This is a genomic window from Acinetobacter sp. YH12049 (assembly GCF_013419875.1).
GTDB classification, from domain to species: Bacteria; Pseudomonadota; Gammaproteobacteria; order Pseudomonadales; family Moraxellaceae; genus Acinetobacter; species Acinetobacter amyesii.
In genome coordinates, this window is record NZ_VOZH01000028.1 from 1 (window position 1) to 49,932 (window position 49,932).

Below are 49,932 nucleotides of genomic sequence, written 5' to 3' on the forward strand. Positions count from 1 at the left end.
TGTTCAAATGGCTATTCTACGTTTGATTGGTTTTGGAAAAAAAGAAGAATTTAAGAAAGTGCTAGCAATTTTAAGAAAGAAAAAGCCTGATAGGACAAGGATCCTATGAAATTTGTCGTGTACAGAGTAATAAAAGTAACTTTGGCATATGGCTTTATATTTGGAATTTCGGTTTTTAATATTCCTGCTTATGGTGTGAAAGGTGCTTTTCTAGCGCATCTTCTTGCGCAATGGCTATTACTGGTTCTCTATTATTTCTTTTTCTTAGAAAAGAAATTGAGTATTCACTGGTCGGGTGAGTTCTTTAATTTAAAAATTGGGGCTTAGGAAGTTAAAGAGGGTTGTTACGGAGTATTTTAAGCATTGGTTTACCAACTGCTGTGGTTGTTTTTATTGATGTATTTACCATAAGCGCAATTGCGTTACTGGCATTACCACTGGGTAATGTCATTGTAAATGCGCATCAAATCGCTATGGGGTTTTGCGGCTTATTGTTTATGTTGCCGCTCTCACTTGGTGCAACCTTTAGTATTTTGGTATCGACTAAAATCAGAGAGGGGCGTGTTCAGGAGGCGTGGCATTTAACCGGTATAGCGATGAAGGTGGCATTCGTGGTCGCTTTAACCGCCTCAATCGTTGTGGCAGTATTTTATCCCTATATGTTGCCCTTGTTCAGTAATGACAAAGATGTACTCAACGTGGTTTTCGCATTGGTGTTTTTATTGTGTTGGATGCATATCTTTGATGCGATATTAGTAGTTTCGGTCAATATGTTGAGGTGTTGGAAAGTCATTGTATTTCCGATGCTGGTTTATAGCAGCATGATTTTGGTTTTCGGACTTGGCGGCGGCTGGTATTTGGCATTCCATCCAGTGACATGGTTAGGGCGCAAGTACGAGGCATTCAATATTCAAGGTTTTTGGATCATGCTGTGTGTTGCTTATACGCTGGCAGCAGTTATTTGCTTTATCTGCCTTAAATGGAAACATAGCAAATACTTTAAAATGGCTCAGGGATAAAAAAACCCGCGAAATTCGCGGGCTTTTTTTTGATTTGATCTCTAGATCAAATTATTTTTCAGCAGCAATTGAAGCAATCGCAGCGTCTACGCCTTCGATTGAGTCAGCAGCTTTCTTAATACGTGCAAGCGCATCTACAAGAACTTCGTCTGCAGTTGCATAAGAAATACGCATATAACCACCTAGACCGAACGCATCACCAGGAACTACTGCAACACCAGTTTCTTCCAATAACCATGCAGAGAATTCTGTGCAAGATTTTAAACCTTTTGCACGAATCAATGGACGGATGTTTGCGTATGCATAGAATGCACCATCAGCAGGAAGGCAAGTAATACCGTTGATGTCGTTCAAGCCTTTCACAACTAGGTCGTGACGGCGTTTGAATGCTTCAATCATTGGCTCAAGAACGTCTTGAGGGCCATTCAATGCAGCTTCAGCAGCAACTTGTGAAATAGAAGTTGGGTTTGAAGTTGATTGAGATTGGATTTTTTTCATCGCACCAATAAGTTTAGCAGGGCCCGCTGCGTAGCCAATACGCCAGCCAGTCATTGCATAAGCTTTAGATACACCGTTAAGAACGATTACGCGATCGTAAAGGTCTGGTGCAACTGTTGCGATGTTGTAGAATTCGTCGTCCCAACGGATTGGTTCGTACATATCATCAGAAGCAACTAAAACTTCTGGGTATTTACGTAGAACGTCAGCTAAAGCAAGTAATTCTTCTTTAGTGTAGATCATACCTGTTGGGTTAGAAGGGCTGTTTAGAACCACTAAACGAGTTTTGTCAGTGATTGCAGCTTCTAATTGAGCAGGCGTAATTTTGAAACGTTGGTCTTCACCACATTTCACGATTACAGGAGTACCTTCAGCAATGATCACCATGTCTGGGTAGCTTACCCAGTAAGGAGCAGGGATAATTACTTCGTCACCTTTATTTAACAAAGCAAGTGCCAAGTTAAAGAAAGATTGTTTACCACCACAAGAAACCAAGATTTGGTTTGCAGCGTAATCAAGGTTATTGTCGCGTTTTAATTTAGCAATAATTGCTTTTTTAAGACCTGGAGTACCGTCAACAGCTGTATATTTAGTGAAGCCATTGTTGATAGCAGCAATTGCAGCATCTTTGATGTGTTGTGGGGTATCGAAATCCGGTTCACCTGCGCCTAAACCAATTACGTTTTTACCAGCAGCTTTTAATTCAGCAGCTTTGTTAGTAACAGCAAGTGTAGGGGACGGTTTGATGCTATTTACACGATCAGACAGACGTACGTCCACGGCAGTATTCCTTCTTATAGGGATTAAAAAATAAAAAGCACACTATCTTAGCTTAAATGCACAGTAATGGGGAGTGGCAAAATCAACAATGTGCAAAAAAGTGTGATATTCCATCCTAACCCTATAATTGAGAAAATTTACATTGAGTTACTTAAATTTTTAATCAAATTTTATGGCAAATTCTTAAAGTCACGGACAAAAATAAGGCCTAAAAAAGGCCACAACATGTGTGACCATTTTTAATAAAATTTTGTGCTTCAAATACTTTGCTTATTGAACAAAACGCGATAAATCTTCTTCAGGACGAGCAGTTAGCACTTCTACACCATTTTTTGTTACAAGTAGCGTATGTTCGTACTGTGCAGACAAGCTATGATCTTTAGTAACGACAGTCCATTTGTCGCCAAGAAGTTTGGTTTTCCAGTCACCACCGTTCACCATTGGTTCGATGGTAAAGGTCATGCCTTCTTCTAAGATCATGCCTGTATTGGGTTGACCGTAGTGTAAAACTTGTGGTTCGTCGTGGAAAACAGTACCAATACCATGACCACAATATTCACGTACAACGCCAAAACGCTCTGACTCAACATATTGTTGAATGGCATTACCGATATCGCCCATTGTTGCGCCCGGTTTTACTACCGCCATACCACGGTACATGGCTTCTTGAGCAACTTTACATAAACGGTTCGCTAAAATAGATGTTTCACCACCCACGATGTACATCATGTTGGTATCACCGTGGTAACCATCTTTAATCACAGTGACATCGATGTTTAAAATGTCACCTTTTTTTAACTTTTTGCTTTCAGATGGAATACCGTGACACACTACATGGTTCACTGAAGTACAGATCACGTGCTGGAATGCTGGACGACCCGGCGCAGCGCCATAACCTAAACATGCAGGAATAGCTTCTTGTTTGTTGACAATATAGTCATGACAAATCGTATCAAGTTCTAGGGTAGTCACACCTGGAACAATATGCGGTTTGATCATATCCAAAACTTCTGCCGCCAGTCGACCCGCGACGCGCATTTTTTCAATTTCGTCAGGCGTTTTAATTAATCGACGTGGAGCTTCGTAAGTACTGTTCATGATCTCTAAAAACTTTTGGAAATTTGTATGTGACTATGGTATAAATAGCCGCCCATTTTATCAAATGCTTTTTCGTGAATATCTTTCACGAGCTTTGTGCGATGGGGCAATAAAATCCGCACATATATCGACACATTTCTCTGGGTGCCTTTTTAGGTGGAGAATGCGGGTATATGGAGGCCTAACCCAAACTTTAAGGTAAAGAAAATGGCAGATTACAACGTAAGCATGCGCGACCTTCTTCAAGCAGGCGCACACTTCGGTCACCAAACACGTTTTTGGAATCCAAAAATGCGCGAATACATCTTCGGTGCGCGCAACAAAATTCACATCATCAACCTTGAGCACACTGTTCCTGCGTTAAATGATGCTTTGAACTTTGCTAACAACTTGGCTAGCAAAAAGAACAAAGTTTTGTTCGTTGGTACAAAACGTGCAGCTTCTGCAATCATCCGTGAACAAGCTCAACGTGCAGGTCAACCATATGTTGATCACCGCTGGTTGGGTGGTATGTTGACTAACTGGAAAACTCTTCGCCAGTCAATCAACCGTCTAAAAGACCTTCAAACTCAATCTCAAGATGGTACTTTCGCTAAACTTACTAAACGTGAAGCTTTAGAACGTACTCGTGAGATGGAAAAACTTGAACGCGCTCTTGGCGGTGTTAAAAACATGGGTGGTTTACCTGACGCATTATTCGTAATCGATGTTGATCACGAAGCAATTGCAATTAAAGAAGCTAAAAACTTGGGTATTCCTGTTATCGGTATCGTTGATACAAACTCTAACCCAGACAACGTAGACTACGTTATCCCTGGTAACGACGATGCGATCCGTGCAGTTACTCTTTACGCTTCTGCTATGGCTGATGCGATTCTTGCTGGTAAAGAATATGCTCAATCACAAGCAAATGCACAAGCTAAAGGCGAAGAAGCTCCTGCTTCTGAGGCTTAATGCGTTTGACGTAAGCTTGTCATTTTTGCGACACGTGATGGTGGCAAAGTAAGCGTCATGTATGCAGACGGCCCAAGAGACAGCTCTGGGCCGTTTCTGTTCTAAAAAGAATTCATTTTCTACCGTATTTAGGAGATTAACATGACTGCAGTTACAGCAAGCATGGTTAAAGAATTGCGCGATCGTACTGGTCTTGCAATGATGGAATGTAAAAAAGCATTAACAGAAGCGGGCGGTGACATCGAATTAGCGATCGACAACCTTCGTAAATCTGGTCAAGCTAAAGCTGCTAAAAAAGCGGGTAACATTGCTGCTGACGGCGCGATCACTATCGCTCAAGAAGGTAATAAAGCAATCCTTTTAGAAGTTAACTGTCAAACTGACTTCGTTGCTAAAGACGAAAACTTTGCTGGTTTCTCTGCTAAAGTTGCTGCTGCTGCGCTTGCTGCTGGTGTAACTGACGTTGCTCAAATTGCTGAATTGAAACTTGAAGATGGTGCTACTGTTGAAGAAGCTCGTATCGCGCTTGTTCAAAAAATCGGTGAAAACATCCAAGTACGTCGTGCTCAAATCGTTGAAGGCGACAACCTTGCAGTTTACAAACACGGTTTAAAAATCGGTGTTGTAGTTGCATACGCTGGTGATGCTGAAACTGGTAAAGGTTTGGCTATGCACATCGCTGCATTCAACCCAGTTGCTGTAAACGAAGCTGGCGTTTCTGCTGAACTTATCGCTAAAGAAAAAGAAATTGCTGAAGCGAAAGCAATTGAATCTGGTAAACCAGCAAACATCGTTGAAAAAATGGTAACTGGTTCAGTTCAGAAATACTTGAACGAAGTTGTTCTTGAGAACCAAATGTACGTTATCGACAACGATAAGAAAGTTGCAGAAGTTCTTAAAGCAACTGGTACTACTGTTGCTAACTTCGTACGTTTCGAAGTTGGTGAAGGTATTGAGAAAAAAGCTGAACTTTCTTTCGCTGAAGAAGTTGCTGCTGCTCAAGCTGCTGCAAAATAATCTCTGATTATTTGTAGAAAAAAGCCCTCGTTTTAGAGGGCTTTTTTTATGGCTGTAGCTTTACTGATTTCAAAGCTATTCTGACTTTAAATTGTGTGCATTGTTGTTCACAGATCCTATTTTTATCCATATTAATGACTATAATGAGTTGAAAATTTAGATTTAAACTATCTTATGGCAAACAAAATAAACTTAACCATCGGCGGAATTATTGTTGCGCTTGCAGCAGCTTATTTCGGAATTGATTTACAACAACAAAAAACTGCACAAGTTCAGACGACAGCTGAACAAAACTCACAGCCACAAATAGAACCAGTACAACCCGCAGATGCTCAACAAAAAGGGCAGAGTGCTGAAGATATTATTGCGCATGCATTTAAAAATAAACTCAGTAATGTTCAGGTTGAGGGTGCAGGTCAAGTCAAAGCGGTACTTCGAGATGATAATGAAGGTAGTCGCCATCAAAAGTTCATTTTGACCTTAAATAATGGTCAAACGCTTTTGGTCGCGCATAATATCGATCTAGCCCCACGAATTGACGACTTACAAAAAGGCGATACAGTTCAATTTTACGGTGAATACGAATATTCAGATAAGGGTGGTGTGATGCATTGGACACATCACGATCCGAATGGACGTCATCAAGATGGTTGGTTAAAGCATCAAGGTAAAACCTATCAATAAAAATCACGTAGTCATTTTAACTTTAGTCATTTAAATGATCATGATTCAGATGAAGCTATAAACATAAAATTGGATTAATCATATTGAGTAAAAGCCAGTGTTTAAACACTGGCTTTTTGGTCGTATAAATAGAAAAAATGATTGGAAATACCAGAGATAAATACACCTATAAACAATAGGGTTTTAAGCATCGAATATGAAGAAAACCGATGTGGAATAAGTGAAAAAGAGATCTATGAAATTAATCGTGCTCTAAATGCTCTTTATTTGCGATTTATAGCGTGTTTTCCAATTACTAGGTACTTTTCCTGCAAATGTATCTAAACACCAAATAGGGCCAATGAGGAGGAATTGGAGATCTTTGAAAAAAGAGGGCTTTTTACCTTCAATTTTATGGCCATAAAATTGACCAATCCATGCGAATATAAAGAGCGCGATATAAAAGCCATATCCAACTGGTAACACCCAAATTAGCCATGCCATGATTAATGTTAACGCGGCCATTGCAACAGCAAGGACAATGTCTAAACGTGCGTAAAAGATAAATGCTAAAGCAAGTAAGACAGCAGTAAGTAGCGCGCTAAAATGCGCCAATATGCCAACGATTGAAAAATAAATCGTGGGTACGCAAATCCAGTGAATCATTTTATTGGTTTTATTTTGATGACTTTCGCTGTATTCATCAAACCATTCGTTGATTGTTTTCATGATAGTCCTTAATCATGGGGAAGGACTCCAATATAAACAAGAATGGAGGAAGGGTCAAAATCAGGATTACTGATGATTTGAAAGGCTAAGAGGCTACAAATAAAAAAACCACGCTAGGCGTGGTCTGTTAAATGCAGTCACTTCATTGGAGAATTAAGAATTTGGACCGTCTACGCGCTCAATACTCACGTTTGCAGTACCGGCACTGGTAATACCCAATTGCTTAGCAGCACCATAAGATAAATCAAGAACACGGTTACCATGGAATGGACCACGGTCATTTACTTTCACCACGACGCTTTTACCATTATTGCGATTCGTAACACGAATAAAGCAATTAAGTGGCAGGCTACGATGTGCTGCTGTAAGTGCGTTCATGTCAAACGTTTCACCGCTTGCTGTTTTACGACCGTGGAATTGACGACCGTACCAAGAAGCAGTACCTGTTTGAGTGAACTTACGAACAGTATTCGATGCAACAGTGTTTAACTTTTCAATCACTGAAGGCTCATCTTCAGGAATTTCGATTTTAGCAGCGATGGTTTGACGACGAATTTTATCGCCAGAACGCTCAGTGATTGAAAGGCTACTTAAATTCGTAAAGTTTGAATTGAAGCTTTGAGCTTCTTTATTCAATACACGAGCTGCAAGACGCGAGTTGTCATTATCATGATTGAATGATGATGACTGAACCATCTCAGCTTGTGACTGACTTAGCGCAACTGCCGTGGCAAGCGCTAAGGCATATTTAAAAATTGATGACTGCATTGTTTATCTCCCAATGGCATATTTACTGGTTCAACTAAGTCGCTGATATCCATGTAAACACGTCTGATATTTCACTTTTGCAACTATATTTAACGAGATGGATAATATTCATGCCATCAATAGGCTGTCTAGTGTTTAATTAAAATACTTTGAAAATGTCTAAAAAATTAACAATAGTTGGTTAAAAAATAATCAATAATGTAACAAGGTGTGTAAAATGTCGAATAAATGCTCATTTTGGTGAAAATATTTGTTGACTTTTTTGCTCTATAAGAAAAAACCAGTCTTATCGACTGGTAACTTCAGTGCCTAAAAGCCATAGTGCAGTCGCATACATACGGCTTTTGTTATAGGTTGTAATGACCTGAAAATTTGGATAAGTGATGTAATAAATTGGTCCAAAACTATCTTGCAATTGGATGACATTGACTAAATCGAGATCATCGATTTTTACCAATGGATTCATAGGGGTTACACCTTGAGCCTTGAGTACACCATAGGGTGTTGGCTGGTTTAAATCCTTTGCAATAATAGCATCTGGGTTGTTTCCGCTATAGCGAGCAGCAAAAGCGATCGGTTGATTACGCTGCCAACCATAATTTGCTAAATAATTTGCAATTGAACCAATGGCATCGACAGCCGAATTACGCAGGTCAACATGACCATTGCCATCGTAGTCCACACCAAATTTTGGAATGTTACTTGGCATAAATTGAGGATAACCCACAGCACCTGCATATGAACCGACGACAGAGTTGGTTGGAACACCATCTTTATATGACCAAGCAATCAGTGCAGCAAGTTCATCTTGGAAATATTGCGCACGGCGTTCATAGCCAAAACCAAGGGTCGCCAAAGCATCACGGGTAATAAAATTACCTTTATTGCTGCCGTAGCCTGTTTCAACACCCAAAATGCCTAAAATCACGGATTGAGGCACACCAAATTGTTGTTCTGCACGATTTAAAGTGTCGGCATATTGATTTTTGAAGCGAACGCCGCGTTGAATTGTACTTTCAGCTAAAAAATTGGTTTTGTATTGGTACCAAGGCTTTGATTCACCAGGTCTATTCATAATGCTAATAATGTTGGGTAGGTTTTTACTGCCTTGCATTGCCCAATCAATTTGATTTTCACTCAGACCATAGGTTTGCATTGCATTTTGTTTAAAGCTTGCATATGCCGGATGAGATTGGAAGTCGTTAGCCTGACAAAAACTGGTCAGTGAAATTGAACCGGCCATAATGGCAATATGTGATAGTTTTTTATAAAAATTTCGATTTAGCATAAATAAAAAATTTCCAGTTGCTTTAGCGATGAGTATGAACAAAATTTCGAGGGGAAAAGATCCTGAAAATTGTGATGACCTTCTAGTTTCATAGCTCATTAAAGGTAAACGTTACCAATAGCAACTAAGATACCACTGACAGCGCATGCTTTCATAAATAGATATACAAAAAAAGACAAAGCAAAGGATTTTTTCGTAGTTAACATATTGAAAAGTGACATATTCATTTACATAACTTGCAAATATTCACAAATCATTTGAAATATAGATGACTCTAAAACTCATGCGTCATAAAAACGCAGAACGAGTAAACTTTATCGCGTTGCGAAATACTGTTTAGAAGCTACATAAGTTGCAATGTTATATCTAAAAATAAAGGGACAGGATTAAAAAGGTACCGGTCTAAAACACCCATATGCAAGCAGTGGTTTATTCATTACATAGTTTTTGTTCGCCAACGCTTCAATGCTGTTGAAAACGTTGCTATATATAGTAGAAATATAGACTGAATGTTAAAAAAGAAAGAGATTGAATATTGAAATGGATGCATTGAAATTTAAGCCAAAATGACGGCAAGCATTCAAATCCTGTTTGTAATCAGGTTCTTTCTTTTCTGTGTGGATTTTTAAAAATAGTACATATAAATGTACTGTCATTTAATTGAGATCAGTTCATATTCTAGAACTGTGTTTGCATGACTATATATAGTCATTGTATCGGGATTCAGTTTTATGCGTTTAACCATAAAAAAACCTAGCCGAAGCTAGGTTTTTATTTGTAGCATGAATTATTTGTTAAACATCGCATCGTGTGCTTCTGCAAGGGCACCTAGCTCTTCTTTGGTTAGATTTGGGAAAATCTTATCAATCGCGATATGTATTGCTTTAATCACGGCAGAAGATCCGATATCGGCTGCTTTACGTTTAATCATGCCTAAATCGAGTGTTTTATTAAAGTCATTCATAAAATGACGTACTGCAGCTTCAGCAAACTGTTTATACAGTTCACCAAAAGCAGCTTTATTGACATCTACACCTGATTTAATTTCGGCATAACTGTTCTTAAGGTTAGTGACCAGTCCTGCATCTAAGCTCAGACCTACACGATGAGCGCCGACTGTGTCCTGAAATAAACTTCGTTCTGAAAATTCAATGGATTGTTTCACCACATCATTCGGAGATTTACCCAATAGCTGCTTTAACAATACAGCGACTGTTGATTTGACATAGCCAGCCAGTTTTTCTGCTGTGTCGCGCTTGTCGCTTGCAGGAAACAGATGAACAGGAGCTAATATAGTTGCACCAATGATTTCTTCATTAATCAGCAAAGCTGTTTTATCACGTAAAGGATAAAGTGGTTCACTCGAATTTTTTTTCGCGTGACCAGTTTGGATACTGCTTAGAAGTTCCTCAGAAGGAATAAAACCAAAAAATGGCATCACTAACCTCAATTTTTTTATTGTCGCGCCAATCGAATGGGGCGAGGCATCCATGTTAAATCCGATACACGACAAGGGTTGATATCCAATCCACCACGGCGTGTATAGGCAGCATATACCATCAGCTGACTTGGTTTTAAATGTTGCCAAATATCGGCAAACATTTGCTCCACACATTGTTCGTGGAAACCATTATGCTGACGGTAAGAAATAATATAAGCCAGAATACTACGATAACAAGGCTTAGTACCTTTATACCGTATAAATACCGTTCCCCAATCAGGTTGACCCGTGACTGGACAGTTACTTCTTAATAAATGTGAATAAAGTTGAATTTCAACTTCTTCTTGCGCTGCATCTTCATCTAAAGAGAGTAAAGCTGCATTTGGATGATTTTCTAACTGGGTGGGTTCTAAGTCATCAATACAGATGCCTTGCGGTTTTGAAATTTCAACATCATCGACATGAAATAGATCAATAGTCACAGCGGCATTGGCTGCTGCTGATAAGTCTTTTTCTACAGTTGCTTTAAACGCTGCCTGAGAATCAAATTTGGTAAAGTTCATACTATTAAAGTAGAGCTTTAAAGATTTCGATTCGATCAGGTTGTCTGAACTTGCTGGCAAAGTTAAACGACCAATAGCAACTTGAGGCACACCAGAAGCATTTAACCAAGAAATTTCAAAAACATGCCACCAGTCTTTACCTTGGCGGATGCCTTCCACATGGGCATATTGTTCACGTGCAGTGGCACGTGCAATCGGAAACAGAATATCGGGTTGATATTCTGTTGGGTAGTTGGTGTCTTTACCTAAAAGGGATTGTTCTACACTCATTATTCACGCATTCCTGAACCACGAGAAAGTAAATGATACGCCACGCCATAAAGTACAACGCAACATGCAGTAATAACTGTCAGTGAAATGCCGACATTCACATCGCTATGGCCCAAAATACCGTAGCGGAAAGCATTGACCATATACACGACAGGGTTGATTAAAGAGAGATTTTGCCAAAAAGGACTCAGTGATGAGATGGCATAGAAAACACCGCCTAAATAAGTCAGCGGAGTCAGGACGAAAGTCGGGATAATCGAAATGTCGTCAAAAGATTTTGCATAAACAGCATTAATAAATCCGCCAAGAGAAAACAGCAGCGAAGTAATGAGAACTGTATATATAGTTACGAAGATATTGGTCAGGTGTAATTCAGTAAAAAATAGGCTCATCACAGTGACAATAAAACCGACTAAAACACCACGGCAAACACCACCGATCACATAACCCCAAAGCACCATGTGTAACGGCACTGGACTCATGATTAATTCTTCGATGCTTTTTTGAAATTTTGCACTAAAGAAACTGGATGACACATTGGCATAGCTGTTGGTAATGACCGCCATCATAATTAAGCCGGGCACGATGAACTGCATATAGCTAAAACCACCCATTTGCCCAATGCGTGAACCGACTAAATTACCGAAAATCACAAAGTACAAACTCATGGTGATTGCCGGTGGGAGAAGGGTTTGCGGCCAAATACGCATGAAACGGCGAATTTCTTTATACACTAAGGTGTAGAGGGCAATACACAGTTGGTTAAAATTCATTGTGCTGCACCTTCAAGATTTTTTTCGACCATACGGACAAATAGTTCTTCTAGTCGGTTAGATTTATTACGCATACTTCGAACTTGAATACCTTGAGATTCCATGAGTTGGAATAAATCATTCAAGGTATGGCCTTTATCCATAGTGACTTCTAAGGTGACAGGATCTACTAAGTTGAAACGGACACCAATAATTTCTATATGGATCGGTTCAATGGGTTCGGCTAGATCGAAAATAAATGTTTCTTCATTCAACTGGCTGAGGAAACCTTTCATGCTGGTGTCTTCTTTAATCACACCACGATCAATAATTGCGATTCGACGGCACAACATTTCAGCTTCTTCTAAATAGTGTGTCGTTAAAATAATAGACGTGCCTTTTTCGTTCATTTCAGTGAGGAAATCCCACATCGAACGGCGTAGTTCAATATCAACACCAGCAGTCGGCTCATCTAAAATCAGCAGTTTAGGTTCATGCATCATGGCACGAGCGATCATTAAACGGCGTTTCATACCGCCCGATAGCATGCGTGCTTGGGTGCTACGTTTTTCCCAAAGGCCAAGCTTTTCTAAATATTCCTCTGCACGTTTCTCTGCTATCTTTTTAGAAATACCGTAATAACCAGCTTGAGTCACCAAAATATCAAATGTTTTTTCAAATTGACCAAAGTTAAATTCTTGAGGTACAACGCCCAAACACTGCTTTGCATGCGAGGGATGGGTATCTAAATTGTGCCCAAAAATTTCGACAGTACCTGAAGTTTTACGGGTTAGTGAACTGATAATACTAATCGTGGTAGATTTTCCTGCACCATTGGGACCTAAAAGTGCATAAAATTCACCTTCGGGTACTGTTAAATCAATACCTTTAAGCGCCTGAAACCCATTTTTATAGGTTTTTGACAGCTGCTTTAACGTTAGTGCATCAGTCATAAATAATTCACTCTATAAATAGTGTGAGTATTGTGCGATATCGGGGCAAATAAACCAAGTAAATCGTATGGAATTCTGCATTTTAAAAATAGAACGTTGTATAAAGCTTAAGCAGAAAAAAGCCTAACATCTATATAGTTGCTTTACCTTACAGTTTTTTTTGTTATGATGTGCGCAATCCAAAATAAGCGCTCATAGCTCAACTGGATAGAGTACAGGTCTCCGAAGCCTGTGGCGTGGGTTCGAGTCCCGCTGAGCGCACCACTTACATATTTCAATACATACCAAAATAACCGCAAATCCTTATAAATACTGTATTATCGCTCCTTTCTTTGTTTCAACTTGTTCCATGTAGTGCCGCTATAATCCGAATTTTTAGCAGTACATTTAGCAGTACAACATGGCAGCACTAAATAATGTACTACTAAACATGGCCAGAACTGTCGTAAGTCTCACTGATACCAGGATCAAATCAGAAATTACTAAGCACAAAAAATCACCAGATAAGATTGTAAAACTGTCTGACGGTGGTGGTTTATTTCTACTTTTAGATAAAAAAGGTGGAACTTATTGGCGGTTTGATTATTTTAAACCCATAACAAAAAAGAGAACCACGATTGGCATTGGTATTTATCCAGCGATGACGTTGGCGGAAGCGCGAAAACATCGTGAAGAGTATCGTGAGCTACTGTCACAAGGTATAGATCCATTCACGCATAAGCAGCAATTAGAAGAACAAGCGCGATTTGCGTTGAATAATACATTTGAAGCTGTGGCTCGCGAATTTATGCAAACAGAAAAACTGGCTGAATCAACGCGGCATCGTAACGAATTTGTTTATCAGTATTTATTCGATGCAATCGGGAAAAAACCGATTCATGAAATAACGGCCCGTCAATTATTAGATGTTTGTCAAATTTATGAGAGGCAAGGGAAATCTGAAACGGCAAGACGCATGCGCTCTAAAGCCGGTCAAGTGTTTAAATATGGATTGGTGCTTGGTCTTTGTGACAGAAATGTCGCATTAGATATTCAGGGATTATTGCAGCCACATCGGGCGACTCATCATGCTGCAGTAACAGATCCAAAATTGTTGGGTGAACTTCTAGTTGCGATTGATCAATACACAAAGCGTGGATCTATCGTCATGTGTTACGCATTGCGAATATTGCCACATGTTTTTGTGCGCCCTGGTGAATTACGTGCAGCCAAATGGGCGGACATAGATTTAGAAAATAGCACCTGGTCTTATACGCCGGCCAAAACAGAAAATGCGATTGGTACACAGTTAATAGTGCCTCTATCACACCAGGTAAAAAAGCTTTTTGAAGAACTCAAAATGGTGACTGGTAATAATGAATACTGTTTTGCGAATTATTGGGGAAAAACACGGCTTTTATCTGACAGTTCTATCAATAAAGCACTTAAAAATTTAGGTTGGGAAAATGGTGAAACAACAGGGCATGGTTTTCGTGCAACTGCTCGGACGTTGCTAGATGAAGTTTTAAAATTCCCGATTGAGCGTATTGAACAGCAGCTGGGGCATCAAGTGCGTGATATGCATGGACGTGCCTATAATAGGACAAAATATTTAGATGAACGTCGAGTAATGATGCAAGCCTGGTCAGATTATCTGGATAGCTTAAAAGAAAAAGCCCTTAGTTTATAAGGGCTTTGATTTGTTCTGCATATGCTTCCGAAAGTTTATCAGGTAATTTGACACGTACTGATCGGCCAAATTCAATTCGTTCAAGTTCACCGCGATCAAACATTCTATAAACTGTAGTGCGGCCAATATCTAAAAGTTTGCAAGTTTGACTAATCGTTAAAACCATTATTTAGCCTCCTTTTCATCCAGCAGCTGCGCAAGCAGTACTGCACCTGTACGAATGCGATTCACTAATTTCGTGACGTTAGCATCCTCGTAAGTCACAATATCATTTCGAAATTTAGGCAATGGTAGTTCTCGGCCAGCCTTTGAAAACTCATGATTGATATGCGCCACAATTTTGTTTTCAAGCTTACGTTTGAAGTTGGGGTTTTGAAGCATTTCAATGTGAGTCATTAATTTATTTTTCATGCTGATGCTTCCTTTCTCAATTGCTTAGTGCGTTCACGGCATTCAACGCAGTGGCACTTTCCGCTTTTATATACTTTGTATACAGTCAAACCATGTAAATCACATTTACCCTCAAAATAGTTTTGACCGGCATCTAGAGCTTTGGTTTTGGCATCAAAGTTAAATTTGTGACGTTGCTGTTCTTTCGTCAGTTTCTTTTCAATAGTTTCCAATACTGGACGATTAACACTCACTGAACGTGTCATCATCTTCCGCATAGTTTCCTGACTTGTTGTATATGACTCAGGTTTCGATCGACTAACACCTGATTGGCCAAAAGGGATTTGTTTCACTTTGCCCTTAGCCTTAAGAAAGTCGTCGACTTGGTTGGCAAGGGCAATAGCTTTGCCCTGATTGATGTAAACATCATGTGCAAGATTCGAGTTCATTGATGCTCTCCCAATTCTTGAATCAAACGCGCTGCAGTAACACTGTCAACGGTCGCAGGAACGATATGGTTTCCCAGCATATGAAAGGTGATGACATGTGCATCATTGGTTTTGCGGTAGACCACATTTGTCATGTTTGCTAAATGGATCGTATGTTCTGCATTATTCAAATCAGTAAACTGAAGCATGTCTTATTCTCCAATTTTAGTTTTATGTTGCATTGCTTGCGCCTTCAGTTCACCAGCATGATTAATCATCAAGCGGAAAAATATTGAGGCAGCTAAAACAGCGGGACAAACTATAAAAATGAACACGGCAACATGGCCATAATGTAAACTCATGGCACATACCCCACAGCGTCCACAGCATTGTTAAGGTGCTTGTCTTCATCAGATAGAGCAACTGGAGTGTCTTGGATCAAACAATGACAGCATTGTTCGTCCGTATAATTTGGACATTTCCCTTGGCAAGCATGGCCACCTTTTTTTCGATGCAGTTTTGGCCATGAATCAATGACTGATTGCTCAGGTACGATGCTTTCAGGGGTAACTGATAAGTTCATACATACTCCTCGATCAATTGAGCACGCATAGCCTTTGCAACATCGTCAAGCCATTTAGCTTTTTCTGTTAAATCAATAAATTCGAAATTGATTGCAGCATCAATGAATGCATTTGCTTGTGCAATTGCGATTGTAAATTCGTGTTGATTGTTTGATTTGTAGATGCTGTGAATAGCAGTCTGAATCTGTGAAACAGCACGTTCTTTGTAGAAATCAAAATCTTTGACTTGTGGTTGCGCAAAGTCATCAGCGAGTAGACGACTGACAATGATTTGATCGAATTGATCATTTTTTTGAGGATTTAAATTTTTCATAAAAAAACCTAAGTAGAGTTAGATTGAAATTAATCTAACCTAGCTTAGGTTTTGTGGCAACTATTATTTCTAAGTTTGCTTAGAAATATTTTTTAATAATTGTTTTTTATAGAAATTTTTTCGAAGGTTCAAATCTTCCTACGTATTTTCCTTTATAAAGACAATTTTCTTTTAAGTCTATGATATTGGGTTGAAAATTAGGATTAAGGGCTTGCAGATACATGCGATTATGATCTCTAACTAATGCTTTAAATGTTGCATCACCATCACATTGAGCAACGATCATTTCGCCTGTTTGTACGGATTCAAAATCAACATCGGGGTCGATACACACATAATCGCCGTCATTGAAGTGAGGGGCGTTGCTCGTTCCCTGGATGATCATATAAAAACTATTTTTGCCAGCATTTGGTGGAGCAGGTAGCCATTGTTCGATTTCATAATTTTCCAAAGATCGAATACTGGTCCAGTTACCAGCCTGTACATAACTTAAAACAGGCAGTAAGCGTACTACTGGGCGTGGATCTCTTACTGATGGTTCAGAGTCTTCAATTCCGTATTTCAAGAAATTAACTGTCGTATCTAATATTTCTGCAACAGCCATCAAGGTTTGAAATTGTGGTTCGTTTACATCTCGTTCCCAGTAGCCAACAGTCACATCGGATACATCTACCAGATTGCCAAGCTTTCCTTGAGTTAGTTTTTTACTTTTTCTCAATTGTTTGATTCTTGAGCCAAGGGTTTCCATAAGCTTTCCAAAAAAATAAATCTAAGCCATCTTAGCTATTGACGCTCAGTAAAAACTTCGGTTTAATAAATCTAAGGCAACTTAGATTTATGGAATAAATATGACTCGTCGTGAAGCAATGGCACTTTTAGGTGTGAACAAACTTTTTCAGTTAGCAGACAAACTTGAATTGACTACGGCTGCAATCGCGCAATGGGGAGATGATGCAGATATACCAGAGTATCGCGAATATGAAGTCAGAGAATTGGCTGCTGGTCGAGTTCCAAAACGTTTACTTAAGTCTAAGCAAAATTTAACTGCATCTGCGGTCTTAGAAAATATCCAAAATTAAGGACAAATTAGATATGAGTGATTTTTTATCAAATTTCGCTGCACAAAATGCTGTCTTACCTTTGGATGTTGCGCTATATCGTGCTTGTAAAGATAGACATGGAAGTAAAGCCGCCATAGCTGAAATTCATGGGTTTAATCCAATGGTATTCAGCAAATGTGTTGATATACAAAATACGCAATATCATTTGCATCCTGAGCATGTCGAAGCAATTTTGAACTACACAAAAGACATCCGTATTTTGCAAAGTGCAGCTGCCGCGCATGGTAATGCAGTGGTTTACGAATTACCTGCCGTTATTGATATTCATGACACGGGCTTTTTGGCCAATATAGGTGCAATTTCAAACCGTGTAGGTGAATTATTCACATCGGTGAGTGATGCATTGAAAGATGGACGAATAGTCGATGTTGAATTGGCAAGCATTGAAAAAGATGCAATGTGTCTGATTGCAGCTGTGGCACAACTTAAAAAATTAGCCCGTCAAAAGGCAGAAAATGATGTGGAGACAAATTAATGGCTCTAACATTTGATCAAGTGCGGGATGCTGCGCTCGGACGTTGGAAAGATCTTGTATACCCAGCATTTGGCATCACAGTACCAGCTAAAAAAAATATGCATGGTCCATGTCCGATTTGTGGCGGTAAAGACCGTTTTCGTTGTGACGACAAACAGGGAAAAGGTACGTGGATCTGTAATCAATGTGGTGCAGGTGATGGATTTGCACTGATTGAAAAGTCTCGCAGCATGAACTATTCAGAAGTTTTAAGCGAAGTTGGTGCGGTACTGGGCTTATCTGCAGAAACCAAAGTCACAGATGCAGACCGTAAAAAATGGAAAGAAAAGGCCGAAGCACAGGCCAAAGCAGCTGAACTTGAAGAGCGTAAAGCACAAGAAGCTGCAGCCAAACGTGCGGCACGGATCTGGGCCTATAAATCATCTGATCGTGATTGCCCGTACTTGGCACGCAAGCAGGTTCAAAACCATGGCTGTCGCATAAATGGCAAAGGAAATCTGATTGTTCCGCTGTTTGATATAGACGGAAAAATTTGGAATGTTCAAGAAATTCATGCGGATGGCCATAAGCCTTTTTTACCAGGCGGGCGAGTCAGCGCATGTTTTTACATGATTGGCCAGGTGACTCAGCAAGATCAGATTATCTGCATAGCAGAAGGCTATGCGACGGGTGCCAGCATTTATGAGGCGACCGGTCACGTCACGGTTGTGGCGTTTAATTCAGGAAATATAGACAAAGTGGGTAAAGAAATACGCATATTGCATCCGCATGCACGTCTTGTGTATTGCGCTGACGATGATAGCCATTCAACGCCACCTGATGCAGGCTTAAAAGCTGCGAATAAAGCTGTGGCTGCAACAGGCGGTATTGTAATTCTCCCCAAATTTAGTCAAGCGGTGAACGTATGAGTCAAGATGAAATTTTAGAGCAGCCACAATCAAATTCTCACCCATCTGACTTTAATGATCTGCATGTGAGTGAGGGTTTGCAGGTTGTACGGGAGCAGATCGCAAGCGGAATTTCTTCTCAATTTTCTGCTTTTGAAGTTCCCCCACACCCCCCTGAAATGGCAAGCCAAGATTCGGGGCGATTTTCAGCAGAGGATCAGGCATTTTTGGCAGAAGATGAGCCAAATACGCATAATCATGATGATTTTATGCTTGAAACGTATACCGAGCAGGACTTAGTCGAGCGTGAAAATCATTCTGGTGGGCAGCAACAAGAGGGGGATGGGGAATCAGAAGACTTTGAGCGTCCAGATTTTACAGTTGAAAAATGTTTAAGTCGCTTCATGTTGGTGGAGGGTAAAACTGACGTATGGGATTCCTTCCGTAAAAAAACCATTAAAGCGGTTGCATTTACAAAAATGGTTGGAAAATCGGTTGCTGAGCGTTGGCAATCGCATCGCAATCGTAAAATGATTGATCAGGATACCTTAAAAACCGAAGTGGATAGTCAGACAGCAATAGAAATCACTGACTTGATTAAACGCTATGTGCATTTGGAGGGTACGCTAGAGTCTTGGGATACACTTCATCGTGAACGTGTTAAAAATGCAGCGATTCGAGAAGCATTTCCAAATCAATACGAGATCTGGTTTAAATCTCCGCATCGTCGCATGATTCATAATACTGATTTGGTATTTGACCCGACGAATTCATCTAAACCACATCAAATTAACCGGTTTACTGGGCTTGAGATCGTTGCAGCAACAGATCCTGATGCACCAGACATGTTGATGAACCGAAAAGACGCTTATGAAAAATGTAAAAGTTTTGACCAGTTATTGCGCCATTTGTGTGTTGGGGAGCCGCAGGCATACGGCTGGTTAATTCGATGGTTAGCATATCCGCTTCAACATAAAGGGGCCAAAATGGCCACGTCAATACTCATGCACGGTAATATTCATGGTGCAGGTAAATCGCTATTTTTTGGCGGCATTATGGAGAAAATCTACACAAAGTATCATAAGACCCTCGACCAGCGAGATCTGGAAAGCCAATATAACGACTGGGCTGATGAAGTGCTTTTTTTGCTGTTTGAAGAAATTGCAAATAATAAGACCAAGCACGGCATGATGGGATTTATTAAGCATTTGATCACTGGATCTAAGCTATCGATTCATCAAAAATTCTTGTCATCTATGCAACAGGCAAACCACATGAATACGGTATTTTTATCGAATCATACACAGCCTTTGCCAATTGAAGAAAATGACCGCCGGTTCTTGGTGCTGTATCCCAAGTCCACTGTACCGCAGGAATTATTAGACCAGGTTGTTGCGGATCTGGACGATAACGATGTGATAGAAGCATTTTATGCAACACTGTTACAAGTTGATTTGACAGGGTTTAATGCCCACACTAAGCCGCCAATGACCAAGGCAAAACGGGAAATTATTGAATATACACGGGCAGGTTATGACACGTTTATTGTTCAGTGGATCGCTGAAGAAACGGACTACCCCTACTGTACGTGTACGGTATCCCAGCTCTATGACGCTTATCAAAAATGGTCCAAAAAAACCAATGAGCATATTGTTAGTCTAAAAAGATTTATGGGTGAAGCTAAAAAATATGGTGTGATCTCGACGGAGAAACAGGAGCATTGGCGAAAACCATCTCAGTCAGCAAACAAGCAGCAAAGTAAATTGGTGGTTATTGGAGTGATGCCTGAGCAGACAGAGGATAAGCTGGGAATTATGCGACCAACTGTGAAAATGGATTGGTACGGTGCAGACATCGAAAAATTTGACAAGTCGTTACAAGGTGATAATAATGATGCTCCATACCCATTCCCATAATAATTACAGGGTTAAATGTGTACCATGTGTACCATCGTGTTTACCATTTATGACCAATGGTACACATCTGCAAGCCTTACCACATAACACTTTATTGTCCAATGTTTACCATGTGTACCATTGCGCGCGCACGCGCACACGGGAAAATTTTGCAGCCAGTAATTATGATTTAAATTTCTATTTCAAAAATGATTTAAAAAAATTCTCTTGCGTGAGAGATATTGTATTAATGGTACACAAGGTACACATTTCTCTAAAAGCCTTAATATATAAGGCTTGTGTATGTGTACCATTTTTATACAACGGTACACAAAAAACGCCAATGGTAAACATTGCATTCCAAGTATTTGTTTTTAATGTTTTTTTCATGTGTACCATTGTTGAGGGACGTTTCTAATGGAAAAATTCATGCGTTTACTCAATCCAAAGTCAATCAATTACGAAGCAGATCGCATTGATGGTGGCCAGCCTGCAATGACAGCACAAGATATTCTGCTAGCAATGAGCTTTGCAAAGCTGACTAAGCTACAAGACAACCTAATCCGCTTAAAATACTTTGGTGCAAACACCAAAGGCAATGTACAAATCTTTAGTGAAATTCTAGTTGGCAAGTATGAACAGCAGTTCACTGATGCGGGTGTGAATCAGATTTATCATCAGTCCATCGTGCTGATTGCATTGACCGAGTTTTGTTTGGTCCCTGCAAGTTATAAACCTACTGAGCGTGCACGTGCTTCAATTTGTGGCTGGAGTGATACGACTGTTAGAAATCATATGAAAATCTGTGTTGAGTACACACTTAAAGATTTGAATGCTGAGTTATCTTTTGGCGAAGAAAAGATTTTTACTTGTATAAGTAAATCTAAGTAAACTTTGATATTGACTCAAAAGCAAAATGAGGTTAAATTTTACCACAATGGAAAACTCTAGATAAAAGCGCTGTAGTTCTCCATGGAACCGAAAGGTTCTTTAAACAAACTGCATGATTACCCCTGAAAGTTCATGCAGTTTTTTTATGCCCGCATGTTGCACTGGTCGCAATCATGCGGGTTTTTTTATGGGATACGCAGACATGGGTAAAAAGAATCGAGCAGCTCACTGGCAGGAGCATGAGCAATCAGCCGACAAAGCTGAGAAGGCCAGAGCAAAACCGCTAAAAGATGACAAGGCCAAAGCATGGCGTAAAGCCTGTGCAGATTATCTACTGGCGAATCGATATTGCTATGACTGCACTAAGCGTGGTTATACAAGCCCAGCAGATCAGGTTGCGCACATTGATCAGCCTATAAGCCAAGTGAAGTTCTGGAACATCGATAACTGGCAGGCATTGTGTGAGCCATGCTTCCAGCGGATCACTGAGGGCAAGCCACTGACTGTTCAGGAACCCATACCTAAAGACGCGAAATTATATACGGTGAAGTAATGGCACGATTAACAAAGCTGGGTGGATCACTGCCCACACTTAAAAGTAATCAACCGACCTTGGCCAAACAAGGAAACTATGGCCAAGGTCGTGGCGGTCGGCCATGGCGTCGGATCAAACGTGAAGTGCATGAACGTGATAACTGGACGTGCTGCAAGTGCCAGCGTGTATCCATGAACCTTGAGTGTGACCATATCGTAAACAAAGCCCAAGGCGGAACGGATGACATGGACAACCTGCAGTCGTTATGCAAGCAATGCCATGACCAGAAGACACAACAAGAAAGCAAACACGGGATGCAAAGATTTTAGAACATACAGAACCGGCACACGTTAGCTTAGTTCAATGTTGACAGCTCGGAATAGACGGCATATTGATTGAATCTGTAGGCGATACATAAATCTGAAAGTGGAGAGCTAGTAGGGTGGTGTCTCAGTACTCGTGAATAGCTTCGGGTGAACACTAAGACTGACTAACACTGTGCAAGGTTCGCATCTTGCCAATCAAGAAGCCTAGCTTCTGCTTGATGAAGCCGTTGGGTGATGAAACGTTAAGCACAAAGACTTGATATGCCTTGAATGAGTGAACTCCCTGTCAGCAACGGCAGGGATTTTTAATTCGTGGAACATATATCGTGATTCATTTTATTAAAGTTTTCGTGGAACATTTTAATAAAATGAATGACTTGCATCATATTGGTGCGCATTTAACCCCGTGGGGGGTATCAAAATTTAAAAATTTCGGTCCCAGCGGACACCGCCCCCTAATCTCATTTGTAAAAAAATTCCTGATTTGAGCAAAAGTAAATAAACTTTTTATTCAAAATCATAAATTTAGGTTAATTTTTTTAAATATTCAGCATTGAAGGTGAAAATATGGCTTTGACTGAACAGATGAAAAAATTTGCTCATGCCAAACTGAAAAATGATCCAGAGACTGGAAAGCAACTGTCAAATAAACAAGCGGCCATTGAAGCGGGCTATTCAGAGAAGTCGGCTGGGTCGAAAGGCAGCCAGCTGGCGCAAAATCCCGAGGTCATTACCTACCTGGACGGGCTTGTAAAATCAGGGGGAGAGGGGGCGGCGGTCTTTGAATCTATGACCTTGGGCGAAGCCGCGATACAAGCCGACTTCAAGGAGATGGAGAGTGTAACAAACTCTTTAGAGTTTTTGCGATCAATTTATAAAAATGCACGCTTGGAACGTAAAGTGCGAATTGAAGCTGCCAAAGCTGCTTTGCCGTATGAGTTTGGCAAAGTGGGTGAAATGGGTGTAAAGCAAGGCCGTGAAAATGCGGCTGGTGATGTTTCTGAAAATGACAATGACTTTGCAACTGCTGGTAATCAACGTGCAGCTCGGGGTCAGCATAGAGTGAGTTGATATGTCTTCAATGTCCCCGATCTGGACAACAGCTTGCCCTGATTGGGAAAAGAAGATTCTGGCAAAGGAATCGCTGATTGCCTGCACGCCGTTGTACCCAGATGAAGCCGAAATGGCTTTGAATGTTTTTAAGAAACTGACGCTGGTTGATGTTGCTGGAAAGCCTAAAGTTGGTGAAGTCACAGGGCAGTGGGTTTTTGATTTTGTTGGTGTGATTTTTGGTGCTTACGATTACGAAAAAAATGAACGCTTAATCAACGAATTTTTTCTGCTCATTAGCAAGAAAAATACAAAATCAACGCTTGCTGCGGGCATCATGCTGACTGCGATTATTTTGAATGATCGTCATTCTGCTGAATTTATTATTTTGGCCCCAACAAAAGAAGTTGCTGATAACTCGTTTAAACCAATTCGCGACATGATTCGTGAAGATCCAAAGTTGAATGCGCTGTTTAGCGTGTCAGAACATACTCGAACCGTCACACATCGTAAGACCAAAGCAACTTTGGCAGTTGTAGCAGCGGATACCGGATCTGTAGGCGGTAAAAAAGGGGCTTATATTCTTGTGGATGAGCTTTGGATTTTTGGCAAACGTGCCAATGCTGAAGCCATGCTTGAAGAGGCCACAGGCGGTATGGCTTCTTTCCCGGAAGGTTTCCTGATTTGGTTGTCTACGCAGTCAGATGAACCGCCAGCTGGCGTGTTTAAAAAGAAATTGGATTATGCTCGAAAGGTGCGTGATGGTGAGATTATCAATCCATCATTCTTGCCGTTGCTGTACGAATTTCCGCAAAGCATGATTGATGATGAAAGCTATCTGAACCCAGACTATTTCTACGTGACCAATCCCAACTTAGGGCGTTCTACCCATATTCGTTATTTGCTGAATAAGTATGAGCAGGCGAAAGAGAGTGGTGCAGATTCAGTTCAAATTTTCTTGGCGAAATATTTGAATGTCGAAATTGGCATGAACAAGCGTGCAGATCGTTGGGCAGGTGCAGATTTTTGGATGCTTTCAGCATACAAAGATAAACTTTTTGTAGAGTCGATATTGGATCTAAGTGAGATTTGCACTATTGGGTTCGATGGAGGTGGTCTTGATGACTTGTTTGGAATGGCCGTAATTGGTCGTGATAAGCATGATCGTTCAAAATGGTACTGCTGGAATCGTGCCTGGGCGCATCCAATTGCGCTTGAGCGTCGTCAGGAAATTGCGCCGGCACTCAAGGATTTTGAGCAAGATGGTGATTTAGTTATTGTCCAAAATGTAGGTGATGACGTTCGTCAAGCTGCTCAAATTTGCAGGCGAATTTATGACGCTGGTAAGCTTCCTGAAAAAGCGGCAATTGGTTTGGATAAGTTGGGTATGCCATCGTTGCAGGATGGTCTGCTTGAAGAAATTCCATTTGAGTTGTTAATTGGTGTGCCGCAAGGCTTTCAGCTTTCAGGTTATGTGCAAACGACTGAGCGAAAAGTTGCTGAAGGAAAATTTTTGCATGCTGGACAGCGCATGATGAATTGGTGTGTTGGTAATGCAAAGGGTGTTTACCAAGGCAATGCAATGACAATCCGCAAACAAGAATCAGGAAAAGCCAAAATTGATCCTCTGATTGCGACATTTAATGCTGTTGCGCTGATGTCAGCTAACCCAGAGGCTGCAGCGCAAAGTTATGGGGTATTTTTTGTATGACAAGAAATCAAAATATTCGACAGGAAATTCGTCACCAGCTGGCAATTCAAAACCATTTAGGGGCCTGCACAACGACAGGTAAATCAGATAAAGAAATCGCTCACATTGATGAGCGATTTTTTTTGGCTTGTGAAAAGTTAGAAGCACTTCAAGCAGGCTTAAAGCGAAGTAAAACCAAGGAGTAGAAAAGCGATGAAGCTTGCTTACAGCTTACTCGAAGTCAAATCAGTCAATGATGAAGAGTGGAAGCTTGAAGGAATTGCAACGACACCGACACCTGACCGTGTTGATGATGTTGTAGAGCCTAAAGGCGCACAGTTCACTTTGCCAGTGCCGTTTTTGTGGCAACACGACAAACGACAGCCCATTGGTAATGTTACTGAAGCTCAGGTGACAGATGAAGGAATCAAAGTTGTTATTCAGCTTGTGAAACCAGATGAAGTTGAATCGGATGAATTGAAGAAGCGCCTGCAGGAAGCATGGGACAGTATTAAAACAGGCTTGGTTCGCGGTCTTTCAATTGGATTCCGAGGTCTTGAAGTTGCGGATATTCAAGGCACTTGGGGCTATAAATTCATTAAATGGGATTGGTATGAATTATCGGCAGTTACGATTCCTGCGAATCAGGAAGCAACAATCACTGGCATTAAGACACTCTGCCATCCCGATCAGACAACTAAACAAAATACTGAGCAGCAGGAAAAAACTCTGCCGTGTAAACCGCCCGTAGTCACGCAGCCTGAATCAAAACATTTGGTCGTGAAATTGGCTGAAACATCAAAATCTTTTGGAGTAAAACTCGTATGAAACTTGCTGAACAGATTGCAAAATTAAAGGCAAATATTAAGTCACATCAAGACCAAATTGTTGTGAAATCAGGTGCATCAATTTCAAAGGGCGTTACGCCGGATGAAGCAACTGAAGCTGAAATTAAAGGTCTTCAGGATGAAATTGCTGTGATGCAAAAAAATCAGGACCGTCTTGAAGCTATTCAGAAATCACAAGCTGATTGGGGCGACGGTACAACACCAATTGAAGGTGATACTTCTAAAAAAGGTTTGAATTCTACCCAAGGCAACCCGCCAATTGTTGAAACTGAAAGCAACTTACCAAAAGGTATTGGTTATGCAATTGCTGTTAAAGCACAGGCTGTTGCTGCATTGAGCAAAGGCGCAGTGACTGCGTCACAAGTGTTGGACTCTTGGCATGCACCAGAGATTGTAAAAAATGCAGTTACACAAAAAGCTCTAATTGGTACAACGTCAGAGCCAACCTTTGGTGAATCACTTGTTGATTATCAAGTCCTTTCAGGTGAGTTTATTGAATTGCTGCGTGGTAAAACCGCAGTAGATAAGCTTGCATCTAAAATGCGTCAAGTTCCATTTAATGTGAAAGTTCCATCACAAACTGGCACATCAACAGTTGGCTGGGTGGGTGAGGCTAAAACTAAACCAGTGACTAATCCAACATTTGGCAGTATCACTTTGACGAAATCAAAAGTGGCGGGGATTGTGATGCTTTCGGAAGAGTTAGTACGCTTTTCGAATCCGAAGGCCGATGGATTGGTACTTGATGATTTAATTAAATCGACAGCGGCATTCATTGATGGTCAGTTCTTTGATCCTGCGAAAGCTGAAGCTACAGATAGCCCAGCTTCTATTCTAAATGGTGTGACCCCTGTGGGTAGTACTGGCGAAACAGGTGCAGCTATTGAAGCTGATTTGGCAGCGGTAATTAAACAGGCTACTGATGCTGGCTTAACTTTGGAAGGTGCAACATGGGTGATGTCTGAAACCCGTGCTGCTAAGTTAAGTGTGCTGCGTGATGCACTGGGCAAAAAATATTTTGAAGGAATGAATATTAACGGTGCTAAAGAGCTTCTTACTTTGCCTGTTGAAATTTCTGCTGCTTGTACCGATAAGATTGTGTTGGTTATTCCATCACAAATTTTACTAGCTGATGATGGCGCTGTAGATTTTGCAATCAGTTCAGAAGCCTCAATCAATACAGGTACTGATGCTGCGCCACAATGGGTGAGTTTATACCAAAGTGATTTAATCGCGATTCGCGGAGAACGCTTCATTCGCTGGAAAGCACGTGGAATTGCCGCTGGTTATATTCAATTTACATAAACTTAAACTCTAAATTAAATTGCCACAAAGCCCCTTATTTTTAAGGGGCTTTTTTATGGACCAAGAAAATGCCAAAAGTTAAATTTTTAAAAGACCTTTGCTCTGGTCGTGCTGGCACTGTACATAGCCTGCAAGACTATGAAGCAAATGTACTGATTAAAATGGGTGCTGCTGAAATTTTTGATGATTCAGAACAAACTGAAGCTGCACGTTTAGCAGCTGAAAAAGAATATGAGCAGATACCGCCAGATGCTTTATTAAATTTAAATGGTCGTCCTGTAGTAGATGACTTTGGTGATATGGCTCAGCAACCAGAACCGTTACCAGAAACCGAAAAGCCTGCCAAAAAAGGCTCAAAAGCGTCTAAATAAGGGTGAATTTAATGGGTCTTTTTAGCAATATGTTTCGCAAAAAATCCTTATCACCGGTAAATGGCGGTGGCGGATGGCGAATACTGGAACCATTCATGGGCGCATGGCAGCGAAATATAGAGCTAAATCGTGAAGACTTACTTTCATTTCATGCTGTTTTTGCCTGCATTTCTATCATTTCAAAAGATATTGGCAAGCTGCCATTGGAGCTTCGCAAAAAAGAAAATGGCGTATGGGTCAAAACCAAGGACAAGAATCTGCCATTTTTTGAAAAACCAAATCATTTTCAAACCATGCAGCAGTTTCTTGAGTATTACATCATTTCCAAAGAAACCCGCGGCAATACTTATGTGCTCAAGCTGCGAAATTTTAAAGGTGATGTAGAGCAGCTCATTGTATTAAATCCTGACAATGTGACGCCTTTGGTCAGTGATGAGGGTGATGTTTTCTACCGGATTGGCATTGATAAGTTGGCCAAACAAACAGAATCAATCATCTTACCTGCTTCTGAAATCATTCATGACCGTTGGAACTGCTTGTACCATCCGCTGGTTGGGATTAGCCCTTTGGTCGCTTGTGGTTTATCAGCTTCGCAAGGGACGGCTATTCAAAAATATGGTGCCAAATTCTTTGGTAATAACGGTCGACCAAGTGGCATTTTGACAATGCCAGGAAAAATTGAAGAAGAAGATGCAAAGCGCATCAAAGAAGGCTGGGAAGAAAATTATTCAGGTGAAAACATTGGCAAAACTGCAGTACTTGGCGGTGATGTTAAATACATTGCGATGTCTATGCCCGCTGCAGATGCGCAAATGATCGAGCAGCATAAATGGTCTGCTGAAATTTGTTGTTCTGTCTTTAATGTCCCGCCTTGGAAAATTGGCATTGGCAGTATTCCACAAGGGCAAAAAGTTGAAGACATGGAACGGATCTATCTGAATAGTTGTTTGCAAAGTCCAATTGAAGCGATTGAAAACTGCTTTGATGCTGCTTTTGACTTAAAAGCCAAAGGCTATGAAGTATTTCTTGATCTTTCAACTTTGCTTCGCATGGACAGTATGTCGCAAATGAACTTTTATTCGCTTGGCGTGCAGCGCGGTATTTTTGCACCAAACGAAGCACGGGCAGTATTCAATTACGAACCTAAAACTGGCGGTGATACGCCATACATGCAGCAGCAAAACTATTCACTTGAAGCAATTTCGAAGCGTGATCAGAAAGATGATCCCTTTGCTTCGGGTTCTGGTAAATCAAATGGAGAAGGTGATGGCGCTAACAGTGAATGACGTGGCTCGTCATCTTCGCTATGACGATGACGATATTGTGGCTTTAGACCTGCAATCCATTATGGACAGTGCAGAGCAAGCTGTAAAAGATCATGTACTGACGAAATATGATCCTGAAAACAAAATTCAGCAGCGGGCAGTTTTGATGATGTGTGGTTATTTCGATGAACATCGTGGAGTAAATAAAGACACGCCTTCAAATGATGGATTTTTGCCGCAGCCAGTGAAAGATTTGCTATCGAAATATTATGTTCCTTTGGTGGTGTGAAATGACCTGTTCAGGATGTGAGGAAAGACGTGAGTGGATTAGAAAACACACCCAGCGCGCAAAGCTGCGAATGCAAAAACTGCTGCAGCAGCTTGGTGCATCAAATGTTGGAAACAATAAACAACCAAAGTCAGCAGATCACAGCATTGATCAACAGTCACACAGCACTGATCAATAGTCACGCTGAGCAAAACAAAGTTTTGGCGCAAATTGTTGATCAAAATAACGATCTGATTGCTGAGCTTATACAAGATGATGAGGATAATGAATCTTCATTATCCGGATATTTGGATGGCTAGATTATGAATTTAGCAAGTGAATTACGCCATCGTGTGATGATTCAACAAAAAGGGCCTGATCGTGATGCAGATGGCTATCCGATCCATGTAGCTTGGACTGAATACAGAAAACTCTGGGCTAAAGTGACGCATCTGTCCGGCAAGGATTTGATTGCGGCACAGGCGAATCAATCCAAAGTCGTTGCCCGCTTAAAACTGCGTTATCGTGAAGATATTAATACGACTATGCGCGTTGTTTATAAGGACCAAATTTACGCAATTGATAGCCAAGCCTTAGAAGACAACAATAGCGGCAACGAATACATGACTTTTTTACTTTCTCAGGGTACAGAGCACGCCCAAGGCGGGTGATATGTCAGTTGATTTTAAAATAAAAGGATTGGATGAGGTTAAGTCTAAATTAGATCGATTGGCCAATCCTAAAAAAGCAAAATCTATTGCACGTAAAGCAGCCCGTAAAGCAATGAACATTGTAAGAGATGCGGCTCGTACAAATGCAAAGTCAATTGATGACCCTGAAACTGTCGCAATGATTCATAAAAATATTGCAGTTCAGGCAGGGAAAACTCAAAGTGCTAACGATATTAAAATGCGCGTTGGTATTAGAGGAGGCGCAAGTCAAAACCAGCATTCGATCAGCACAGCTGGGTTGAGCGGTGGAGATACTCGGCACTGGCGTTATATAGAGTTTGGAACTAAATATCAGCCTGCCATTCCTTTTATGCGAATTGCATTTTTTAATAATTTTAATGCTGTGACAACCAAATTTGCTGAAGTGTTTAATGCAGAGCTGGATAAGGAGTTAGCATCATGACGGTTGAAATTTCACGAGCGCTTAAGGCGGATGATATTTTGGGGCCATTACTGGGTGTGCGTATTTTTCCGAATACTGCAGACTTGGATACACCTGTTCCATATATCGTTTTTCAAGGAATCGGTTCCGATCCTGAACATGCTTTAGATTGTGGCGCAGTGAATGATAATAACCAGTATCAATTTTCGGTTTGGCATGACGATATTCAAGAAGCTGAAAGAATTCGTTCACGTGCAGTAAAAGTGTTAGAAAAGATTGGTTTTTTCTATCAAGGAAAGCATCCAGATAATGAAGATTTTGAAACAAAACTATTTGGCCGCGGCTGGGATATGAGTTACTGGTCGGGCGTATGAGTCATTAATTAATTTGTTTTATATACCACCGAAAGGTGGTTTTTTTATGCCAAAAATTTGAGGAGTAGCTACTCATGGCAGCACAAAAGAAAGGTGTTTTATCTAATGGTACAGCAGTGTGGATCGTCCATGGCACTGTACCGACATTAACCAAAATGGGTTGTATTAAAGCTTTGGTACTTGGTGATGATAGCGCATCAGAAGTTGACACGACTTGCTTGGAAGAAACCAGTACAAAAACTTCTGAGTATGGTTTGGTGACACCGGGTGAAGGTTCTATTCAAATTGATACCGACCCGAAAAATGGTTCACATATGAAATTGCTTGAATTGGCGGCAGCTAAGGAAAAAGTAGAAGTATATGTGGGTTGGTCGGATGGTATTGCAGAACCAACATTGACAGGCAGTGATATTGAGCTTCCTGAAACACGAACTTGGTCAAGTTTTGAAGCAATCTTGCGAAAAGGCTCACCAGTGTTTGCTGTAGATGCAATGGTGAATCACACGATTCCAATGAAGCGCCAAACTGAAGTGATTGATCAATTTAAGGTGAATTCATAATGGCTAAACTCACTTTAGAAACAGCGAAAAAAGCAGTTGGCATTGGTTCTTTTGTTGAAAAAACAATTAAATTTCGTGATGTAAATGGTGAAACATTTAAAGGTGAAATTCTTGTCAAAGTGCTTACTTCTGATGAAGTTGCAAATATCACTGATATTTTAGGTCTTAAAGAAAGTGAAAAGCATACGATTGAACAGTATCGTGCAGCAATGCTTATTCAATCAATTTATGAAGCCAATGACAAACCATTCTTTCCAGATTTGAAGAGCATTGGTACTGTCTCTGATGAAATTAAAATCGCCATGTATTTGGCGGCAGATGAAGTGATTAACTTCACGGGAAAGTACTGGATCTCGATGAAGAGTCTGAATTCTTCTGCGAACTCGTCAGTTGTGGGATCGGCGGAAGAACCATTGCAGAAGCAAGACAAAACCTGAGTCATCTCGAACTACACATTTGGAAAGCTTTTCGTCAAAAAAGGGGAACATTGTATTTGGGAAGGCGGCTAGAGCAAGAATTTGGTCGTCTTTTTGCGCGCTACTTAAACACGAAGTTGCCCAAAGATAAGCAAATTGAAGATCCTCGTCAATTCATGGTTCATGAGGATATTCCTGAATCTACATTTGAAGAAGAGCGAATGAAAGCAATTAAGAGGAAATCAGGTTAACTTGATTTCTTTTTTCTAAAATAATTAGTATTTTAGCTCCTAATAATAAAAGGGGTTGGATGTGAACAAAATATTAGTATGCCTAGTTGTTTTAGGCATTGCATCATGTAGTAAAAACAATGCAAACAGCATTGTACAGGCAGAGAAAGCTTGTGCTGATATAGCGCAATTTTCGGAACAAACCATGGGACACCATCAAGCAAATGTGCCGATGAATAATGTCTTTAAAAAGGTAGACGCCATGGCGAATCTACCAGATGACTCCAAACAGCTACTTAAAGAAATTGTAATAGAGGCTTATAAGCAGCCAGTGTTCACTGATCAATCATATAGAGATAGGCAAAGAGTGGATTTTGCAAATGATGTGCACCTTAAGTGCTTAGAAGCTATGAAATAAATAAGTTTATAAAAAAGTACAACCTCGCGAAAGCGGGGTTTTTATTGCATGAGGTTTTGTATGAGTACCAAGCTTGGAACGTTGACATTAGATTTGGTTGCCAAGATTGGCAGCTTTGTTGGGCCAATTAAAGACGCAGAAAAACAAACTAAGCAAAGTTTTGAAAGCATGCGCAAGCATGTCAATAGTTTTGGCTCAGTTGCAGTGGCGGGTGCTGCTGCAGCGGGGGCAGCCGCATTTGCAATGGCTAAGAACTATGCTGATGCAGCGCAAGAACTGCGTATTTTTTCAAGTATTGCGAATGCCAGCAATCAAGAATTTCAAGCAATGGCAGTTGGTGCTCAAACAATGGGTATCAGCCAAGAAAAGCTCGCAGACCAGTTAAAAGATTTCAATGAAAAGCTAGGGGAATTCATCACAATTGGTTCGGGGGGTGCTGTAGATTTTTTTGAACAAATTGCCATTAAAACAGAAGGTAGTGCTGAAGGAGCAAGAAAACTTGCTTTAGAAATACAAAACCTATCTGGACCCAAAGCACTTCAATTGTATGTAGATAAGCTTGAGGAAGCGGGTGTCACTCAGCAACAAATGTCTTTTTATTTGGAAAGCATGGCCTCGGACACAACTAATTTAATCCCGTTGCTTAAACAAGGAGGTGAGGGATTTAAGTTTTGGGCAGATGCGGCTGAACGCGCTGGTGTCATCATGGATGAATCAGCCATCGCCAAGGCTGCAGAACTAAAAGTACAGCTTGGATTATTAGATCTGCAGGTTCAAGGGGCAACAAACCAATTTATCCAAGGTTTAATGCCAGCGCTTGTTTCTGTGGGGGATGCCATGTCTGATGCCACTGTGAATACAAACATGATGGCAGATGCAGGTGAATTGCTTGGCGAGGTATTTAAGGGTGTTGCAGCAACAGGTATGGGTGTTTATGCAACAATTAAACTTCTATCCAATTCAATTGCAGGATTGGCTTACGATGCAAATGTGGCTAAAAAGCACATGGAGGTCGAATCTGGTTGGAAGAAGTGGACTGGTATAAATTTCTTCAAGAGCGCAATACTCGGCACTGCTGCCGCAAGAACCTCTGAAAACAGTGGTATTGCAATGGCTGCTCAAGATAACAATAAAGTTATCGAGGATGTAGCAAACTCCATTAACAGACTGTATTCAGATACTGCTAGTGCTGCTACTAAACAAATGGCTAAGATTCAGAGCAGCCAAGCGGGTGTTACAAAGGGCTCTCAGGAATGGGTGAAGAAGCAAAATGAAGCTACTCAAGCCGCAAAATCAAACGCAAAATCGACATCTGATGCAGCCAAAGCGCAACGCGAATATAACCAAGCGGTAGAACTTGGTAAGCGTTTAATTTATGAGTATGGTGATGAGCAACTACGAATAGCAAAAGATTTAGAAAATGATCTTGAGGATATTCGCAGTGCATCTTTAAAGCAGGAAGCGAAAGATCGTTATTCAGAAGTTGCCAAGCTACAAGCTGAAGCAAGGAAGAAAGCGTACTTTGCAGAACTTGAGGATGAGTTGTTTGGGCATCGTAAAACTGAAGAAGACAAACTTAAAGATGAACTAAATATTAATAAGCTTCGTCTTGATGCTCAGCGCGGACTTAATAAAAACGAATTGGATTTGCGAAAAGCAGCACTCGAAGACAAAGCTCGCTTAGAACTGTCTTACATCCAAGCTGACAAACTAGCACGAGCAGATTCTGCAATGTCGGCGTGGGGCGGCACCTATTCAGACATGACAGGAAGCAGCGATCGATACAATCTCGAAAGTGAAAGATTTCATCGATACGATCAGTCGCAAGAACTTTTTGATGCACAGATGGCTTTAGCTGAAACTGCTGAGCAAAGAGAAGCAATATGGCAAGCGCATCATGAACGAATGACCGCAATTGAATCTGCCTATCAGCAAGGATCTTATGGGCTGCAACTTGGGTATGGTGAACAAGTCACAGGCGCATTATCTAATATGCTAGGGACAATGTTGGGTGAATCATCATCTACATACCAAGCTCTCTTTTACGCTCAACGATCTTTTGCATTGGCTCAAGCTGGTATGAATGTCTGGAAAGCTGCATCCGATGCTTATGCCAATGAACCGGGTACTGTTTGGCAAAAAATGGGCGCAGCAGCTTTAGCGACTATCGAATCTGGAACATTTGTTTCAATGATTCAGGCAGCAACTCCTGTAGGTATGGCCCATGATGGTATCGACAACATCCCAAAAGAAGGCACTTGGCTTTTAGATAAGGGCGAGCGAGTTGTTGATAGTCGAACCAATGCCGATTTGAAAGGCATGATTGCCAATCAAAAGAACGGTGGAGATATCACAATTCAAGTGAATGTCACTGATTCTGGTGTTAGTACATCAGGTGGCAATACTCAGGATCAAAAACAGATTGCCATATTAATTGGCAATTCAGTGCGTGCCATTATTCGTCAAGAACAGCGTCAAGGGGGCTTATTAGCAAAATGAGCAACCAAAAATTTACATGGTGCCAAGACTTAGAGGGCAACTCTCAAGCCTCATCATTCAATACGCTTTCGAGCAAATTTGGTGATGGTTATGAGCAAAATATCTCGGTTGGTATCAACAATAGATCGGGTACATGGCAATTCAGCAAGACCGGAAAAAAGGCTTTGATTCTAGAGATCAAGGCATTTTTTGATGCACACAAGGGTGCTGATTCATTCTTGTGGGATTCACCGTTAGATGGCGAGGTTCGAGTCAAGGCGGGTGAATACAATCCTGTCTGCTTAGGTGGTGACACGTGGCGAATCTCAACAACCTTTACCCAAGTCTTTTACCCTTAACCTCAATCAACTTTATACCCTCAATTGAGGGTTTTTTGTGAGAAAAACGCATGCCAACCCAAAAAGTCAAACTAACCACAACACCGCAAAAAAATTGCTGCAGCCAATTTGCCAGCATATATCCAGTCACATCACAACCGATTCAGATTCGCTTTTGGACCCAGCCAGCCCACCGACTTAGAAGCATCCCATCAAGACATGCAGGTTTATAGCGATGGGGCGCTGGGCGACTTGTGGGTCTGGGTGAGCTACCCATCAAACAACGACACCATCATTGTCTCAACATAAAAAGGGGAGCTAATGAAAACAACCAATCTTGCTGCGGGGTTATACACACCGCGAACCACAAGAATTGCACAAGGGCTTGTTGATAAAGGTCCGAGAATCGGCTCAACAACACACATGATCGGATCAACGGAAGGGTTGATCGGTAATCGCCTGCCTGCAACAGCTTAATCTTAACTATCGAGAATCATCATGGCTAAACAAACAATTAATCAAGGCACAGCACCAACTGGCGCAGGTGGTGATACGTTCCGAACAGGTTCGGCAAAACTACAAGCAAATGACGATGAGCTGTATGCGCATCTCGGCGCCCCCGACGGTGCGCTAACCGTACCTAAAACCCGCACAAAACTTGGAATTGAAGCAGATAAAAGTGAACTCACAATCTTAATCAAAGACTCATTGCGTCAATCCGTTGAAGCGGCCAGCGGTGGCGAGCAGACTGTGCTTTACACAGCCAAGGGTCAGCCAACCTATATGAACATCATTCAAAAGTTTGATTTATCAACGATTGATGCGTCATTAAGCGGCATACATCCAGCGTTTATCGTAAACGGTGTAGAAAAGCCTGAAATCTTTGTGGGCACGTATCTTGGAAAATTGGTCAATGGTGAGTTATTAAGTCTGCCAAATGTAGACCCTTCGGCATCAATCAATTTTGACAACTTCTCAACATACGCCCGCGCATGTGGTGCGGGCCATCACTTGATGACAAATGCAGAATGGTCGGCTGTAGCGTTGCAGTGCTATAAAAACGATACGCAACCGTTTGGCAACACGTATTACGGACGCAGTTCTGAAAATCCGTTATTGATTGGGCGCAGACAAGACGGAATTGATCCAGGCAATACAGCAGGCACAGCGCGAACGCTTACAGGTTCAGGGCCAGTCGAATGGCGACATAACCGCAAGCCTAGCGGCATCGCGGATTTGGCAGGCAATGTCTGGGAATGGAGCGCAGGTATGCGTTTAATAAATGGCGAAATTCAAGTCATTGCAGACAATAACGCAGCACTACATACAATTGATATGTCAGCAACGTCAGCGCAATGGAAAGCAATAGATGCTGTAACAGGCAATCTAGTCACACCAGACGGCAACGGTACAACGTCTGGTATGGTGAAATTTGCGAATAGCGGCACAGCAGACTACACAATTAATGGCACTAACTTTGGTGCGATCCGCAACTTGTCTACAACCAAACCCGTAAGCGCGACTGCATTGGCTCGCTTGAAAGCGTTATGTTTGTACCCTGTTGTTGAAGACACAGCCAAATTTAATAGCGATTATTTCGCTAAAGCCATTGACGCGGGGGAGCGTACGCCCATCCGTGGCGGCGATTGGAGCCACGCAGCCGGTGCTGGCATGTTCGCCCTGTTCTTGATTTACGCTCGCTCGTACACGAATACGTCTCTCGGGGCGCGTCCAGCTTTCGTGAATCTGTAATCTGTTTTGTGTCATCTGTTTACGCGCGCGATAGCGCACGTTCTTATTTTTAATTTGTGAGTAGTTTTGTGTCTAGTGATTTATTAATCAGACAAAAGTGTGAGGAAATGATCGCATACGGTTATATCGCATTGCGTCAATTTCCGAAATTTGAAAAGCATGTGCTTGCTGCAGAAATTCGGCAAGTCATGTGGGGAATTTTAAGACTGATTGTTGTATGTAATAAGCGTTATCACAAAAAGACCACATTGCAAGAATTAGATGCTGAACTTGATTTATTGCGCGCCCAAATTCGCATCTCAAAAGAACTGGGTTATCTGGATTTTAAGAAATATGAATATTGGTCAAGACTAAACAATGAGATCGGCCGCATGGTTGGTGGCTGGATCAAAGCATTTGTCGGTAACGGCAGATAGGGGTGTGCGTTACAACGACGGTCCCTTCCCATCCGTGGCGGCAATTGGAACAACGCAGCCAATGCTGGCGTGTTCGCCCTGAACTTGAATAACGCTCGCTCGAACACGAATACGAATATCGGGGCGCGTCCAGCTCTTAGAGCGTGTCAGAAGCTTAATCCCTAATGGGGGCTAGGACAGAACACTTTAAAAGGATGCACACTCCTTAGATGAAAATCTAAAAAACTAAACAGGCGGCATAGCTGAGTAGCAATAGCGAAAACTTATGCCGCTTTCTTTTTGAGAGATACATGACAATTACTTACAACAATCTGTTTAGTCAGGTTTACGACTTTGAAAATTTGTATAACGCATATTTGAAGGCCCGGCGCGGCAAGCGTGATCGGCGTGAAGTCTTAAAGTTTGAATTAAATCTGGAAGAAAACCTGATTCAATTACAAAACGAATTGATCTGGGGAACGTACAAGACAGGTGAGTATCGAATATTTAAGGTATATGAGCCGAAAGAGCGCGATGTTGCAGCTTTGCCGTTCCGGGATCGTGTAGTGCAGCACGCTATCTTGTTGGTCATTGAACCCATCTGGGAAAAACGATTTATTGACGACAGCTATGCCTGCCGAGTTAATAAAGGTACGCATGTTGGTGCAGATCAAGCACAACGCATGATGCAAAAGGTACTGAGAAACCATGGCGTTTTGTACGCATTCAAAGCAGATATATCCAAATTTTTCTACAGTATTGATCATGAGATCATGAAAAGCCTGATCAGAAAGAAAACATCATGCAAGAAACTACTCAAACTGACGGATGACATTATAGATTCATCCGGTGGCGGTGTCGGAATACCTATTGGCAACCTAACATCACAGCTATTTGCAAACATATATCTGCATGAGCTGGATGAATATGTGAAATATCGGCTGTGCGAGAAGCACTATCTGAGATATATGGATGACTTCTGTATCTTTCATCACAACAAGGATCACTTGCGTCATTTACGCATTGATGTAGAGCGATTCCTATTTGAGAAGCTAAAGCTCCAAACCAATGCAAAAACACAAATATTTCCAGTGTCCGTCAAGAACGGACGAGCATTGGATTTTTTGGGTTATCAAATGTGGCCCACACACAGGCGCGTGCGTAAAAGTTCAATTTCGCGGATTCATAGAAAAATCCGTTTTATGAAAAAGCAGTACAGCAAAGGCAGGATTCCAGCCAAGCGCATTCAAGCGTCAATGCAATCTTGGTTGGCACATGCTTCACATGCACAAAGCTACGGCTTGCGTGTATCAATTTTAAAGAAAGCAGTTTTTTACAGAAAAGTAGATCGCAACACAACAAACTACGTTTTGTTGCCAAAACCCGAGGATTCAAACAAATGCTAAAACTTGTATCAAATAAAGACGGTGTTGAGATTCATCAACTCGAAATCACTGAAAGCAGCTGCACAATTACGCCAGAGTTTGCAGGCGTGTGTGAGCTAGTCAATCAGTGTGGTGGTGATAAGCGTCAAATCTTAAACGCGCTAGCACAGTTTAATAAAAACTATGTCTGGGCTGTGACTTACGAAACCCCGCCAGTGCCAGCATTAACGCGCAGACAATTTCGCCTTGCACTTGTAACCAATGGCTATAGTCTCGCGGACATTGAAACACTGATTGAGCAAATCCCAGATGGAATACAAAAGCAGATCATCAAAATCGAATGGCAGGATGCAACCACATTTATCAGAACAAGCCCAAGTTTATTATTCATGGCAAATTTAATGGGATTGTCTACAGAACAGGTAGACGCACTCTGGTCACAGGCTCTAACCTTCTAGTGGGGTGAAATATGGCTTTAAATAGCGATCTTCAAAAGCTGTATGTTGACGGTCTGATCACCCTATTTGAACTTGATGCTCGCGCTTTAGGCGCGGGCATTTTGCGCTTTCATGGTCATATTTCCTATGCAGAGTGGGAGCGTATTTATAGCTTAATCGGCTCAGATGGATTGCTTGGTGATAAATCTCGGCTAATCGGCGAGGTGTTCGAGCAAGATGAAAGCAAAGTCTGGTATCGAAACATCACCTGGCAAGGTGAAATCTTTGAGCCAATGGCTTTGGAGGTGTCGGGTCTTGAGATGCGTTCCGACGGTAAAGCATCCGCACCAACATTCAGCATGGCAAATAATATTGGCGGTATTCAAGGTGCAATTTCGGCTTACTGTTTACAGTTTGGTGATTTCGCTGGAGCAAAGCTTAAAGTCATTACCACACTTGCTAAGTATCTTGATGCTGAAAACTTTAGTGCAGGGAACACATCCGCATCAAATGAAGCAAAAGAGCAGCTTTGGTACATCGAGCAAAAGACTTCTGAAAATGCTCAAGCTGTGACTTTTGAGCTTTCAAACCCAATTGATTTTGAAGGACTAAAGATTCCAGTTCGGCAGATTTCTAATTACTGTCATTGGTGTGCGATGGGTAATTACAGGGGTGAAGAATGTCAATACACAGGTGCAGCAATGTTTACCGATAAAGATAAGCCAACAGATAACCCTGCACTAGATCGTTGTTCAGGGCGCCTATCTTCATGCCGTATTCGCAATAATGAAATCCGCTTTGGTGGCTTTCCAGCGTCGAGTTTAATGTGATGAAACTAACCGCAAAACTTAAAAAAGCAATCCAAGCACATGCTGCTGAAGTTTATCCTTCCGAGTGCTGCGGTGTGATTGTAGGTAAAGAATACATTCCGTGTCGCAATATTTCAGACAATAAAGATCAGTTTGAAATTCATCCTGAAGATTTAGCCGGAGTTGAAGATTTAGGCGAAATTCAGGCTTATGTACATTCGCACCCAAATGCTTCCGCACGCGCATCCGAGCTTGATCTAATTCAGATTGAATTACATCAAAAGCCATGGGTGATTTGTGCTTATCCCGACATTGAATTTCAAGTGTATGAGCCGTGTGGGTATAAAGCGCCACTTGTTGGTCGCAACTATATTCACGGCATACAAGACTGTTATTCAATCGTGCGTGATTTTTATCAGCGAGAGCTTGATATTCAATTAATTGATTTTGAACGTCAGGATCGGTGGTGGGAGTCTAAAGATAATAAATCATTGTATCTGGATGGCTTTGGTGATGCAGGTTTTGTTGAAGTCACTGATATGCAATATGGTGATGTTTTGCTATGTCGTGTTGGACGGACTGAGCACGTCAATCATGCGATTATCTGGCTTGGTGATCAGACTGAATTGAAGTCAGAGCAGGCTGAAGCATGTGTTGGCTCGTCAATCATTCTGCATCACCCATATGGTCGTAAATCCGTGCGTGAAGTGTTTGGTTCGCAATGGCAGGAAAGAGTCGAAAAGGTGGTTCGATATGCTCAAAAAAATTAAGCTGTACGGCATCCTAGCCAAGAAGTTCGGCAAAGAATTTCATTTAGCTGTTGATAATACCCGCGAAGCCATGCGCGCTTTATCAGTCCAAGTGCCAGGATTTGAGCACTTTATGTTACACGCACATGAACAGGGTTTAGAGTTTGCGGTATTTCAAGATGATGAAAATATCAGTGAAAAAGAACTCGACATGAACACAAGAGCCAAAGTGATTAAGGTTGTGCCAAAGGTAAAAGGTGCGGGGGGTGATGGGATACTGCAAACAATTCTTGGCGCGGTGATGGTTGTGGTTGGTGTTGTTGCGATGGCTTATGGGCAGGCGTGGGGCGCAAATCTTGTTGGTGCTGGTATCGGTATGATGGTTGGCGGTGTAGCCATGATGCTGATGCCAAAAATTGATAACCAAGACCAAAACCAAGACGGCAACAAGGCAAACAAGGGTTTTGGTGGGGCAGTTACCACGGTCGCACAAGGCAATCCAGTACCAGTGCTTTACGGTCAGCGCGAAGTCGGTGGATTCATCGCAAGCGCGGGTCAATATCCAGAAGATTTAATGTAAATATTTTAAAAATATACAGGCGCATATCGCGCCTTTTTTATTGTTTGAGAGAAAGTATGAATACAGTAATTAAAGGCGCAAAAGCGGGTGAGAAAAAAGCAAGAAAGCCAGTCATCGCACCCGATTCAGCACAATCTAAAACCTATATCAAAATTCTGTATGGATTATCAGAAGGTGAAGTCGAGGGCTTGGCAAATGGCTTGCAGTCTGTTTATTTAGAAGAAACTCCACTGCACAACCCAAATGACGGATCGAATTTTCAGGATATTCAGTTTGATTTTCGACACGGTACGAACGACCAAACACACATTGAGGGTTTTCCTGATATTTCGTCTGAAACAGCGATTAATGTTGAGTTAGTATCTGGCACGCCTTGGATTCGCTCACTCACCAATACCAATCTTGATGCAGTCCGTTTGCGCTTTAAGTGGGGGCCGCTACGTGAGCAGAATGCAGACAATGGTGATGTGAAAGGCATCACGATTCAATATGCGATTGATTTACAGGTGGGCGGCGGCACGTGGGTAGAAGTCTTAAATACTCAAGTTTCAAATAAAACATCTGCAAACTATGAGCGTTCACACCGCATTGATTTGCCAAAGTCTGATAGCAGCTGGACGATCCGTGTACGCCGCATTACACCAAACTCAACCTCAGAATATATCAGCGACAAAATGTACGTTGATGCAATCACCGAAGTCATCGACCTAAAGCTTAGCTATCCGAATACTGCGATGCTTGGCTTGCAATATGACGCTGAAACTTTCTCAAACGTGGCAAAAATTGCTGTCGATTTAAAAGGGATTAAGATACAGGTTCCATCAAATTATGACCCTGTTGCGCGTACTTATACAGGCATGTGGGACGGTACATTCAAACGTGCTTATACCAACAACCCGGCTTGGATTTATTACGACATTTGCACATCAAAACGATATGCTTTGGGCGACCGTTTAACGCCTGCAATGTTGGATAAGTGGTCTTTGTATCGCCTTGCACAGTATTGCGACCAAATGGTGGATGATGGCAAAGGCGGAAAAGAGCCACGTTTTACCTGTAACGTGTATCTGCAATCAACTGAAGATGCTTATGTAATTTTAAGCAAATTGGCGGGTGTATTTCGTGCGATTTCATACTGGGATGGCAATTCAATTGTTTGTGATGCTGACATTCCGCAGGACACGTATTTCACGTATACAGCCGCAAACGTCATAGATGGTATTTTTGAATATTCGGGTACACGTGCGCGTGATCGACATACTGTTGCAAAAGTGGCTTGGGATAATCCTGCAAATCACTATAAGACAGAGTATGCCTATGTACGTGATGAGCCGGCAATTGCCAAACTTGGTGTGCGTATCGCAGAAATCGACGCATGGGGTTGCACATCAGAGGGACAAGCACAACGTGCAGGGCTTTGGGCTTTAAAATCTGAACAGCTTGAGACTCGCACTGTATCTTTTAAAGTGGGTTTGGATGGTTATATTCCACAGCCGGGCCGTGTGATTGAAATCGCAGACGAATTATTTGCTGGCCGTGCCAATGGCGGTCGTATTTCTGCTGTCAGCACTGATCGCAAAGTCATTACCCTGGATCGTGATGATGTGGTGTGCCGTGCGGGCGATCGACTAGTTGTAAATGGTGAAAATGGTAAAGCGCAAGCTCGAATCGTGTCGTCAAAAATTGGGCGCAAAGTCACAGTTACGGTGGCGTTTGACTCTGTTGCAGCGGAAAATATCTGGGTCGTTGATGCGCAAGATTTAAAAACAATGAAGTTTCGCGTCATGAGTATCACTCAAGACGACAAGCATCAATTCTCGATTACTGGCTTGCAATACGAATCGGCAAAATATGATGCAATCGACTTCGGTGCTTTTATTGATGAGCGTCCAATCTCAATCATCAATCCGACTGTTCAAGCACCTGTCACCAATGTTTTGATTTCGTCTGAAACCATGGTGCAGCAAGGTCTATCTATTGAGACAATGCTGATTACTTGGGATCAAGCACCAGGCGCAACAAAGTACCTGGTTGAGTGGCGCAAAGACGACGGTAACTGGATTAAATTGCCAATCACAGGTAGTAATTCAGTTGAGGTGCAGGGTATCTATGCAGGTAACTATCAAGCGCGCGTCACTGCGATTTCAGCGTTTGACGTTGCATCTCTGCCGACGTATTCAGCACTGACTGCATTATCAGGCAAAACAGGCTCGCCGCCTGAGCTTGCCAATTTGTCAGCAACAGGTATCTTATTCGGCTATCGTTTAGATTGGAGTTTCCCTGCGGTCGGTGCGCTTGACACGGCTTACACAGAAATTGAGATTGCAACTACAGACAATGGTGCAAACGCTTCACTGTTAGGTTTGTTTGCTTATCCAACGGATACACATACCATTCAAGGTATGCAGCCTAATCTAACTCGTTATTTCCGTGGACGCTTGATTGACCGAATCGGGAATATTGGTCCGTGGTCTGAGCGTGTAAGTGCAACCACATCTGCTGATGCTTCAGCAGTGCTGGATATTTTGTCAGGTAAGTTAACCGAAACTCAGCTACATCAAGATTTGCAGACCAAAATCAATAAAATTGATTCTATTGCAGGTCTGGATGGCGACATCGGTAATCTTGTGCAAGATTTTTCTGCATTACAGTCAACTGTGTCTGGCCTTAATGCTGAACTTGATTCCGAAACTGCTGCGCGTATTTTGGCTGTAAGCAATCTGAATGACGGTTTAACTCAGGAGATTCAAGATCGTCAAAGCGGTGATACTGCTAATCTTAACGCCTTGAACAACTACAAGAGCAGCAATGATCAGGCGCTTGCCAATGTTCAACAGCAAGTCAGCACAGCAGTCACAGCAACATCTGCAAATACGCAGGCTGTTCAAGCTTTAGATAGTCGCGTGACCGTGGCAGAGGGTAATGCGGCTACCGCAAAAACCAATGCTGCAACCGCATTAACTAAAGCTGAAACAGCAGCCACAGAAGCGGGTTCTGCGGCAAGTTTGGCATCTCAAGCGAATGCTGTAGCAAATCAAGCTGCAGATACAGCTGACACAGCAAGTCAAACAGCTGCAAGTGCTTTATCTACCGCAAATGTGGCCGCAACACAATCAAGCGCAAATGCTACACAGATTAATGCTTTGACTGTAGAGCTTGGCACAAAAGCAAGCACAGGCGCGTTAGCTCAAACAAACGCCAAAGTAGCTGAGCATGAAGGGAAAATCAGCGCCAACACCATAAAGATTGACGGTGTATATGCACAGGTTAATCCCAAGCTAATTGGCTCAACTGATGACCTTATTGGCTCAACCGAAGGCTTTGCGGGAACATGGACCTTACAATCAGCAATGATTGAAAGCGACACGGCATTGAGTCAGCGTATTGATACAACTGTGGCGAGGCTTGGTGATAACACAGCTGCAATTACTGCCGAAGCTACAGCACGTGCAAATGCAGATTCTGCACTAACAACGCAGATCAATACTGCATTGAGCGAAGTTGATAATGCAAAAGCACTAATTCGGACTGAGCAGCAAACACGTGCGGATGCGGATAGTGCGCTGGGCGTGCGTATTGACATTTTACAAGCACAGGTCGGTAACGACTTGCAGCAAAGCATTGCAACGATTCAGCAAGAACTTGAGGTTTTAGCAGATGCGGACGGTGCGCTGGGTAGTCGTGTCGATACTGTTCAATCAGCAACAGTGGCAGCTCAAAACACGGCAAATGCAGCACAGCAGGCAGCCGAAGCAGCAGCTACAGCGGCAGGCAACAAAGGTGAGGTTATTTTTGGCTCAACCACTCCTACAGCAGAAAAGCGCCTGTCTCAAAACTTGTGGATTGACACAACAGGAGGACTAAACACGCCGAAGCGCTGGAATGGATCAGCGTGGGTTGCTGTTACCGACAAAGCTGCAACTGATGCAGCAGCAGCAGCAAGCGCCGCGCAAGCAACAGCAACAGAAGCACTTAATAAAGCCGACGCAGCAACGCAAAATATTGCAACCGTACAGACGCAAGTTGATACGTTGACAACGCAGCAGTCGGCTACTGCGTCACAAGTAAGTACGATACAAACCACAGTAGACGGCAACACAGCATCAATTCAAACCGTGTCTGAAAGCGTAAACGGCTTGTATGCGCAAAAGTACATCAAGCTTGACGTGAACGGTAAGATTGCAGGCTGGGGTGGTGCGAACACTGGCAAAGAATCCAATTTCATTTTGAACTTTGATTCCTTTGCAATCGGTAGAGGGGGTAGCGTAGCTTATTATCCGTTTATTTTCCGTAGCACGCCTTATACAGACCCAAATACAGGGACTGTGTTTCCAGTCGGTGCTTATATGAAGTCGGCGTTTATGGATTATGCGTCTATTGACACGGCTCATATCAAGCAGTTGGCTGTGAAGTCTGCGCAGATTGATAATGCTGCTGTGACTACTGCGAAGATTGATGATTTGGCTGTTACTGCGGCTAAGATTGATAACCTTGCAGTGAGTACAGGTAAAATTGCGGATTTAGCAGTAGACACTCTTAAAATTGCTTATGGTTCTGTGACATCGGGTACACTGATCACTGGAAAATGGGCGAATACCCCAGTGTTTTATGTAGGTGTCGCCAATACAAAACGTGTGATGAATTGGGTTCGGATGTTCGGCTCTATCAAAGACACTGGAGGTTACATCAATGGCGGTTATTGTGAGCTGTGGCTCAAACGAGGCAGTACCACGATTGCGTATCGCAAATTTAGCGCTGAACCAATGTATGACTTTGCAGGGAATTATATAGGAGTTCAACTCATACTAAATGATCATTTCATGTATTTGGATATCCCGACTGAAACAGGTACAGTCGGCTATACGATTGTAATGAGCACTTACGCCAATACACAAACTGGGCATAATATGATGCAGAATGCAATGCAATGTGAGTGGATGCTATTGGAGGCTAAACGATGAAGATAAGCATGATTGATGCCCACGGTAGGCTGCTGAACATTATTGAAGTGCAGACATTTGATCTTAAAAGCGTCAGCGTACCAGCGCCGTATTTTATCATTGGGTACGCTCCTGAGTCGCTGGATTACTATTGGGATGGGGGCGCATTTATTCCACTTGGCGATCCGCCTGACGATTATAGTTATTTTGATTATGAAGCTAAGGAATGGGTTGATCCGCGCACACTTAATGACTTGAAGGATCAAAAATGGGGGGAATTGAAACAACAGCGTAACATGCTTGAGATAAGTGGTTTTGTGTTTGAGGGGCAGACATACGACTCAGATCGTGTTGCACAAAATCGCATCATGGGCGCAGCAATGGCTGGAGTCGATCAAGTATGGACGTTAGCTGACAATACAGTAGTTGCATTAAGCAGCAACCAAGTGAAACAGCTATATGAAGCATTACAACAGCATATTGCGAGCGCACATGAGCGTGGGCGAATCGCAAGACAATTGATTTATGAAGCTGAAACAAGAGAACAAGTTGAAGCAGTTAGTTTATAGCACCATCAGGTGCTTTTTTATTGCCAAAAATTAGGGGGCGCAATGCCAAATGACTACTCTACAGACCCACCAGTAGCAACAGCAGGGCAGCTTCTTGCCATCTCAGACAAGATCAATGACATATCTAAAAATATGGATAAGCTCGCTGAAATGCCCCAAAAGCTCGACCGTATGAATATGCAGTTAGAGCAACTCAACAAAGAGCATCAACAGACCCGAAATGACTTAACTCAAACTCGTGACAATCTGCAAGAAGATTTAGACCAAGCAAAGTCAAACTTTAAAAGCGAGATTAAGCAACTCAGGAATGAAGTTGAGCCAAGATTTAAGGAGGTGGATTCACAGATCAGAGTGCTACATGAGAGCAAAACCAAGATTGACAGTATTACCAACCTTGTGCGCTTTGGTGGCATTTTCTTAGCAGGTCTATTCGTCGTCGCTTGGAATACTCAGACGAGCAAAACAGACACAGTAAATACCCAAGCTACGACCAACACTCAAAGCATTCAGGTTCTTGAAAAGCAATCTGATCAACTTTTAAGAACGGTTGAAGAAATCCGCAACAAACTTTATGAACGAAATATGAGAGAGGAAAAATGAAATTAATCCAAGAAAGTGCGCTTCAGTACTTATCCGTAAAGCTCCCGCTACTGGGGGCTTTTTTAATGCTTGCAGTTTTGGTTGTTCAGTGGGCATTAGACTTTAATTTTATCCCTGAGCAATATGCGCCTTTCATTATTGGTACTGTATTGCCAGCACTAAGTTGGTTAGGCCGTAAAATTGCACAGCCAAATTTGCATCAGCCTTTGGGTTTTGTGGCTGTGACAGCAGGGCATAGCAATACTGATCCTGGCGCAGTAAATGGCAAATATAAAGAAGCAGATCTGGTCGTCAATTTCCGAAATGCAGTGACTCATTATTTGCGTGAAGCCGGATTGCAGGTCAAAACCGATGGTACTGGCACTAAAAACGATCCATTGTCTGCTGCGGTAAAATTAATTAAAGGCTCAAGTGTAGCAGTCGAATTTCACATGAATGCCGCAACATCAAAACAGGCGAATGGCATTGAAACTATCGCACTGCCAAAAGACAAAAAGCTTGCTCAAGACTTATCCAAAGCCGTAGCGGATGCTCTTGGTAGTCGATTACGTGGTGACAATGGCTGGATTGATCAGTCTAAATCTGCGCGTGGTCGACTGGCATACGTGAATGCTGGCGGGTTAATTGTAGAGCTTGGTTTTATTTCGAATGAAGCCGAACTTGCTGCATTCAATGAAAAATATTGGCTTGCAGCAAAAGCTGTGGCTGAAGTCATCATTAAACATGAAAAAGGGGTATAAGGCATGACTACAATAACCATTGAACAAGTATCTAAATCCACCTTGGAAATTGCAGAATCATGCGGGCCGATTCTGAGCCAAATCGCAAAGTACATGGATGCAGCTGAGAAACTAAAGAACAGTACTTTATCTGGTGAAGAAAAGCGTAGTTGGGTTATTGAGTACGCTAAAAAGGAAATCAAGGAAGTGTTTAATAATCTTGATTATTGGATTCCTTTGATTATCCGTTTTATTAATGCAGTTAAGACAGCTTTTAATGCTTTGAAAGCTATTTTTTAAAAGTAAAAGCCCTCAAGTGAGGGCTTCTTTAAATCACTCATTAACCACCTCAACACCTTCCCAAAATTCGCTTTTCTTCTTAGCTAGAAAAATATTCGCATCCCGAACAAACTATAAGTATGAAGTAAAATGCATAAATGGATTAAATGAAATATGCGACAACTTAGCGTCAGTATTAAAATAAAATATTGATATTTGATATATTAGCTTGTCCTTGACATAGTGGCGCTCTGCAAGTTTTCCGAAAAATTATGCGTGTCGCCAGTGCTTTATAAGAAGGGATAAGAACCCAGAGCAATTTTTTGTTTTAGTGGTACATTTAGTGGTATTTATTTTCTAATAATTAAATTAATTTAATAAAAACAATTATATATATTGTTATTCTTGTGCACGCTGAGCGCACCATTTCCTTGTTTGATCATATCCGAATTAATCCTAATATTATTAAAAATTAATAACTTATATCTACTTATTGTCCGATAATGTCCGAGGGCGTTTTAGGATACCGTAATCTTTTACGGTATTTTTTACGGTACATTCCCATTTCTGACAAAAATATACCGTAAAAATGCCTAAATTAGTTATCAGTCTGACTGACTCAAAAATTAAGTCTGCAATATCAATGCAAAAGAAATCATTTGAAAAGAATATTAAGCTTTCAGATGGTGGTGGCCTTTATTTATTGTTAGATAGAAAAGGTGGGGCATATTGGCGTTTTGATTATATTCGCCCAATCTCTAAGAAAAGAGCCACTATAGCTATCGGTATTTATCCAAGTTGTACATTGGCCAGAGCTCGTGCAAAACGAAGTGAGTTTAGAGAACTGCTTGCGCAGAATATTGACCCAGCAATTCAAAAGCAAGATAAACAGTCCCAATGTCGAAATAATAGTTTTAGATCAGTAGCAGATGAATACCGTAAGACTGAAGAGCTGGAATCAAGTACACAACGTCGGAATCAGTTTATCTGGGATAAGCTTTATGTTGCTATTGGTGAGTTCCCCATTGATTCGATAACAGCCACTCAAATTTTGGAAGTATGCCGTCTTTATGAAAGACAAGGTAAGACTGACTCAGCAAAGCGAATGAGAAGTAAAGCATCTCAGGTGTTTCGGTATGCGATTGCTTTGGGTTTATGTCAATTTAATGTTGCTGACCAAATTAGCGGTATTTTGAAGGTGGGTAAAACTAAGCATCGAGCGGCTATTACTGATGAGCAAAAGCTAGGACAACTATTAAAGAATATTAATACACATGCAGGTCGTGGGGATATTGCTATTGATTATGCAGTCAAAATCTTACCCCATGTATTTGTGCGTCCTGGAGAATTACGTGCAGCAAAATGGGCAGATATCGATTTTAAAAATAGAACATGGAGTTATACACCGCCTAAGACCAAAAATCAGACAGCCCTACAACATATTGTTCCTTTGTCTGATCAAGTCTTGAAGCTGTTCCAAGAATTGTATTGCATTACTGGATATACCGAATATTGTTTTGTGTCTATGCGAGATAAAACAAAAACCATCAGTGAATCAACTAGGGTCTGTTGACATTTGTTGATTAAAAAAATAGCGAGATAGTAAAATTAAATCGCCAAACCCAATTTTACACTCGCTATGCCTCGAACAATGCTAAATGATCAACACTGGTCCAAGTTACTTGCT

The 49,932-nt window shown here is 41.6% G+C and carries 62 protein-coding genes and 1 tRNA gene; 46 read left to right on the forward strand and 17 right to left on the reverse strand.

Annotation, left to right across the window (positions count from 1 at the left end; genetic code table 11):
* The first annotated feature begins 105 nt into the window (after positions 1-105).
* Together FTU05_RS12560 and FTU05_RS12565 are read left to right on the forward strand one after the other, a co-directional pair.
* Complete coding sequence (locus FTU05_RS12560; RefSeq protein WP_180165546.1) at positions 106-327, forward strand: hypothetical protein; 222 nt, start codon at positions 106-108, stop codon at positions 325-327.
* A 14-nt stretch (positions 328-341) separates the two neighbouring features.
* Positions 342-1,019, forward strand: coding sequence for an MATE family efflux transporter (locus FTU05_RS12565; RefSeq protein WP_180165547.1), 678 nt, complete (start codon positions 342-344; stop codon positions 1,017-1,019).
* A gap of 51 nt (positions 1,020-1,070) precedes the next feature.
* On the opposite strand, the gene FTU05_RS12570 is transcribed toward FTU05_RS12565, so the two are convergent.
* Entirely contained in the window at positions 1,071-2,297 is a 1,227-nt protein-coding gene (locus FTU05_RS12570; protein WP_111883988.1) for a pyridoxal phosphate-dependent aminotransferase, read from the reverse strand.
* 270 nt (positions 2,298-2,567) lie between these two features.
* Positions 2,568-3,395 carry a type I methionyl aminopeptidase gene (gene map / locus FTU05_RS12575; RefSeq protein ID WP_168378021.1) on the reverse strand — a complete coding sequence of 276 codons (828 nt, stop codon included), beginning with the start codon at positions 3,393-3,395 and terminating at the stop codon, positions 2,568-2,570.
* Positions 3,396-3,602: 207 nt separating this feature from the next.
* Here map and rpsB point away from each other — a divergent pair, with 207 nt between their 5' ends.
* The 3 genes from rpsB to FTU05_RS12590 all read left to right on the forward strand — a co-directional run bounded on the left by rpsB (position 3,603) and on the right by FTU05_RS12590 (position 6,050).
* Complete coding sequence (rpsB, locus tag FTU05_RS12580) at positions 3,603-4,349, forward strand: 30S ribosomal protein S2 (RefSeq protein ID WP_180165549.1); 747 nt, start codon at positions 3,603-3,605, stop codon at positions 4,347-4,349.
* Positions 4,350-4,490: 141 nt separating this feature from the next.
* Positions 4,491-5,366 carry a translation elongation factor Ts gene (gene tsf / locus FTU05_RS12585; protein ID WP_180066391.1) on the forward strand — a complete coding sequence of 292 codons (876 nt, stop codon included), beginning with the start codon at positions 4,491-4,493 and terminating at the stop codon, positions 5,364-5,366.
* Between the two features lie 174 nt (positions 5,367-5,540).
* Positions 5,541-6,050 carry a DUF3465 domain-containing protein gene (locus FTU05_RS12590; protein ID WP_180162939.1) on the forward strand — a complete coding sequence of 170 codons (510 nt, stop codon included), beginning with the start codon at positions 5,541-5,543 and terminating at the stop codon, positions 6,048-6,050.
* A gap of 252 nt (positions 6,051-6,302) precedes the next feature.
* Here FTU05_RS12590 and FTU05_RS12595 read toward each other — a convergent pair whose 3' ends face one another.
* The 7 genes from FTU05_RS12595 to FTU05_RS12625 all read right to left on the reverse strand — a co-directional run bounded on the left by FTU05_RS12595 (position 6,303) and on the right by FTU05_RS12625 (position 12,793).
* A complete protein-coding gene (locus FTU05_RS12595) occupies positions 6,303-6,758 on the reverse strand; it encodes a DUF962 domain-containing protein (protein ID WP_180165551.1) in 456 nt (151 codons plus the stop codon).
* A 153-nt stretch (positions 6,759-6,911) separates the two neighbouring features.
* Positions 6,912-7,526 (reverse strand): septal ring lytic transglycosylase RlpA family protein, encoded by a 615-nt coding sequence (locus tag FTU05_RS12600; RefSeq protein ID WP_180162938.1) that lies wholly within the window; start codon positions 7,524-7,526, stop codon positions 6,912-6,914.
* A 286-nt stretch (positions 7,527-7,812) separates the two neighbouring features.
* Complete coding sequence (gene mltB, locus FTU05_RS12605; protein WP_180165553.1) at positions 7,813-8,814, reverse strand: lytic murein transglycosylase B; 1,002 nt, start codon at positions 8,812-8,814, stop codon at positions 7,813-7,815.
* Positions 8,815-9,601: 787 nt separating this feature from the next.
* Positions 9,602-10,252 carry a hypothetical protein gene (locus FTU05_RS12610; protein WP_078190308.1) on the reverse strand — a complete coding sequence of 217 codons (651 nt, stop codon included), beginning with the start codon at positions 10,250-10,252 and terminating at the stop codon, positions 9,602-9,604.
* A gap of 17 nt (positions 10,253-10,269) precedes the next feature.
* Positions 10,270-11,088: an NADPH-dependent 7-cyano-7-deazaguanine reductase QueF gene (gene queF / locus FTU05_RS12615; RefSeq protein WP_180065006.1), complete on the reverse strand. Its 819-nt coding sequence runs from the start codon at positions 11,086-11,088 to the stop codon at positions 10,270-10,272.
* Positions 11,088-11,861 carry an ABC transporter permease gene (locus FTU05_RS12620; protein WP_180023368.1) on the reverse strand — a complete coding sequence of 258 codons (774 nt, stop codon included), beginning with the start codon at positions 11,859-11,861 and terminating at the stop codon, positions 11,088-11,090. The genes queF and FTU05_RS12620 overlap by 1 nt, the downstream gene beginning before the upstream one ends.
* Positions 11,858-12,793 (reverse strand): ABC transporter ATP-binding protein, encoded by a 936-nt coding sequence (locus FTU05_RS12625; protein WP_168378014.1) that lies wholly within the window; start codon positions 12,791-12,793, stop codon positions 11,858-11,860. The genes FTU05_RS12620 and FTU05_RS12625 overlap by 4 nt, the downstream gene beginning before the upstream one ends.
* A 188-nt stretch (positions 12,794-12,981) precedes the next feature.
* Between FTU05_RS12625 and FTU05_RS12630 the strand changes: the two genes are divergently transcribed.
* Positions 12,982-13,057, forward strand: a tRNA-Arg gene (locus FTU05_RS12630).
* Between the two features lie 166 nt (positions 13,058-13,223).
* Positions 13,224-14,462 carry an integrase arm-type DNA-binding domain-containing protein gene (locus FTU05_RS12635; protein ID WP_180165617.1) on the forward strand — a complete coding sequence of 413 codons (1,239 nt, stop codon included), beginning with the start codon at positions 13,224-13,226 and terminating at the stop codon, positions 14,460-14,462.
* On the opposite strand, the gene FTU05_RS12640 is transcribed toward FTU05_RS12635, so the two are convergent.
* The 8 genes from FTU05_RS12640 to FTU05_RS12675 all read right to left on the reverse strand — a co-directional run bounded on the left by FTU05_RS12640 (position 14,452) and on the right by FTU05_RS12675 (position 16,925).
* The gene (locus FTU05_RS12640) at positions 14,452-14,628 is read right to left on the reverse strand and encodes a helix-turn-helix domain-containing protein (protein ID WP_111883997.1); all 177 of its coding nucleotides are present in this window, start codon (positions 14,626-14,628) and stop codon (positions 14,452-14,454) included. The two genes, FTU05_RS12635 and FTU05_RS12640, sit on opposite strands and share 11 nt — an antisense overlap.
* Positions 14,628-14,873, reverse strand: coding sequence for a hypothetical protein (locus tag FTU05_RS12645; RefSeq protein ID WP_257230122.1), 246 nt, complete (start codon positions 14,871-14,873; stop codon positions 14,628-14,630). The genes FTU05_RS12640 and FTU05_RS12645 overlap by 1 nt, the downstream gene beginning before the upstream one ends.
* Entirely contained in the window at positions 14,870-15,301 is a 432-nt protein-coding gene (locus tag FTU05_RS12650) for a hypothetical protein (protein ID WP_180165555.1), read from the reverse strand. The genes FTU05_RS12645 and FTU05_RS12650 overlap by 4 nt, the downstream gene beginning before the upstream one ends.
* Positions 15,298-15,489 carry a hypothetical protein gene (locus tag FTU05_RS12655; RefSeq protein WP_180040738.1) on the reverse strand — a complete coding sequence of 64 codons (192 nt, stop codon included), beginning with the start codon at positions 15,487-15,489 and terminating at the stop codon, positions 15,298-15,300. The genes FTU05_RS12650 and FTU05_RS12655 overlap by 4 nt, the downstream gene beginning before the upstream one ends.
* Positions 15,490-15,492: 3 nt before the next feature.
* Positions 15,493-15,642: a hypothetical protein gene (locus tag FTU05_RS12660; protein WP_180165557.1), complete on the reverse strand. Its 150-nt coding sequence runs from the start codon at positions 15,640-15,642 to the stop codon at positions 15,493-15,495.
* Positions 15,639-15,863, reverse strand: a complete 225-nt coding sequence (locus FTU05_RS12665) for a hypothetical protein (RefSeq protein ID WP_180110032.1) — start codon at positions 15,861-15,863, stop codon at positions 15,639-15,641. Before FTU05_RS12665 ends, FTU05_RS12660 begins: the two co-directional genes overlap by 4 nt.
* Complete coding sequence (locus FTU05_RS12670; protein ID WP_180165559.1) at positions 15,860-16,177, reverse strand: hypothetical protein; 318 nt, start codon at positions 16,175-16,177, stop codon at positions 15,860-15,862. Before FTU05_RS12670 ends, FTU05_RS12665 begins: the two co-directional genes overlap by 4 nt.
* A 106-nt stretch (positions 16,178-16,283) precedes the next feature.
* A complete protein-coding gene (locus FTU05_RS12675) occupies positions 16,284-16,925 on the reverse strand; it encodes a LexA family transcriptional regulator (RefSeq protein ID WP_178962196.1) in 642 nt (213 codons plus the stop codon).
* Positions 16,926-17,025: 100 nt separating this feature from the next.
* Between FTU05_RS12675 and FTU05_RS12680 the strand changes: the two genes are divergently transcribed.
* The 39 genes from FTU05_RS12680 to FTU05_RS12870 all read left to right on the forward strand — a co-directional run bounded on the left by FTU05_RS12680 (position 17,026) and on the right by FTU05_RS12870 (position 49,818).
* Entirely contained in the window at positions 17,026-17,256 is a 231-nt protein-coding gene (locus FTU05_RS12680; RefSeq protein ID WP_178962198.1) for a ribonuclease D, read from the forward strand.
* A gap of 13 nt (positions 17,257-17,269) precedes the next feature.
* Positions 17,270-17,773: a phage regulatory CII family protein gene (locus tag FTU05_RS12685; protein ID WP_180165561.1), complete on the forward strand. Its 504-nt coding sequence runs from the start codon at positions 17,270-17,272 to the stop codon at positions 17,771-17,773.
* Entirely contained in the window at positions 17,773-18,681 is a 909-nt protein-coding gene (locus FTU05_RS12690; protein ID WP_180165563.1) for a primase-helicase zinc-binding domain-containing protein, read from the forward strand. Before FTU05_RS12685 ends, FTU05_RS12690 begins: the two co-directional genes overlap by 1 nt.
* Positions 18,678-20,576 carry a DUF5906 domain-containing protein gene (locus FTU05_RS12695; RefSeq protein WP_180165565.1) on the forward strand — a complete coding sequence of 633 codons (1,899 nt, stop codon included), beginning with the start codon at positions 18,678-18,680 and terminating at the stop codon, positions 20,574-20,576. Before FTU05_RS12690 ends, FTU05_RS12695 begins: the two co-directional genes overlap by 4 nt.
* Before the next feature lie 396 nt (positions 20,577-20,972).
* On the forward strand, positions 20,973-21,446 hold the full coding sequence (locus tag FTU05_RS12700; RefSeq protein WP_180165567.1) for a hypothetical protein: 474 nt from the start codon (positions 20,973-20,975) through the stop codon (positions 21,444-21,446).
* A gap of 145 nt (positions 21,447-21,591) precedes the next feature.
* Positions 21,592-21,999, forward strand: coding sequence for an HNH endonuclease signature motif containing protein (locus FTU05_RS12705; protein ID WP_178962207.1), 408 nt, complete (start codon positions 21,592-21,594; stop codon positions 21,997-21,999).
* Positions 21,999-22,310, forward strand: coding sequence for an HNH endonuclease (locus FTU05_RS12710; protein WP_180165569.1), 312 nt, complete (start codon positions 21,999-22,001; stop codon positions 22,308-22,310). The genes FTU05_RS12705 and FTU05_RS12710 overlap by 1 nt, the downstream gene beginning before the upstream one ends.
* 564 nt (positions 22,311-22,874) lie before the next feature.
* Positions 22,875-23,378: a terminase small subunit gene (locus FTU05_RS12715; protein WP_180120787.1), complete on the forward strand. Its 504-nt coding sequence runs from the start codon at positions 22,875-22,877 to the stop codon at positions 23,376-23,378.
* A 1-nt stretch (position 23,379) separates the two neighbouring features.
* Positions 23,380-25,068 carry a terminase large subunit gene (locus FTU05_RS12720; RefSeq protein WP_180165571.1) on the forward strand — a complete coding sequence of 563 codons (1,689 nt, stop codon included), beginning with the start codon at positions 23,380-23,382 and terminating at the stop codon, positions 25,066-25,068.
* A complete protein-coding gene (locus FTU05_RS12725; RefSeq protein ID WP_180040767.1) occupies positions 25,065-25,253 on the forward strand; it encodes a hypothetical protein in 189 nt (62 codons plus the stop codon). The genes FTU05_RS12720 and FTU05_RS12725 overlap by 4 nt, the downstream gene beginning before the upstream one ends.
* Before the next feature lie 7 nt (positions 25,254-25,260).
* Positions 25,261-25,875, forward strand: a complete 615-nt coding sequence (locus FTU05_RS12730; RefSeq protein WP_180110044.1) for an HK97 family phage prohead protease — start codon at positions 25,261-25,263, stop codon at positions 25,873-25,875.
* The gene (locus FTU05_RS12735; protein WP_180165573.1) at positions 25,872-27,200 is read left to right on the forward strand and encodes a phage major capsid protein; all 1,329 of its coding nucleotides are present in this window, start codon (positions 25,872-25,874) and stop codon (positions 27,198-27,200) included. The genes FTU05_RS12730 and FTU05_RS12735 overlap by 4 nt, the downstream gene beginning before the upstream one ends.
* Positions 27,201-27,268: 68 nt before the next feature.
* On the forward strand, positions 27,269-27,571 hold the full coding sequence (locus tag FTU05_RS12740; protein ID WP_180165575.1) for a hypothetical protein: 303 nt from the start codon (positions 27,269-27,271) through the stop codon (positions 27,569-27,571).
* A gap of 95 nt (positions 27,572-27,666) precedes the next feature.
* Positions 27,667-28,857 (forward strand): phage portal protein, encoded by a 1,191-nt coding sequence (locus FTU05_RS12745; protein WP_257230123.1) that lies wholly within the window; start codon positions 27,667-27,669, stop codon positions 28,855-28,857.
* A complete protein-coding gene (locus FTU05_RS12750; protein WP_180165579.1) occupies positions 28,838-29,125 on the forward strand; it encodes a head-tail connector protein in 288 nt (95 codons plus the stop codon). The genes FTU05_RS12745 and FTU05_RS12750 overlap by 20 nt, the downstream gene beginning before the upstream one ends.
* Before the next feature lie 104 nt (positions 29,126-29,229).
* Positions 29,230-29,424: a hypothetical protein gene (locus tag FTU05_RS12755; protein WP_180165581.1), complete on the forward strand. Its 195-nt coding sequence runs from the start codon at positions 29,230-29,232 to the stop codon at positions 29,422-29,424.
* Between the two features lie 3 nt (positions 29,425-29,427).
* Positions 29,428-29,775 (forward strand): phage head closure protein, encoded by a 348-nt coding sequence (locus tag FTU05_RS12760; protein ID WP_218953392.1) that lies wholly within the window; start codon positions 29,428-29,430, stop codon positions 29,773-29,775.
* Between the two features lies 1 nt (position 29,776).
* Positions 29,777-30,238: an HK97-gp10 family putative phage morphogenesis protein gene (locus tag FTU05_RS12765; RefSeq protein ID WP_180165583.1), complete on the forward strand. Its 462-nt coding sequence runs from the start codon at positions 29,777-29,779 to the stop codon at positions 30,236-30,238.
* Complete coding sequence (locus FTU05_RS12770) at positions 30,235-30,591, forward strand: DUF3168 domain-containing protein (protein ID WP_180165585.1); 357 nt, start codon at positions 30,235-30,237, stop codon at positions 30,589-30,591. The genes FTU05_RS12765 and FTU05_RS12770 overlap by 4 nt, the downstream gene beginning before the upstream one ends.
* Before the next feature lie 74 nt (positions 30,592-30,665).
* A complete protein-coding gene (locus FTU05_RS12775; RefSeq protein WP_180165587.1) occupies positions 30,666-31,151 on the forward strand; it encodes a phage tail tube protein in 486 nt (161 codons plus the stop codon).
* Positions 31,151-31,588: a hypothetical protein gene (locus FTU05_RS12780; RefSeq protein WP_180165589.1), complete on the forward strand. Its 438-nt coding sequence runs from the start codon at positions 31,151-31,153 to the stop codon at positions 31,586-31,588. The genes FTU05_RS12775 and FTU05_RS12780 overlap by 1 nt, the downstream gene beginning before the upstream one ends.
* Positions 31,589-31,644: 56 nt before the next feature.
* The gene (locus tag FTU05_RS12785) at positions 31,645-31,818 is read left to right on the forward strand and encodes a hypothetical protein (protein WP_257230124.1); all 174 of its coding nucleotides are present in this window, start codon (positions 31,645-31,647) and stop codon (positions 31,816-31,818) included.
* Positions 31,819-31,879: 61 nt separating this feature from the next.
* The gene (locus tag FTU05_RS12790; protein WP_180165591.1) at positions 31,880-32,215 is read left to right on the forward strand and encodes a hypothetical protein; all 336 of its coding nucleotides are present in this window, start codon (positions 31,880-31,882) and stop codon (positions 32,213-32,215) included.
* A gap of 60 nt (positions 32,216-32,275) precedes the next feature.
* Positions 32,276-34,714 (forward strand): hypothetical protein, encoded by a 2,439-nt coding sequence (locus tag FTU05_RS12795; protein WP_180165593.1) that lies wholly within the window; start codon positions 32,276-32,278, stop codon positions 34,712-34,714.
* Positions 34,711-35,052, forward strand: coding sequence for a phage tail protein (locus tag FTU05_RS12800; RefSeq protein WP_180165595.1), 342 nt, complete (start codon positions 34,711-34,713; stop codon positions 35,050-35,052). The genes FTU05_RS12795 and FTU05_RS12800 overlap by 4 nt, the downstream gene beginning before the upstream one ends.
* A 300-nt stretch (positions 35,053-35,352) precedes the next feature.
* The gene (locus FTU05_RS12805; protein WP_180165597.1) at positions 35,353-35,508 is read left to right on the forward strand and encodes a hypothetical protein; all 156 of its coding nucleotides are present in this window, start codon (positions 35,353-35,355) and stop codon (positions 35,506-35,508) included.
* A gap of 21 nt (positions 35,509-35,529) precedes the next feature.
* Positions 35,530-36,783, forward strand: coding sequence for an SUMF1/EgtB/PvdO family nonheme iron enzyme (locus FTU05_RS12810; protein WP_180165599.1), 1,254 nt, complete (start codon positions 35,530-35,532; stop codon positions 36,781-36,783).
* Positions 36,784-36,851: 68 nt separating this feature from the next.
* Positions 36,852-37,199, forward strand: coding sequence for a diversity-generating retroelement protein Avd (avd, locus tag FTU05_RS12815; RefSeq protein ID WP_180165601.1), 348 nt, complete (start codon positions 36,852-36,854; stop codon positions 37,197-37,199).
* 290 nt (positions 37,200-37,489) lie between these two features.
* Positions 37,490-38,584, forward strand: a complete 1,095-nt coding sequence (locus FTU05_RS12820) for a reverse transcriptase/maturase family protein (RefSeq protein WP_180165603.1) — start codon at positions 37,490-37,492, stop codon at positions 38,582-38,584.
* Positions 38,578-39,021 carry a hypothetical protein gene (locus FTU05_RS12825; protein WP_180165605.1) on the forward strand — a complete coding sequence of 148 codons (444 nt, stop codon included), beginning with the start codon at positions 38,578-38,580 and terminating at the stop codon, positions 39,019-39,021. Before FTU05_RS12820 ends, FTU05_RS12825 begins: the two co-directional genes overlap by 7 nt.
* 11 nt (positions 39,022-39,032) lie before the next feature.
* A complete protein-coding gene (locus tag FTU05_RS12830) occupies positions 39,033-39,830 on the forward strand; it encodes a phage minor tail protein L (protein ID WP_180165607.1) in 798 nt (265 codons plus the stop codon).
* Positions 39,830-40,579 carry a C40 family peptidase gene (locus tag FTU05_RS12835; RefSeq protein ID WP_180165626.1) on the forward strand — a complete coding sequence of 250 codons (750 nt, stop codon included), beginning with the start codon at positions 39,830-39,832 and terminating at the stop codon, positions 40,577-40,579. The genes FTU05_RS12830 and FTU05_RS12835 overlap by 1 nt, the downstream gene beginning before the upstream one ends.
* Positions 40,563-41,138: a tail assembly protein gene (locus FTU05_RS12840; RefSeq protein WP_180165609.1), complete on the forward strand. Its 576-nt coding sequence runs from the start codon at positions 40,563-40,565 to the stop codon at positions 41,136-41,138. The genes FTU05_RS12835 and FTU05_RS12840 overlap by 17 nt, the downstream gene beginning before the upstream one ends.
* 56 nt (positions 41,139-41,194) lie before the next feature.
* Complete coding sequence (locus FTU05_RS12845) at positions 41,195-46,099, forward strand: host specificity protein J (protein ID WP_257230125.1); 4,905 nt, start codon at positions 41,195-41,197, stop codon at positions 46,097-46,099.
* Positions 46,096-46,647 (forward strand): DUF4376 domain-containing protein, encoded by a 552-nt coding sequence (locus FTU05_RS12850; RefSeq protein ID WP_257230126.1) that lies wholly within the window; start codon positions 46,096-46,098, stop codon positions 46,645-46,647. Before FTU05_RS12845 ends, FTU05_RS12850 begins: the two co-directional genes overlap by 4 nt.
* A gap of 42 nt (positions 46,648-46,689) precedes the next feature.
* Positions 46,690-47,247: a hypothetical protein gene (locus tag FTU05_RS12855; protein WP_180165611.1), complete on the forward strand. Its 558-nt coding sequence runs from the start codon at positions 46,690-46,692 to the stop codon at positions 47,245-47,247.
* On the forward strand, positions 47,244-47,987 hold the full coding sequence (locus FTU05_RS12860) for an N-acetylmuramoyl-L-alanine amidase (protein ID WP_180165613.1): 744 nt from the start codon (positions 47,244-47,246) through the stop codon (positions 47,985-47,987). Before FTU05_RS12855 ends, FTU05_RS12860 begins: the two co-directional genes overlap by 4 nt.
* A gap of 3 nt (positions 47,988-47,990) precedes the next feature.
* Positions 47,991-48,266, forward strand: coding sequence for a hypothetical protein (locus FTU05_RS12865; protein ID WP_180165615.1), 276 nt, complete (start codon positions 47,991-47,993; stop codon positions 48,264-48,266).
* Positions 48,267-48,834: 568 nt separating this feature from the next.
* Positions 48,835-49,818 carry an integrase arm-type DNA-binding domain-containing protein gene (locus FTU05_RS12870; protein ID WP_257230127.1) on the forward strand — a complete coding sequence of 328 codons (984 nt, stop codon included), beginning with the start codon at positions 48,835-48,837 and terminating at the stop codon, positions 49,816-49,818.
* Positions 49,819-49,932 lie beyond the last annotated feature (114 nt).

Coding starts and splice junctions, on each gene's coding strand:
- FTU05_RS12560 (WP_180165546.1), top strand. CDS start 106: ATGAAATTTGTCGTGTACAGAGTAATAAAAGTAACTTTGGCATATGGC.
- map (WP_168378021.1), bottom strand. CDS start 3,395: ATGAACAGTACTTACGAAGCTCCACGTCGATTAATTAAAACGCCTGAC.
- rpsB (WP_180165549.1), top strand. CDS start 3,603: ATGGCAGATTACAACGTAAGCATGCGCGACCTTCTTCAAGCAGGCGCA.
- tsf (WP_180066391.1), top strand. CDS start 4,491: ATGACTGCAGTTACAGCAAGCATGGTTAAAGAATTGCGCGATCGTACT.
- FTU05_RS12590 (WP_180162939.1), top strand. CDS start 5,541: ATGGCAAACAAAATAAACTTAACCATCGGCGGAATTATTGTTGCGCTT.
- FTU05_RS12595 (WP_180165551.1), bottom strand. CDS start 6,758: ATGAAAACAATCAACGAATGGTTTGATGAATACAGCGAAAGTCATCAA.
- FTU05_RS12600 (WP_180162938.1), bottom strand. CDS start 7,526: ATGCAGTCATCAATTTTTAAATATGCCTTAGCGCTTGCCACGGCAGTT.
- mltB (WP_180165553.1), bottom strand. CDS start 8,814: ATGCTAAATCGAAATTTTTATAAAAAACTATCACATATTGCCATTATG.
- FTU05_RS12610 (WP_078190308.1), bottom strand. CDS start 10,252: ATGCCATTTTTTGGTTTTATTCCTTCTGAGGAACTTCTAAGCAGTATC.
- queF (WP_180065006.1), bottom strand. CDS start 11,088: ATGAGTGTAGAACAATCCCTTTTAGGTAAAGACACCAACTACCCAACA.
- FTU05_RS12620 (WP_180023368.1), bottom strand. CDS start 11,861: ATGAATTTTAACCAACTGTGTATTGCCCTCTACACCTTAGTGTATAAA.
- FTU05_RS12625 (WP_168378014.1), bottom strand. CDS start 12,793: ATGACTGATGCACTAACGTTAAAGCAGCTGTCAAAAACCTATAAAAAT.
- FTU05_RS12635 (WP_180165617.1), top strand. CDS start 13,224: ATGGCCAGAACTGTCGTAAGTCTCACTGATACCAGGATCAAATCAGAA.
- FTU05_RS12640 (WP_111883997.1), bottom strand. CDS start 14,628: ATGGTTTTAACGATTAGTCAAACTTGCAAACTTTTAGATATTGGCCGC.
- FTU05_RS12645 (WP_257230122.1), bottom strand. CDS start 14,873: ATGAAAAATAAATTAATGACTCACATTGAAATGCTTCAAAACCCCAAC.
- FTU05_RS12650 (WP_180165555.1), bottom strand. CDS start 15,301: ATGAACTCGAATCTTGCACATGATGTTTACATCAATCAGGGCAAAGCT.
- FTU05_RS12655 (WP_180040738.1), bottom strand. CDS start 15,489: ATGCTTCAGTTTACTGATTTGAATAATGCAGAACATACGATCCATTTA.
- FTU05_RS12660 (WP_180165557.1), bottom strand. CDS start 15,642: ATGAGTTTACATTATGGCCATGTTGCCGTGTTCATTTTTATAGTTTGT.
- FTU05_RS12665 (WP_180110032.1), bottom strand. CDS start 15,863: ATGAACTTATCAGTTACCCCTGAAAGCATCGTACCTGAGCAATCAGTC.
- FTU05_RS12670 (WP_180165559.1), bottom strand. CDS start 16,177: ATGAAAAATTTAAATCCTCAAAAAAATGATCAATTCGATCAAATCATT.
- FTU05_RS12675 (WP_178962196.1), bottom strand. CDS start 16,925: ATGGAAACCCTTGGCTCAAGAATCAAACAATTGAGAAAAAGTAAAAAA.
- FTU05_RS12680 (WP_178962198.1), top strand. CDS start 17,026: ATGACTCGTCGTGAAGCAATGGCACTTTTAGGTGTGAACAAACTTTTT.
- FTU05_RS12685 (WP_180165561.1), top strand. CDS start 17,270: ATGAGTGATTTTTTATCAAATTTCGCTGCACAAAATGCTGTCTTACCT.
- FTU05_RS12690 (WP_180165563.1), top strand. CDS start 17,773: ATGGCTCTAACATTTGATCAAGTGCGGGATGCTGCGCTCGGACGTTGG.
- FTU05_RS12695 (WP_180165565.1), top strand. CDS start 18,678: ATGAGTCAAGATGAAATTTTAGAGCAGCCACAATCAAATTCTCACCCA.
- FTU05_RS12700 (WP_180165567.1), top strand. CDS start 20,973: ATGGAAAAATTCATGCGTTTACTCAATCCAAAGTCAATCAATTACGAA.
- FTU05_RS12705 (WP_178962207.1), top strand. CDS start 21,592: ATGCCCGCATGTTGCACTGGTCGCAATCATGCGGGTTTTTTTATGGGA.
- FTU05_RS12710 (WP_180165569.1), top strand. CDS start 21,999: ATGGCACGATTAACAAAGCTGGGTGGATCACTGCCCACACTTAAAAGT.
- FTU05_RS12715 (WP_180120787.1), top strand. CDS start 22,875: ATGGCTTTGACTGAACAGATGAAAAAATTTGCTCATGCCAAACTGAAA.
- FTU05_RS12720 (WP_180165571.1), top strand. CDS start 23,380: ATGTCTTCAATGTCCCCGATCTGGACAACAGCTTGCCCTGATTGGGAA.
- FTU05_RS12725 (WP_180040767.1), top strand. CDS start 25,065: ATGACAAGAAATCAAAATATTCGACAGGAAATTCGTCACCAGCTGGCA.
- FTU05_RS12730 (WP_180110044.1), top strand. CDS start 25,261: ATGAAGCTTGCTTACAGCTTACTCGAAGTCAAATCAGTCAATGATGAA.
- FTU05_RS12735 (WP_180165573.1), top strand. CDS start 25,872: ATGAAACTTGCTGAACAGATTGCAAAATTAAAGGCAAATATTAAGTCA.
- FTU05_RS12740 (WP_180165575.1), top strand. CDS start 27,269: ATGCCAAAAGTTAAATTTTTAAAAGACCTTTGCTCTGGTCGTGCTGGC.
- FTU05_RS12745 (WP_257230123.1), top strand. CDS start 27,667: ATGGGCGCATGGCAGCGAAATATAGAGCTAAATCGTGAAGACTTACTT.
- FTU05_RS12750 (WP_180165579.1), top strand. CDS start 28,838: ATGGCGCTAACAGTGAATGACGTGGCTCGTCATCTTCGCTATGACGAT.
- FTU05_RS12755 (WP_180165581.1), top strand. CDS start 29,230: ATGTTGGAAACAATAAACAACCAAAGTCAGCAGATCACAGCATTGATC.
- FTU05_RS12760 (WP_218953392.1), top strand. CDS start 29,428: ATGAATTTAGCAAGTGAATTACGCCATCGTGTGATGATTCAACAAAAA.
- FTU05_RS12765 (WP_180165583.1), top strand. CDS start 29,777: ATGTCAGTTGATTTTAAAATAAAAGGATTGGATGAGGTTAAGTCTAAA.
- FTU05_RS12770 (WP_180165585.1), top strand. CDS start 30,235: ATGACGGTTGAAATTTCACGAGCGCTTAAGGCGGATGATATTTTGGGG.
- FTU05_RS12775 (WP_180165587.1), top strand. CDS start 30,666: ATGGCAGCACAAAAGAAAGGTGTTTTATCTAATGGTACAGCAGTGTGG.
- FTU05_RS12780 (WP_180165589.1), top strand. CDS start 31,151: ATGGCTAAACTCACTTTAGAAACAGCGAAAAAAGCAGTTGGCATTGGT.
- FTU05_RS12795 (WP_180165593.1), top strand. CDS start 32,276: ATGAGTACCAAGCTTGGAACGTTGACATTAGATTTGGTTGCCAAGATT.
- FTU05_RS12800 (WP_180165595.1), top strand. CDS start 34,711: ATGAGCAACCAAAAATTTACATGGTGCCAAGACTTAGAGGGCAACTCT.
- FTU05_RS12805 (WP_180165597.1), top strand. CDS start 35,353: ATGAAAACAACCAATCTTGCTGCGGGGTTATACACACCGCGAACCACA.
- FTU05_RS12810 (WP_180165599.1), top strand. CDS start 35,530: ATGGCTAAACAAACAATTAATCAAGGCACAGCACCAACTGGCGCAGGT.
- FTU05_RS12820 (WP_180165603.1), top strand. CDS start 37,490: ATGACAATTACTTACAACAATCTGTTTAGTCAGGTTTACGACTTTGAA.
- FTU05_RS12825 (WP_180165605.1), top strand. CDS start 38,578: ATGCTAAAACTTGTATCAAATAAAGACGGTGTTGAGATTCATCAACTC.
- FTU05_RS12830 (WP_180165607.1), top strand. CDS start 39,033: ATGGCTTTAAATAGCGATCTTCAAAAGCTGTATGTTGACGGTCTGATC.
- FTU05_RS12835 (WP_180165626.1), top strand. CDS start 39,830: ATGAAACTAACCGCAAAACTTAAAAAAGCAATCCAAGCACATGCTGCT.
- FTU05_RS12840 (WP_180165609.1), top strand. CDS start 40,563: ATGCTCAAAAAAATTAAGCTGTACGGCATCCTAGCCAAGAAGTTCGGC.
- FTU05_RS12845 (WP_257230125.1), top strand. CDS start 41,195: ATGAATACAGTAATTAAAGGCGCAAAAGCGGGTGAGAAAAAAGCAAGA.
- FTU05_RS12850 (WP_257230126.1), top strand. CDS start 46,096: ATGAAGATAAGCATGATTGATGCCCACGGTAGGCTGCTGAACATTATT.
- FTU05_RS12855 (WP_180165611.1), top strand. CDS start 46,690: ATGCCAAATGACTACTCTACAGACCCACCAGTAGCAACAGCAGGGCAG.
- FTU05_RS12860 (WP_180165613.1), top strand. CDS start 47,244: ATGAAATTAATCCAAGAAAGTGCGCTTCAGTACTTATCCGTAAAGCTC.
- FTU05_RS12865 (WP_180165615.1), top strand. CDS start 47,991: ATGACTACAATAACCATTGAACAAGTATCTAAATCCACCTTGGAAATT.
- FTU05_RS12870 (WP_257230127.1), top strand. CDS start 48,835: ATGCCTAAATTAGTTATCAGTCTGACTGACTCAAAAATTAAGTCTGCA.